Here is a 56,574-nt window from a genome sequence, read left to right as displayed (position 1 = left end):
TTGCGCTGATCGGTGTCGTGCTTCTGCAACGTTCCGAAGGGGGCGGGCTGGGCATGGGCGGCGGCGGCGGCGGTGCCGTCTCGGGCCGCGCCGCGGCCACGGCCCTGGGCAAGGTCACCTGGGGCTTGGCCATCGCTTTCATCATCACGTCGCTGACGCTGACGATCATCGCGGCGGAAAAATCCGCCGGAACTTCGGTTCTGGACCGGTTCGGCACGCCCGAAGCATCGGAACCCGCCGACCCCACCGCGCCGGTCCTGCCTGATGGCGGATCGCTGATCCCGCCGCCCGCAGGCGGCAATGACACCGGTGGCCTCACGCCCTCCGCCGATTGATTCACAACACCTTGCGGATCCGACGCGGCGATTAAACATCATCTAGCGAAGCGGTTGCCGCTTCGCCGCGAATCTGGTAGTGCTTGAATCCCGTGATGCTGCGGCCCGTTGGGCCGTTCTCAGCAGGGATTTGCGTTACGCTTGCTTGCGTTTCGCGCAGAATTCACGGGAGCCTTCGACATGGCACGGTATATCTTCATCACGGGCGGCGTGGTGTCGTCCCTCGGGAAAGGCCTGGCCTCTGCCGCGCTTGGCGCGTTGTTGCAGGCCCGCGGCTTTTCGGTCCGGCTCCGCAAACTGGACCCGTACCTGAACGTCGATCCCGGCACGATGTCGCCCTTCGAGCACGGCGAAGTCTTCGTCACCGACGATGGCGCGGAAACCGACCTGGACCTGGGGCATTACGAACGCTTCACCGGGGTCGCCGCGCGGATGACCGACAGCGTGTCTTCCGGCCGGATCTATTCCAACGTGCTGGAGAAGGAGCGTCGCGGCGACTATCTGGGCAAGACGATTCAGGTGATCCCGCACGTCACCAACGAGATCAAGGATTTCCTCTCTGTCGGGGAGGACGAGGTCGATTTCATGCTGTGCGAGATCGGCGGCACCGTCGGTGACATCGAGGGGCTGCCCTTCTTCGAGGCGATCCGCCAATTCGCCCAGGACAAGCCGCGCGGGCAATGCATCTTCATGCATCTGACGCTGCTGCCCTGGCTGGCCGCCAGCGGGGAACTGAAGACCAAGCCGACCCAGCACTCCGTCAAGGAACTGCGCTCCATCGGGTTGCAGCCGGACATCCTGGTCTGCCGCTCCGAACAGCCGATCCCCGAGAAGGAGCGGGAAAAGCTGGCCCTGTTCTGCAACGTGCGCCCCGAATCGGTGATCGCCGCCTATGACCTGGCCTCCATCTACGAGGCCCCCCTGGCCTACCACCACGAAGGGCTGGACCAGGCGGTGCTGGACGCCTTCCAGATTTCTCCCGCGCCGAAACCGGACCTGACCACCTGGCAGGATGTCTACGACCGCATCCACACCACCGATGGTGAGGTCAAGATCGCCGTGGTGGGCAAGTACACGCAGCTGGAAGACGCCTACAAATCCATCAAGGAGGCGTTGATTCACGGCGGCATGGCCAACCGGATCAAGGTGACGACCGAATGGGTGGATGCCGAGATCTTCGATCACGAGGACGCGGCACCGCATCTCGAAGGGTTCCACGCCATCCTGGTGCCCGGCGGCTTTGGCGAGCGCGGCACCGAGGGCAAGATCAAGGCGGCGCAATTCGCCCGCGAACGCAAGATCCCCTATCTGGGCATCTGTCTCGGCATGCAGATGGCCGTGATCGAGGCGGCGCGCAACCTGGCCGGCGTGGAAACCGCCGGGTCGGAAGAATTCGACCACGAGGCCGGCAAGAAGCGGTTCGAACCTGTCGTCTACCACCTGAAGGAATGGGTGCAGGGCAACCATGCCGTGCGCCGCAAGGTCGATGACGACAAGGGCGGCACCATGCGCCTGGGCGCCTATACCGCAGCCCTGACCGAAGGATCGCGTGTCGCGCAGGTCTACGGCACCGACACGATCGAGGAACGCCACCGCCACCGCTACGAGGTCGATATCCGGTACCGTGACCAGCTTGAGCAGCACGGGCTGACCTTCTCCGGCATGTCCCCGGACGGACGGCTGCCGGAAATCGTGGAGGTTGAAGACCACCCTTGGTTCATCGGCGTCCAGTTCCACCCCGAGCTGAAGTCGAAACCGTTCTCCCCGCATCCGCTGTTCAAGGATTTCGTCCGGGCGGCCAAGGAAGTCTCCCGCCTGGTCTGACCCGGTGGCCGCCGTTTCGATCCCGGGCCCTGGTGATCGGCCCGGCATGATGAGCCCCTACAGGATCGGCCCTGCCTGATCCCCCCCGGCCCGTCCGGTCCGGCCCTGCCCTGTCCACGCGGCACGGAACTTCCCCTGCCGGAGGGAATTGGTTCCGCATGACTCAGGACATGTTCTTTCAGGGCTGGGGTGGCGTGTTGCGCGTGCTGATCGTCGGCACGCTGGCCTATGGTTGGCTGGTGCTTTTGTTGCGGGTCTCGGGCAAGCGAACGCTGGCCAAGCTGAACGCGTTTGACCTGGTCGTGACGGTGGCCATCGGCTCTACCCTCGCCTCCATCCTGCTGTCGAATTCCATCGCCCTGGCGGAAGGGATCACCGCGCTGACCCTGTTGGTTGGGTTGCAATACGCGGTGGCGTTCCTGTCGGTGCGCTGGCGCCCTTTTGCCCGCGCCATGCGGTCCGAACCCACGCTGCTGTTGCATGACGGCGCCTTCTGTCACGCAGCCATGCGCCGCGCACGCGTCACCGAAGGCGAACTGATGACCGTGCTGCGCGCCGACGGTCGCCGCGCCACCCCTGACGAGGTCGGCGCCATCGTGCTGGAAAGCGACGGATCCTTCTCTGTCCTGGAGCGCAAGGCAGGCGCCATCCTCAAATTCGACGCCCCTCATCAAACCGTCACATAGCCGTGGCATCAGGGGGCAAAGGCCCCGCCCGGCCCGGCGCGGGGTGTCAATTGCTGCGCGCGAGGTGCCCCCATGTCCCCCGAAGAATTCAAGGACGCCGAAGACTGGCTGGAAGCCGAGTTGAAGGACGAGATGGATCAGGATTACGAGATCGAGATGGAGGATGCCGTCCTCTCGATGAAGATCCGGGAGATCTACCGCAAGTCCCACGGCCGCAGCATCCCGCGCCCGCAATATTTCCGCGACCTGCTGCGCCTGCAATCGGAACTGATCAAGCTTCAGGATTGGGTGGTGCACAACAAGGAAAAGGTCGTCGTCATCTTCGAGGGCCGCGACAGCGCCGGCAAGGGCGGGGTGATCAAGCGGATCACCCAGCGGCTGAATCCGCGCGTGGTGCGCACCGTCGCCCTGCCCGCCCCGTCGGATCGGGAAAAGACGCAATGGTATTTCCAGCGCTACGTGCCCCACTTGCCCGCAGGCGGGGAAATCGTGCTGTTCGACCGCTCCTGGTACAACCGCGCCGGGGTGGAGCGCGTCATGGGCTTTGCCGAGGAAGAGCAGGTTCAGGACTTCTTTCACGACGTACCGGAATTCGAACGGATGCTGGTGCGATCGGGGATCCGGCTGGTGAAATACTGGTTCTCGATCACCGACGAGGAACAGCAGATGCGGTTCCTGATCCGCATCCACGATCCGCTGAAGCAATGGAAACTCTCGCCCATGGACCTGCAATCGCGGGTGCGATGGGAGGATTACACCAAGGCCAAGGAAGAGATGCTGGCTCGTACCAACATCGCCGAAGCGCCATGGTACATCGTGCCCGGCAACGACAAGAAACGCGCCCGGCTGAACTGCATGGACCACTTGCTGTCGCTGTTCCCCTATACCGACGTCCCGCACGAGGAGGTCGCCCTGCCCGAACGTGTCTACAACAGTGATTACGAACGCTCCATCCTGCCGCCCGAACTCTACGTGCCGTCGAAATACTAAGGGGCGTCGCCACCCACCCCGCGCCTCACGGCACCGGGAGGGAAAGGACAGCCGGCGGGGAGGCGCGTCGCGGCTGGCGCGGTTCAGCCGAACCGGGGGCTGATCAGATTGCCGAACAGGCCAGGTTTCTGGCCGGTCTTGCGATGGGCCTGACGGCCCTTGCGGCGGGCGATGATCTGGCTGTCGGTCAGCAACGGGGCCAGCACCGTCTCGTTGATGCCCCAGCGGCGGGGCAGGCCCTGGCGGGTATCCTCCCGCTGTTGGCGCAGATAGGCAAGCAGGCGGTCAGGTTCGCTAACCGGGCGGGCGGGATCGGGCAGGTAGAATCCGGCGTTGATCCGCTGGCAAAGCGCGTCCAGCAGACTGCACGCCCGGCGATCCCGCTGGGCGACGGCATTGCGCGGCACGTCGTTGAACCGCTGTGGATCGCCATGCAGGAACAGCGTCAAAGCCGAGCCAAGATCGACGCCCTGCTGGGCGCTGATCCAGCTGATCACGTCCAGCCCGGTGGCGTCCCAGCGCACGGCACGGGCCATGGCGCAGACCTGCCGGGAGGGCGCGACTTTCAGCGCGCGGATGCGATCTTCGGACGGGGCCGACGACCAGTCGATCGATGCGAGACTAACCATGAATTTCGACCCCCAAGCCGGATTCCCACTCGCCTTCAATGTCGTTTGAGACTGGGCGAAAATTGGGCCGCAAATGTGTCCTTCTCATGGAGATCGGGGCGCATTGGCGTCACCCCTGTCGCCCCCCTTGGTCAGCGCTTGGCCGCCGTCTGGTCGCGCCGGTGGCCCGACGGCGGCAGACCGCGCGACAGGCGGCCACGCGACGGCGTTGCGCGCCCGGACACGCCAGCCCTTGGCGCAGGGCGCGCGGCGGCCTATATCCCCGGCATGTTCGCTGATTTCCTCTCCCGTCTCATCGCGCCCGCGCCGCAGGTTCTGCCCGACGCCGACGCCCGTCTGGCCCTGACCGCGCTGCTGGTCCGGGTCGCCCGTTCCGACGGCAGCTATGACGCGGGGGAGCGGGCGCAGATCGCCCGCATCGCCGCCACCCGCTATCGCCTGGACGAAACCGACACCAGCCGCCTGCTGGCCGATGCCGAAACCCTGGAACAGGAGGCGCCGGATACCGTGCGCTTTACCCGCGCGATCAAGGACGCGGTTCCGTTCGAGGACCGGCTGGCCGTGGTCGAAGCACTGTGGAAGGTCGTGCTGGCCGATGGCAAGCGGGAGCAGGAAGAAGACGCGCTGTTGCGTCTTGTCGCCAGCCTGCTGGGCATCACCGATCAGGACAGCGCCCATGCCCGCCACCGTGCCCAGGCGGAGCTGGACGCCGACGGCGCGTGACCGACGGGCCGACAGGCCGTGCCGGCAGCGGGCTGATCGCCGCGCTGCCGATGTACGACCGCCCCGGCACCCGCAGCGCACACGACCGGCTGTGGCAATTGATCGCCCGCGACCTGCCCGGCGCGCCCGCCGCGCTGACCCGACCGTCGGATCCGTGGCAGGTCTGGACCTCTCCCGACCTGCTGCTGGCGCAGACCTGCGGCCTGCCCTATCGCGAGATTCTGCATGACCGCGTCACCCTGGTCGCCACCCCGGTGCATGACCTGCCCTGCCCGCCTGGCCAATATGACAGCGTGTTGATCGCCCGCGCCGATGATCGGCGCCAGACGCTGGCCGATTTCGACGGCGCCGCCTTCGCCTATAACGAGGGGCTGTCGCAATCCGGCTGGGCCGCGCCGATGACCGCGCTGCGTGCGGCGGCGGTGCAGCCGGGCGATTTCCTGGAGACCGGGGCGCATGCGGCCTCCGCCCGGGCAGTGGCGTCCGGGGCGGCCGACCTGGCCGGGATCGACGCCGTGACCTGGGCCATCCTGCGCGACCACGATCCCGCCCCCGCCGCGCTGCGGGTCATCGGGCGCAGCGCCGCCTCTCCGGCGCTGCCGTGGATCACCGCCCGGGACCGTGACCCCGATCCGATCCGTCGCGCGCTGGCCCGCGCCATCGCCGATCTGTCCGCCGACGACCGTTCCACGCTGCATCTGTCGGGCATGACGCTGGTTCCCTCGGCCACCTACCTTGCCCAACGCGACCGCTTTGTCGCGCCAAGACGCAAGGGCAACGCCTGATTTTTCGGCATTTCCCGGCGTCACCCCGCGCGAACCCGTTGCATTTGAACCCGTTCCGCGCCTTACTCGGGCAAATATTCCATTGCCCCGGTGAGCCGTGACCCAGCAACCGCCCGTTATCGAAATCCGTGACCTGCACAAGGCCTATGGCGCGCTCGAAGTGCTCAAGGGGGTCTCCATCACTGCCAATCGCGGCGATGTCGTCTCTCTCATCGGGTCGTCGGGATCGGGAAAATCCACCCTTCTGCGCTGCGCCAACCTGCTGGAAGACAGCCAGCAGGGCGATGTCCTGTTCAAGGGCGAATCCGTGCACTGGCGCGGGAGCGGCAGCCACCGCCGTCCGGGCGATGCGAAACAAGTGCTGCGCATCCGCACCAACCTGTCGATGGTGTTCCAGCAGTTCAACCTGTGGTCGCACATGACCATCTTGCAAAACGTGATGGAGGCCCCGGTGACCGTGCTGGGCCGCGACCGGGCGGAGGTCGAGCCGCGCGCCCGCGACTACCTGGCCAAGGTCGGCATCGGCGACAAGGCCGACGCCTGGCCCGCGCAATTGTCCGGCGGCCAGCAGCAGCGCGCCGCCATCGCCCGCGCCCTGTGCATGGAGCCGGAGGCCCTGCTGTTCGATGAGCCGACATCGGCGCTCGATCCCGAGCTGGAGCAGGAAGTCGTCAAGGTGATCAAGGACCTGGCCGCCGAGGGTCGCACCATGATCCTGGTCACCCATGACATGCGCCTGGCCGCCGACCTGTCCGATACCGTGGTCTTCCTGCACCAGGGCCGCATCATCGAGGAAGGCCCCCCCGACCGAATTTTCGGCGCCCCGGAGACGGAGCGCCTTCGCCAGTTTCTCAGCGCGACACAAGCCGCCTGAGCCGCAACGGCCGAAACAGGCCGACACACCGGGCCGCGCGCCCGGACGACCAACGGGAGACACGAATGAAACAGCTGATCCTTTCCACCGCCGCGCTGGCGCTGACGGCGGGCCTTGCCCTGGCCGAAAGCCACGCGACGACCGTACGTATGGGCACCGAAGGCGCCTACCCTCCGTACAACTTCATCGACGACGACGGCGAGGTTGCCGGCTTCGAGCGGGAGCTGGGCGACGAGCTGTGCAAGCGCGCCGAACTGACCTGTGAATGGGTGACCAACGAATGGGATTCGATCATCCCCAACCTGGTCTCGGGCAATTACGACACCATCATCGCGGGCATGTCGATCACCGATGAACGCGACGAAGTGATTGATTTCACGCAGAACTACTATCCGCCAGCGGCCTCCGCCTATGCGGCGATGACCGATGATCTGGACGTTGCCACCGCCGTGGTCGCGGCCCAGACCGCTACCATCCAGGCCGGCCATGTCGCCGAATCCGGCGCCACGCTGGTCGAATTCGCCACCCCCGACGAGACCGTCGCCGCCGTCCGCAACGGCGAGGCTGACGCGGTGTTCGCCGACAAGGATTATCTTGTCCCCGTGGTCGAGGAATCCGGCGGGGAGCTGACCTTTGTCGGTGAAGACGTCCAGCTGGGCGGCGGCATCGGCGTCGGCCTGCGCGAAAGCGATACCGAGCTGAAGGACAAGTTCGACGCGGCCATCACCTCCATGAAGGACGACGGCACGCTGAACACCATGCTGCGCAAATGGTTCGGCGAAGACGCCACCGTTTACGAGTAATCCGCACGGATGAGACCCGGACCGGGCGGCGCTGACCGCCCGGTCCCCTCCGGGGGAACACGATGTTCGATTTCTGCGCCGCGCCCGACACGCTGGACAGGGCGGCCTGGTTCGCCTGCTACCTGACCACGGGCAAGCACCTGCTGTTCTACCAGGCCTTCGGGCTGGTCATCGGGCTGATGCTGATCACCGCCCCCGTGGCCCTGGGCCTGGGCTTTGCCGGGGCGCTGGCGCGCCGCTCGCGGGTGGCACCGCTGCGCTGGCTGGGCACCGGCTATACCTCCATCGTGCGCGGCGTGCCGGATATCGCCTTCTTCCTCTTCGTGCCGCTGGCGCTGGATCAGGGGCTGGAATACCTGCGCCACCGGGTGAAATGCCCCGATTGGGAATTGCCGGTGCGGCAGGGCAATGATTTCGTTGTCTGTGCCCAGGCGAAGCTGCCGTTGTCCTCTGCCCCCCAGTTCTGGCACGAACTCTACGGCGTCTCCCTGGCGGTCGCGGCCTTTGCCTTCGTGTTCGGGGCCTTCGCGGCCTTCGTGCTGTCGGGCGCCATGAACGCCGTGCCCCGCGCCCAGCTGGAAACCGCCGAGGCCTACGGCATGACCCGCCGCCAGACCACCTGGCGCATTCTGGTGCCGCAGATGTGGGTCTATGCCCTGCCCGGCCTGTCCAACCTGTGGCTGATCCTGATCAAGGCCTCGCCGCTGCTGTTCCTCCTCGGGGTCGAGGATATCGTCTACTGGGCGCGCGAACTGGGCGGGGCGAAGACGCGCGCCTATGCCTATCCGCATCCCGATTGGCGCCTGTGGTATTTTCTGGCGCTTCTGGTCTTCTACCTGTTGATGACGCGCCTCTCCGAACTCGGCTTTGCCCGGCTGACGGCGCGGGTCTCGCGCGGCCAGGCCACCGCCGGCAACATGCAGGGAGGCGCGGCATGAGCTGCCTGCAAACCCTTCAGGACTACGGCCTGCGGGCCGTGGGTATCGGCGAGCGGCTGCTGCCGAAATCCGACTTCACCCTCTGTGACCAGGTGGTGCTGATCGGATCGGGGATGATCTGGAACGTCTATTTCGCCACCGCCGCGCTCTGCATGGGGTTCTTTGCCTCCGTCGCCGTGGCGCTGGCGCGCAACTCGCGGCACGGGCTGCTGCGCAAACCGGCGGAATGGTTCATCTTCATCTTCCGGGGCTCACCGCTCTTCATCCAGTTCTTCCTGTTCTACGAGGCCTTCACCCTCCTCCCGCGGGAGGGGATCACGATCCCCCTGGGCTTTACGGAGATCACCGCCGAAACCCGGTGGCTGACCCGGGCGGCGGCGGGGGCGCTGATCGTGCTGTTCCTGAACACCACCGCCTATACCGGGCAGATTTTCCATGGAGCCCTGCGCGCCGTGCCGCGCGGTGACCTGGAGGCCGCCTCGGCCTACGGTTTCACCCCCTGGCAGACGTTCCGGCGGGTGTCCTTTCCGACCATGCTGCGGCTGGCCTGGCCCGCCTACACCAACGAGGCGATCTTCCTCTTTCATGCCACCACGCTGGTCTTCTTCTCCTCCTTCCCGGCCTGGCAGCAGAAGGGCGATGCGCTTTATTACGCAAGCTATTTCGCCGACAAGACGTTCAACCCCTTCGTTTCCTACCCGATCCTGGCCGGGTTCTTCATCCTGGGCAGCCTGGGGGTGATCGGCCTTTATGGCATTGCCTACCGCCGGCTGACCCGTCATTTGCCGCGCACCGCGCGCAAACCGCTGCGCCTGCGCGCTGCGACCCTTGTGCGCTAGGGCCGCATCCCTCATCTATCGCAGATCCGATCGCCCGCCGGGGGCGCTGCCCCGGTCCCAACAGGCTTGACCCATGAAATTCGATACATTCCGCACCTTCCGCGTCGCCGCCGCCGATCTGAACGGGCAGATGCGGGGCAAACGCCTGCCCCGCACCGAATACCCCAAGCTGGGACAGGGCGCGGTGCGCATGCCCTATTCCGTTCTCAACGTCGATATCTGGGGCCAGGATATCGAGGATTCGCCCCTGGTCTTCGAAACCGGTGATGCCGACGGGCTGCTGTACCCCACCGATCACGGCGCGGTGCCGATGCCGTGGCTGGACAGCCCCTCCGCCCTTGTGCCGATGTGGATGTTCCACGAGGACGGCCGCCCCTTCGCCGGAGATCCGCGCCATGCGCTGGACCGGGTGCTGCAACGCTATGCCGCGCGCGGCTGGACCGTGCAGGCGGGGATCGAGATGGAATTCTACCTGGTCGATGATGCGGGGCAGGCCCTGTCGGCGCCGATGAACCCCGTATCGGGCCGCCCTCTGGCGGGTCATGCGATCCTGTCGATCCGGCAGCTCGATGCCTTCGACGCCTACCTGACAGAGCTGTACGAGGCCTGCGAAGCGATGGACATTCCCGCCGAAAGCGCCTCCTCCGAGGCGGGGCTGGGCCAGTTCGAGATCAACCTGCAACACCGCGATGCCATGGCCGCCGCCGACGATGCCTGGCTGTTCAAGGCGCTGGTGCGCGGCATGGCGCGGCGGCACGGCATGGCGGCGACCTTCATGGCGAAGCCCTTTGCCAATGACGCGGGTAACGGGATGCATGTGCATTTCTCCGTATTGGATCAGGACGGCAACAACGTCTTCGACGATGGCGGCCCGCGCGGCACCGATCTGCTGCGCCAGGCGATCGCCGGGTGTCTGGCCGGGATGCCCGGCGGCACGCTGGTCTTTGCCCCCCATGCCAACAGCTATGACAGGTTCCGCCCCGGCGCCCATGCGCCCACCGGCGCCTCCTGGGCCTACGAGAACCGCACCGCCGCGATCCGCGTGCCCGGCGGTCCGGCCCGTGCCCGGCGTATCGAACATCGCGTGGCCTGTGGCGACATCAACCCCTACCTGGCGCTGGCCGGCATCCTGGGGTCGGCCCTGGCGGGGATCGAAGGCAAGATGGAGCCGCCCGCCCCGATCACCGGCAACGCTTATGACCAGGCCACCGACCAGGAGGGGCTGATGCCCGATTGGGCGCGCGCCATCGCCCGGTTCGAGACCGATCCCCTGATGGCGGAGATCTTCGCGCCGGAGCTGATCGCCAACCTGTGCATGACCAAACGGCAGGAACTGCGCGGCCTGGCCGATATTCCCCCAGAAGAACATTGGACCGTCTACCTGGAAACGGTCTGAGCTATCGGGCGCGCCCCGATCTCCCCTTGCCGCCCGCGCCCGGCGGGCTTACCCTTTGCCCGTCAAACCTTTCGGTGGTCCATGAAAATCGGCATTCTGCTTACCGGCCACGCGCCGGAAACCCTTCTTCAGGAGGCTGGAGATTACGATCTGCTGTTCCGGCAACTCCTGACGGGGCACGACTTCGAATTCGAAACCTATCCGGTGGTCGACGGCATCTTTCCCGACAGCCCACTGACCTGCGACGGCTGGCTGATCACTGGGTCGAAACACGGCGTTTACGAAGATCTGCCCTGGATCGCGCCGCTGGAAACCCTGATCCGCGACATCCGCGATGCCGCGCGGCCCCTTGTAGGGATCTGTTTCGGCCACCAGATCATCGCCCAGGCCCTGGGCGGCCGGGTCGAGAAATTCGCCGGCGGCTGGGTTGTCGGATCCCAGGCCTATGTCGGCGCCAACGGGCCGGGGCGGTTGAACGCCTGGCACCAGGACCAGGTGGTCGAACTGCCCGCCGGGGCGCAGGTTCTGGCCTCCTCGGACAGCTGCCAGTTCGCCGCCGTCGCCTATGGTCCGACGATCTACACAGTGCAGGCCCACCCGGAGTTCAACGCCGATGTTCTGGCCAACCTGATCCGCATGCGCGGTCGCGGCGTCGTGCCCGACCCGCTTCTGGACCAGGCGGAGGCGCTGCTGGACAGCCCCACCACCGCACGGGACGAAGCCGCCCGGCTGGCCCGCGTCCTGAAGGGGGTACCGGCATGAGCGACTGGACCGACGCCATCCCCCAATCCGCCCGCGACTACCTGACCGACCGCCGGCTGGACGAGGTCGAATGCATCATCGCCGACCTGCCCGGCATCGCCCGGGGCAAGGCCGTGCCAGCCTCGAAATTCGCGCGGCAGAAGTTCTTTCACCTGCCCAATTCGATTTTCTTCCAGACCATCACCGGTGATTGGGGAGAAGCCGCCGGCGACGAAGGCTTTACCGAGCCGGACATGATCCTGCATCCCGACCTGTCCACCACCACCGCCGCGCCCTGGACCGGGGACTGGACGCTACAGGTCATCCATGACGCCTTTGACCGCAAGGGCAAGCCGATCCCCTTTGCCCCGCGCAACGTGCTGAAACGGGTCTGCGCACTATATGCCGCGCAGGGCTGGAAACCCGTCGTCGCGCCGGAAATGGAATTCTACCTGGTCGCCCGCAACCTGGACCCGGCCAAACCGATCGAGCCGATGATGGGCCGGTCCGGCCGCCCCGCCGCGGCGCGGCAGGCCTATTCCATGACGGCGGTGGATGAATTCGGCCCGGTGATCGACGATATCTACGATTTCGCCGAGGCCCAGGGCTTCGAGATCGACGGCATCACCCAGGAGGGCGGCGCCGGCCAACTGGAGATCAACCTGCGCCACGGCGATCCGGTGAAACTGGCGGACGAGGTCTTCTACTTCAAGCGCCTGATCCGGGAGGCCGCGCTGCGCCACGATTGTTTCGCCACCTTCATGGCCAAGCCGATCAGCGACGAGCCGGGCAGCGCCATGCATATCCACCATTCCGTGCTGGACCTGGAAACGGGGCGCAACATCTTCAACGGCCCCCAGGGGGGGGAGACGGATGCCTTCTACCATTTCATCGGCGGGCTTCAGGCGCATCTGCCCGAAGTCGTTCCCCTGCTGGCACCCTATGTCAATTCCTACCGCCGCTACGTCAAGGACCACGCCGCGCCGATCAACCTGGAATGGGGCCGCGACAACCGCACCACCGGCATCCGGGTGCCGATCTCCGACCCCGAGGCGCGGCGCGTGGAAAACCGAGTGGCCGGCATGGATTGCAACCCCTACCTGGGCATCGCCGCATCCCTCGCTGCCGGGTATCTCGGCATGATGAAGGGAGAACGCGCGCTGAAACAATTCCGCGGTGACGCCTATGAGGGCGAGGGCGATTTTCCCCGCACCCTGGGAGAGGCGTTGAACGTCATGGACGCGGCCTCTGCCGTGTCCGATGTTCTGGGCGCCGAATTCCTGCGCGTCTATTCCATCGTGAAGCGCACCGAATACGAGGAATTCCTGCAAGTCATCTCTCCGTGGGAGCGGGAGCATCTGCTGCTGAACGTATGAACCTGCTGCACGCCAATGACGCGCCGGGGCGTTATCCGCCCTCGTGGTACGCCGCCACCGCCGACATCCCTGCCCCCGCCCCGCCCCTGCGCGGTGCCGCGCGGGCCGATGTCTGCATCGTCGGCGGTGGCTATACCGGCCTGTCGGCGGCGCTGCATTGCGCGCAGGCGGGCCTGTCGGTCATCCTGCTGGAGGCGCAGCGCGCCGGGTTCGGTGCCTCGGGGCGCAATGGCGGGCAGCTGGGATCCGGGCAACGACAGGATCAGCAGGCGCTGGTACGTATGGTCGGCCCCGACGACGCCCGCCACCTGTGGCACCTGGGCGAGGAAGCCAAGACCCTGGTCAAGGAACTGGTGGCCGAACATGATATCGACTGCCACTTGAAACCGGGCGTCGCCTGGGCAGCCTCTTCCGACGCAGAGGCGCGGCACCTCGCAGATTATGCCGAACACCTGTCCCGGCATTACGATTACAGCCAGATCACGACCCATAACACAGCGGAATTCGCCGCGATCTGCCCCTCGCCCTCCTATCGCGGCGGCATCCTGGACCGGGGCGCAGGGCATCTGCATCCGCTGCGCTTTGCCCTCGGGCTGGCACGGGCGGCTCAGGCGGCAGGCGTCACCCTGCACGAGGGTTCCGAAGTCCACTCGATCGAGCCTGGCCAGCCCGCCACCCTGCGCACCGGCCAGGGTCATGTCATCGCAGATCACGTGATATTGGCCTGCAACGGCTATCTGGGCCAGCTGGACCGCAGGGTCGCCGCGCGGGTCATGCCGATCAACAACTTCATCGCCGCCACCGAGCCCCTTGGGGATCAGGCCGCCCGCGTGCTGGCCCGTGACGTGGCTGTGGCCGATGATCTTTTCGTGGTGAACTACTTCCGCCTGTCCCATGACGGGCGGCTGCTGTTCGGCGGCGGCGAAAGCTATGGCTACCGGTTTCCCGCCGATATCGCCGCCAAGGTGCGCGCGCCGATGACCCGGATTTTCCCGCATCTGCGCGACATCCGCATCGACTACGCCTGGGGCGGCACGCTGGCCATCACCATGAAACGCCTGCCCCACCTGGCGCGGCTGGGGCCCAACATGCTGTCGGCCTCGGGCTATTCCGGTCATGGTCTTGGCACGGCCACCCATGCCGGCCAGCTGATGGCGCTGGCGGTGCAAGGCCAGGCGGCGGGGTTCGACGCCATGGCCGCCCTGCCCACCCCGGCGTTCCCCGGTGGCGCGCTGATGCGCAGCCCGTTGCTGGCGCTGGCGATGAGCTGGTTTTCCCTGCGGGACCGCCTGGGCCTGTGACCCCCGTTGCCAGCAGGGCTGCCGGGTCCGGTGCCCACCCCGGCGGGGCCTCGCCGACCTGCGCGTCATCCAGATTTCATTTTGCACCGGGCGGCGGATCGTTTAGTTTTTCTGAAAGCAAGTTTCAGGAAAGCCGAAGACATGAGCCTCCCCCCCAGCGTCTACGATGCCGAACCGATCCCCGAAGCCGCCCGCGCGGAGATCGAGCGCCTGCTGACCACCGGCGATCTCTTCCGCTATACCGCCGCGCAGGACGCGCCGGTCACGTTGCTGGAAACCGAATTCGCCCAGATGATGGGGACGAAATACGCGCTGGCGGTTTCCTCCTGCTCGGCCGCGCTGTTCCTGTCGCTGAAGGCGCTGGACCTGCCGCGCGGGGCGCGGGTATTGCTGCCCGGTTTCACCTTCGCGGCGGTGCCATCGGCCGTGGTGCACGCGGATTGCCGGCCCGTCCTGTGCGAAGTGGGAGAGGATTACCGCATCGACATCGCCGATTTCGAATCGCGCCTGCCCGGCGTGGACGCGGTGATCATCAGCCACATGCGTGGCCATACCTCGGACATGGATGCGATCATGGCGCTGTGCGCGGATCGTGACATTCCGGTGGTGGAGGACGCGGCCCATTCCCTGGGCACCACGTGGCACGGGCAGAACATCGGCACGATCGGGCGGATCGGCTGCTTTTCCTTCCAGTCCTACAAGCTGCTGAATTCCGGCGAGGGCGGGATGCTGATCACCGACGATGCCGATCTGGTGGCCCGCGCGATCATCATGTCCGGCGCCTATGAACACATGTGGAAGAAACACAAACCCCGCCACGGCGAGAATTCCAACGATCTGACAGAGGCCCTGGAACGCTGGCAGAACCGCCTGCCGCTGTACAATCTGCGGCTGTCCAACCTGGCGGCGGCCATCGTGCGCCCGCAGCTGGCCGAAGTGCCCCGCCGGGTCCGCGACGGACGGCGCAACCACGATCACACGGCGGCGGCGATCGGGGCCAGTCCCTGGATCGTCGTGCCCGGAAAACTTCCGCCCGAGGAGCGCGCGCCCGACAGCCTGCAATTCAATCTGGTCGGGCTGGACGATGCGCAGACCCGCGCCTTTCAAACCGCCGCCGCCGAACGGGGTGTGAAGGTGCAGGTGTTCGGCCTGTCCACCGACAATGCCCGCGCCTTCTGGAACTGGCAGTTCATCCCAGACCTGCCCGATCTGCCCCGCACCCGCGCCATGCTGATGCGGGCTTGCGATTGCCGTCTGCCCGCCCGGTTGACGCTGGCGGATTGCGACGCCATCGCCGCAGCCCTGATCGGCGCCGTGGAGGAGGTGATGACCCCCGCCCCGCAGGCCGCAACCGCCGGCTGAACCGCCCGCCCCCGACGCGCGCGCCTCATACTACCCGGCGAAGGGGTCCACCGGGTAGCCCACCCCCGTCAGGTACAGCCCCCCCGGCGGGCTGACGGGCCCGCAGGCCGCACGGTCGCGGGCCTCCAGCGCGGTTTTCACCCGGTCGGGCGGCCAGCCGCCGCTGCCTACCCGCTCCAGCGTGCCGACGATGCTGCGCACCTGATTGTGCAGAAAGGACCGGGCGCGCAGGCGGAATTCGACCTCCGGCCCGGACAGGCCCTGCACCTGCGTGATCTCGATCGCATCCATCGTCTTCACCGGGCTTTTCGCCTGACAGATCACGCTGCGAAAGGTGGTGAAATCGTGCCGCCCCAGCAGATGGGCCGCCCCCGCCCGCATCGCCGCCACGTCCAGCGGATGCTTGACCTGCCAGAACTGCCTGGCGGCAAAGGTCGCCGGCGCCCGGCGGCACAGGATGCGGAACAGATAGCGCCGCTCCAGCGCGGAAAATCGTGCGTGCCAATCCGCATCGACGCGTGCGCAGGCGCGGATCGCGACGGGCGCGGGTTTCAGATGGTAGTTCAGCGCCTCCGACAGGCGGAACGGATCCCAGTCCCGCGCCATGTCGCAATGGCAGACCTGTCCCGTGGCATGAACGCCCGCATCCGTGCGCCCGGCGGCGGCGATGCGCGGCACCTCCGGCTCCAGCCGGGCCAGCGCCGCCTCGATCGCGCCCTGGACCGAGGGCTGGTCCTCCTGCCATTGCCATCCGGCAAAGGGGGTTCCGTCATATTCCACTTGCAACGCATATCTGGGCATGGCGCGTCTATGGCAAACCCCGCCGCGCGCCGCAACGCCCCTTCACCCCTCATCGGCACACCGGGGGTGCCGCGCCCCTCCTGCGGATCCGATCAGGCGCGCCAGAACCGCAGGGTGAACAGGGTGTAGACCACCATCAGTTCCAGCCGCCCGATCAGCATCCCCGCCGCCAGCAGCCATTTCGCCGTGTCGTTCAGCGGCTGGAAATTCCCCGCCGGCCCCACCGTATCGCCCAGCCCCGGCCCGATATTGGCCAGCGCCGTCGCCGCCGCGCTGAGAGAGGTGATGAAATCCAGGCCCGTCAGCCCCAGCAGCACCGCCAGGATGCCAAGCGAGACGGTGAAGAAGACGAAGAACGACATGACGGAGACCAGCACGTCCTCGGTGATCGGGCGGCCTTCGAACCGGGGGGTAAAGATCCCATGCGGCGAATGGATCTGCCGGATCGTGGTGCGGATGGAGGAAAACAGGATCTGGTAGCGGAAGATCTTGACTGAACAGGCGGTGGAGCCCGCGCAGCCCCCGACCAGCCCGACGAAGAAGAAGACAGTCACCAGAAACGGCCCCCATTCCATGTAATTGGCCGAGGCAAAGCCGGTGCCGGACATGATGGAGGTGATGTTGAACATCGCCTCCCGCAGGGAGATTTCCCAGTGCTGGGGGTAGATCTTCAGCAGACCCAGGAAGGTCACGCCGATGAAGGTGCCGATGGTCAGCAGGAACACCCGCACCTGGCTGTCGCGCAGCAGCGCGCCCTCCTGCCCGTTCAGCATCTGGACATAGCGGACAAAGGGCAGCGCCGCCAGGACCATGAACACCGTCGCGGCATATTCCATGTTCCCCGAGAAGGCGCCGAAACTCTCGTCCCGGGTGGAGAACCCGCCGGTGGAGACCGTCGTCAGCGCATGGACCGACGCGTCAAAGGCATCCATGCCCAGAAACAGGTAGGTCAGCGTGCAGGCCAGCGTCAAAGCTACGTAGATGACAGAGATCTGCGCCGCGATGGCGGTGGCGCGGGGCAGGATCTTGCCCATGGTGTCGAAGGCTTCGGACTTGAAGATCTGCATGCCGCCGACCCGCAGTTCGGGCAGGAAGACCATGGCCACCACGATGATCCCCACCCCGCCCAGCCATTGCAGCATCCCGCGCCACAGCAGCAGCCCGCGCGGCAGATCGTCCAACCCGGTCAGAACGGTCGATCCGGTGGTGGTCAGCCCCGACATGGATTCGAAGAACGCATCGACAAACCGGCTGTCCGTCTCCCCCAGCACGAAGGGCAGTGCGCCGAACAGCGGCAACGCCACCCAGACGGCGGTGGTCAGGATAAAGGTCTGCTGCAATGTCAGCCCCTGCCGGTTGCCGTTCTGGCAGGCCAGCGCGGTCAGCCCGCCGATCAGGATCGACAACAGCGCGCTTTCGGCGAAGACCGGCCAATGGCCGCGCCCCTCCGCCACGTCCACCAGCATCGGCAGCAGCATGGTCAGGCCAAGCACGGCGACCAGAATTCCGATCACGTAACCCACGGGCCGCAGGTCCAGCAGCGGGGCCGCACCCCGTCGAACCGTCCCCGCGGGAGAGGTCATCGCCGGTTTCACGCGCGCGCCGGCAGGCCGCCGATCTCGGCGATCAACGCGATCACCCGGTCCAGCCCCAGCCCCCGCCGCAGGTCGGTAAAGACAAATGGCCGGTCACCGCGTTGCGCGGTCGCATCCCGCTCCATCACCGCCAGATCGGCGCCGACATGGGGGGCCAGGTCGGTCTTGTTGATCACCAGTATGTCCGATCGGGTGATGGCCGGTCCGCCCTTTCGGGGGATCTCCTCTCCGGCGGCGACGTCGATGACATAGATCGTCAGATCCGCCAATTCGGGGGAGAAGGTCGCAGACAGGTTATCGCCGCCCGATTCGATCAACACGATATCCAGATCCGGAAACTGTGCCTCCAGCTCCGCGATGGCTGCCAGGTTGATGGAGGCATCTTCGCGAATGGCAGTATGCGGACAGCCGCCCGTTTCCACCCCGCGAATGCGGTCCCCGGCCAGCGCCTGCATCCGCATCAGCGCCTCGGCGTCCTCCTGCGTGTAGATATCGTTGGTCACGACCGCCAACGACAGCCGGTCGCGCAGCGCGCCGCACAGCGCGGCGGTCAGCGTCGTCTTGCCAGCGCCGACCGGCCCGCCCAGGCCGATACGCAAGGGACCATGAGGTGAGGACATCGGAAACTTTCCTTCTGCTTGCTTCAGGACCGGAACAGCCGCGTCGTCAGGGCACCCTGCCGCATTCCGGCAATATCCACCAGAAACGCGGCACTTCCAAGCCTGTCGAGATCCCCGTCAGCCGCCGCTTCCGCAAGGTCGGCGCTCAGCGGCTCTGCTGCCGCCAGAATGCGTTGACCATCGGTCTGACCCAGCGGCACCAGCCGGATGGCGGCAGAGGTCAGCGCAGAGGCAAAAGCCATCAGGTAGAGCCGCAGCGCCGCGTCCAACGGCAAATCCGCCAGCCGCACCGCCCGGCCCACCGCGACCGGATATGGCATGGGCGGCAGGTCCAGCCCCTCCACCGCAGCGGTGGTGGCGGCAAAGGCATGGCCCTGTTTCTCCGTCTCCAGCAGTCGCCCCGCAGAACTGGCCAGCGCCGCACATAACCCCCCGATTTCCGCGACCTCTTCGGCGCTGGCATGGTAGGCAGCGGCCATCAGCAGCGCATCGTTCCAACCCGCCCCGTGGCGCAGGATATCTGTGATCCATGCCTCGGCGCTGGCGGCATCGCCGATCCGACCATCGGCTACCGCTGCCTCGATCCCATGGGAATAGGCGAAACCGCCCACCGGATAGGCCGGGGACAGCCAGCGATGCAGCCGCAGCATGGGGTCAATGGTCATGAGGGTCCGTGTCGGGCTGACCGGTCCGGGATGGCGCCAGGTCCGCATCGGACGAGTGGTGGTGCGCCGGGCTGTGACGCTGGTCCTGAGCGGATCCATGGTCAGGATCATGCCCGTGGTCATGGCTGTGCCCATGGTCATGCGCATGGGTCCGCCCGTGCCCGTAGGCGCCGCCCTCCGGGGTGAAGGGGGCCAGGATTTCCGCAAGCGTTGCGCCCAGCAGGCGCAGCATCTCGGCGATCACCTTGTCGCGGCGGATCAGCAGGTGATCGGGGGTGATCTGGCAGGGCGTGTGGCGGTTGCCGATGTGCCAGGCCAGCCGAACGGGGTCGGGGCCGGTGACACGCAACAGCGGCTCTGCCGCGGCGCGGATGGCGATCAGGCGCCCGTCCGCCAGGATCAGCGCATCGCCATGATCCAGCGATATGGTCCGCTCCAGATCCACAAGGATCCTCAGGCCATTTCGTGTTTCCAGCACCTTGCGGCGCAAAAACCGGGCATCGTAATCCAGCGCGACGTGATCGTCGGCCGCCTGCGTCATGTCATCGGCACGCAGGAACCGGTGGGCCGGAACGGGCATGGTCATGCCCGTCCCCGTGGCTGGTCAGCGGCGATCAGATGTAGAACAGATCGCGGAAGACATAGGCCGGGATGGCGTCGCGGGTGATGCCCAGCTTGGCCAGTTCGGCGTCGGACTTGGCGTTCAGCGCTTCGATCTGCTCGGTCCGGGCGCGACGTTCCAGGTAGGCGTTGAAGCCCTGGCCCATGGAAACGAAGAATGCGTCCAGCTTGCCGCGCAGGCCGGTTTCTTGCGTCAGAGTGGTGGATGCAGTAGCCATTGGATACCTCGTCTTTCAATCGTTCGGGTTTGCTCCCTTGCCTTGAAAGATAGGTCAGCCCTGTTTCCCTTACCATGATCAATCCCACATCCCCGTCATGCGTTTGCTGCAATGCAGCGTGAATTTCTGTTGCAGTGCGGCGTCCTCAGAACAGGAAATAGCGTTGCGCCATCGGCAGTTCCGTCGCCGGTTCGCAGGTCAGCAATTCGCCATCGGCGCGGGTCTCGTAAGTCTCGGGATTTACCGAGATCTCCGGCGTGGCGTTGTTCAACAACAGGTCCGCCTTGCCGATGTTGCGGGTGTTCAGCACCGCCACAGTCTGCTTGGCCAGGCCCAGGGCCTCCCCCACCCCTTCGGCCTGCGCGGCGGCCGAGACAAAGGTGACGGCGGAATTTTCCACCGCCCGCCCGAAGGCCCCGAACATCGGCCGGGAATAGACCGGCTGCGGCGTCGGGATGGAGGCATTGGGATCGCCCATCTGCGCGCAGACGATCGTGCCGCCGATCAGTACCATCTCCGGCTTCACCCCGAAGAACGCAGGCGACCACAGCACCAGATCGGCCCGCTTGCCGACCTCGATGGAGCCGATCTGATGGCTCAACCCATGGGCGATGGCGGGGTTGATGGTGTATTTCGCGACGTAGCGCCGAACCCGGAAATTGTCGTTGTCGCCGGTTTCCTCCGACAGCGCGCCACGCTGTTTCTTCATCTTGTCGGCGGTCTGCCAGGTACGGATGATCACCTCGCCCACCCGACCCATGGCCTGACTGTCCGACGCGATGATGGAGAACGCCCCCATGTCATGCAGGATGTCTTCTGCCGCGATGGTCTCCCGACGAATACGACTTTCAGCAAAGGCGACGTCCTCCGGCACCCGCTTGTCCAGGTGATGACAGACCATCAGCATGTCCAGATGTTCATCCACGGTGTTCACCGTGAAGGGCCGCGTCGGGTTGGTGGAGGATGGCAACACATGAGCTTCGCCGCATATCTTGATGATATCAGGGGCATGTCCGCCGCCCGCACCCTCCGTATGGAAGGCATGGATGGTACGGCCCTTCATCGCCTTCACCGTGTTCTCGACGAAACCGGATTCGTTCAGCGTGTCGGTATGGATCATCACCTGCACATCAAATGCATCGGCGACCGAAAGGCAGCAATCAATCGCGCCCGGGGTGGTGCCCCAATCCTCGTGCAACTTCAGTGCGCAGGCGCCGGCGCGGATCTGTTCCTCCAGCGCGGCAGGCAAGCTGGCATTGCCCTTCCCGGCAAAGGCCAGGTTCATCGGAAAGGCATCAGCAGCCTGCAACATCCGCCCCATGTGCCACGGTCCCGGTGTCACCGTGGTGGCCAGCGTGCCATGCGCGGGGCCGGTGCCGCCGCCCAGCATCGTGGTCAGGCCGGAATGCAGCGCATCGTCGATCTGCTGCGGACAGATGAAATGGATATGGCTGTCGAAGCCCCCGGCGGTCAGGATTTTCCCTTCGCCGGCGATGGCCTCTGTCCCCGGTCCGACGATGATGTTCACGCCGGGCTGGGTGTCTGGGTTGCCCGCCTTGCCGATGGCCGCGATCCGCCCGTCGCGCAGCCCGATATCGGCCTTGTAGATGCCGGTCACGTCCAGGATCAGCGCGTTGGTGATCACCGTGTCCACCGCCCCCTCGGCGCGCGTGGCCTGGGACTGCCCCATGCCGTCACGGATCACCTTGCCCCCGCCGAACTTGACCTCCTCGCCGTAGATCGGTGCGTTCGATCCCTGCGCCTGGCCGACCGCTTCGGCAGTCAGGTCGCGCTCCACCTCGATGATGAGGTCGGTATCGGCAAGGCGCAGACGGTCGCCCGTGGTCGGGCCGAACATCGCGGCATAATCCGCGCGGGAGATCTGAGTGGGCATCGGCGGCTCCTGGAGTGATCGTGAAAGGAAAGGGTTAAAGCGGCCCCATGACCGCCTGGTTGAACCCGTAGATCCGGCGGTCGCCGCCGATGGGGATCAACGCCACCTCTCGCCGTTGGCCGGGTTCAAAGCGCACGGCAGTCCCGGCGGTGATGTCCAGCCGCAGACCTTGCGCGGCGGCACGGTCGAAATCCAGCGCGGGATTGGCTTCGGCGAAATGGTAGTGGCTGCCAACCTGCACCGGACGATCGCCGGTATTGGCAACCATCAGGGTGATCGCCGCGCGCCCGGCATTCAGGGTCAGCGTCCCCTCCGCGGGGAAGAGTTCTCCGGGGATCACCGGCCCGCCCCCCTGGGGTCGAGGACGGATTTCGGCGGCTGGGCCACGTGGATCGGCTGTGGCCGAAGGGGGCGAAGAAGGCCCAGATCCATTCCGATTTTATTGATAAATTCCGACATGTTACAGGCCTTTCTTGAAGTGATGCCTTAGCGGATGGGATTGTGTACGGTCACCAGTTTGGTCCCATCCGGGAATGTTGCTTCCACCTGCACCTCGTGGATCATCTCGGGCACACCACTCATGCATTGCTCCGCCGTGATGACCTTGGCTCCCGCCTCCATCATCTGCGCGACAGAGCGGCCGTCACGGGCCCCTTCAACCACTGTGTCGGTGATCAGGGCGATGGCCTCGGGATGGTTCAACAGAACGCCGCGGGCCAAGCGTTTGCGGGCCACTTCCGCCGCCATGGCGACCAGAAGCTTGTCCTTTTCTCGGGGGGTCAATTGCATGTCACAGCATCCATGTTCTTGGAATTTCCCTCCCCGACAACAGCTTGATCGCGGGGAGCAAGGTCTTGCGCAGGACATAGCCGTCCTCGGCCACCATGCGCGCAAAAAGAAGGCCCGGGCGGATCACGCTCGCCCCACCGCTACGGCCCAGTACCGCGCGCAGGGGCGCCAGCAGCAGATCGGCGTCCTCCCCCGCCAACAGCAGCGTCGCAAAGGCCCGCGCGCCGGCGCCGGTGCCCGGTCGGGCCAGAATCTCGTCGCTGGCGCCGGAAATGGACAAATTGTCAGCAAAGATCAATTCGTCCGCCCGTTTCACCCGCCATACGTCGCGCAGATATCCGTTCTTCACAATCTCACCCATTGCCAGACGACCCATTACGACGGGTTCGACCAGCAGAAGACGGGCATCTGGGGCCATCTCGACCTCCGTCCTTCGGGAGACATCGGCGCCATCGAAAACGATGGTTTCCTGTGGCACCCAGTCCAGTCGCGCAGCCCGCGCCAGGCGGAACCGGTTGACCACGCGCCCGGTTTCTCCGGGCTGGGCACGGTATAGTCGTTCGGCGGCCTGGCTGGTCAGGGTCAGGGCGGCGCCGACACCGGCGCGGGCGCTGATCTCGAACCTGTCGCCACCAGTTATCCCCCCGGCGGTATTGAGGAAAACCGCCTGCAAATCGTCCCTGCGCCCATGCGGGAACAGCGCCTTGAGGGAGCCGGATTGATGCAGATCCTCCAACCGCCCCCCGGTACGGGCGGCGATGTCCAGTCGCCCGATGGCCCGGGGCTGGCGCGCGGTCGAAACCTGCGGGAATGTCGTGTTGGCGTTGATGCGGCGATCCTCCGTCAGAGAAGATTAACAAGCCGCGCAGCAGTGATAAGGGAAATCGACCGCCACTCCGCCGATCGCTGGAATTTCCACCGATCCGCCTAATTTTCAGGCAATTCCCTTAACCGCCATGCACCAATGTGCCGAAGAACCGGGGGTCCAGGGAGCTGCCCCCGAAACTGTCGCCGCGCGCCAGCACGGACACGGCGTCATGGCTGTGCAGGCTTTCCTGATGGCTGGCGGCGATGCGGAAATCGCCGATGCGGCGATCCTCCTGGATCTGTTCGGAGAACAGCCGCACGGCGTCTTCCACGAAGATCGGGTTGGCGGCGTTCAACTCGGCAAAGGCCTGTTCGTCCTCGCGCTTGACCATCACCTGAGTTTCGGTCGGCACGGCGGTGCGCGCGTGATCTATCAGGTCTTCGAACCACAGGCGCGGACCGGCCAGCGCCTCCACGGAGATCCGTGCGACGGAGCGTTGTGAATGCGGCGTCGCCAATTGTCCGCGCTCCCGCCGGGCATGCTCCGACAATTCCAGTGAACAGGGACAGGTGGAGGAATACACATAGTCCAGATGTTGGTAGCGACGGCGACGCCCCCCCTCTTCGACCAATTCCAGCGCAATGTCGTAATATTGATATCCTGACAGGCCGGAACGCAAGGATTCCCGGCGTACAGGGTACGAAAAGCGCATGAGGATGCGGGCATCGGGACTGTCCAGATCGGCCAGGTAATCGTCCAGCGCCGCCTCGATCACGCCGAAGCTGAACAGTTTTTCCGAATGCGCGTAGAACGACCGCATGATGCGGCTCATGTTGATGCCCTTCTTGCCGGCCTCAAGGCTGACGGTGCCGGTGACGGAGCTTTCCAGCACCATGTCGCCGCCATCACGGGTGCGATAGCGGATCGGCAGGCGAAAGTTGGAGATCCCGACATGCTGGATTGCCAGGTCGGCCCCCCGGATCAGACTGGCGGGGCCGTTCTGAAGATCCGGCAGAGTGGCACGATAGGCCGCATCCGGGATGAACTCCGCCGGATAAATATCTGACATCAGGGGATAACCCGCCTGTCCAGGCAACAATCGCGCCAGTGCCGGGTCCAGGGCGTTGATCTGCGCATCGCTGGCCTGCGCAGCCCAGCTGCGCAGCAGATCCAACGCCGCGCGCGCTTCCGCATCCTCGGGTTTCAACTCGTTCGGGTGGATATTCATGCCACGCCCTCGCCTTGCGCCGGTCCTGCCTTGACCTCTCTTATGTAGGGGGTCCCGCCGCGTCTTTCCATCGCGGCGCCACTTTGCATCCGAAAACGACCTGTCCGGGTCAGGCGGCGTCCAGCGCGGACAGGATATCGTCCAGGATATCCTGCGTCCCCTCGATCCCCAGCGAAATCCGCACCAACCCCGGCGTGATGCCCAGGGCGACTTTCTGGTCCTCCGGCAGGCGTTGGTGGGTGGTGGTCGCGGGATGGGTCAGGATGGTGCGCGCATCGCCCAGGTTGTTGGAGATAATGCCGACCTTCAGTGCGTTCAGGAAGCGGAAGGCCGCCGCCTGCCCCCCCGTCAGGTCGATCGCGATCAGGGTACCGCCCTTGCCGGTCTGACGTTGCACCAGCGCGTGCTGGGGGTGGTCGGCATGCCCGGGGTAGATGACGCGGGCCAGCTTGGGATGATCGTGCAACGCCTCGGCCAGGGCTTCCGCATTGGCGACCTGGGCGCGGACACGCAGATCCATGGTGCCCAGGCCATTCAGCAGCACCCAGGCGCTGAAGGGCGACAGCGCCGCGCCGGTGTGTTTCAGATAGGGCTCCAGCGTGCCGCGGATGTAGTCTCTGCTGCCCAGAACGACGCCGCCCAGAACCCGGCCCTGCCCGTCGATATGTTTGGTCGCGGAATAGACGACGACATCGGCGCCCTGCTCCAGCGCGCGGCTGTAGATCGGGGTGGCGAAAACGTTGTCCACCACCACCACCGCATCATGGGCATGGGCAATCTCGGCCACGGCGGCGATGTCGACGACCTCCAGCGTGGGGTTCGACATCGCCTCGAAGAACACCGCGCGGGTATCGGGGCGGATCGCGGCGCGCCATTGGTCCAGATCGGTGCCGTCGACCAGCGTGATCTCCACTCCGAAGCGGCCCAGCACGTTCTCCAGCACGTAGAGGCAGGAGCCGAACAGCGCCCGCGCCGCGACGACGTGGTCGCCCGCCTTGCACAACGACACCAGCGCGCCGTTCACCGCCGCCATGCCCGAGGCGGTGGCAAAGGCGTCTTCCGCCCCTTCGAGCTGGGCAATCCGGTCTTCGAACATGCGTACGGTGGGGTTGCCGTAGCGGGCATAGATGAATTCGTCGGTCTGCGCCTCGATGAACCGGGCCTCCGCGGACTCGGCATTGTCATAGACGAACCCCTGGGTGAGGTAGACGGCCTCTGCCACCTCACCATATTGCGAGCGGCGGGCGCCACCGTGAACCAGCGTGGTACGGGAGATGCGGTCTTTGGTCATTGTCCTGTCTCCTGGGCCGGCTTGGACGGGGTGCCGGGCCACGAAAAAACCCCTGACGCGGTCAAGCGAAAGGGGTGCACCTTCTCTCCTGACCTTTTAGCGGAATATTTAACGTGGCCCGCAATCCGGTAACAAATCGCCACATGCCCCCCTTAGCCCGCGTCGCGTTACCGGTCAAGCATCCTCAGGTTTCCTCAGGCGCGCGCGGGGGATGCGCACGGCGGATCCGCCGTCATCGCGCTGTCACGATGTCGTCACCGGTTCTTCGCACCCTGCCCCTATCCCCCGGACACAGGGTTTGCGGCCCCTGCGGGCCACGCTGTTCGGGATCGCCGGCATGGCACTGCTCAGGATGGATGCGACGCAAGAGGGCCTGCGCCTGCATGGCAGGGCCGGCGATCCGGCGGGGCCGTTGCAGGCGGCGCTGAAGCGGCAGGGCGCGGCGGCACAGCGGGGGCCGGTTATCGTGATGCTGCACGGGTTCCGGTTCAGCCCCGGCGATCCGCTGCATTGCCCGCACCGTCACATCCTTTCCGACCGGGTGGACCACCGCTGCCCCAAGGCGCGCAGCTGGCCACGTGCCCTGGGCGTCACGCCGGGCGGGCCGGACGGGGCCCTGGGCATTGCCCTGGGCTGGCCCGCGCGGGGCAGCATCTGGGACGCCTATGCCCGCGCCGGCCGGACCGGGCAGGCCCTGGCCCGGTTGATCACCTTGATCCACCACCTGGACCCCGGGCGCGAGGTCCATGCCATCGCGCATTCCCTGGGGGTGCGGGTGGTGCTGGCAGCCCTGCCCCAGATTGCACCCGGCGCTCTGGGCCGCGCAGTGCTGCTGTCGGGGGCGGAATACGCGGCAACGGCGCATGCGGCGCTGGACAGCCCGGCCGGACGGCAGGCGCGGGTGCTGCATGTCACCAGCCGCGAAAACCGCCCATACGATTGGCTGCTGGAGCGCGTGATCGCACCGCCCATCGCCGGTGACCGGGTGATGTCGCGCGGGCTGAAAGACGCCGCCAACCTTGCCACGTTGCACCTGGACGATCCGGCCATCCTGGCCGCGCTGCACGGGTTGGGCCATCCAGTGGCACCGCGCCAGCGGCGGGTCTGCCACTGGTCGTCCTACCTGCGGCCGGGGGTGTTCGCGCTCTACCGGGCGCTGTTCTCGGCGGAGGGGGCGGCACTGTTCAGCGCGCTGTCGCGGCTGCGCCCGCAGCCGGCAGTGACGCACCCATTGCCGCGCGCCTGGCCGGGGCTGGCGCCCTGGGGCGGGGCCGGCGCCTCCTGATTCCGATCCAGTCCCGGTTCCCATCCCGGTAAAATAACGTGGCGTAAGTGGTCGCGCGTGGCGCTGACCGCCATTGCCACCGCGTGAATTCAGTCCATACTGAACGATGCGAACACACATGTGCCGCGCCATGCAGGACCGACCATGACCTTCACACCCCCGGACCCGCCGCCCACCCCGGCAGAGGACAGGTTCATCGAAACCCTGGGACTGATCTCCCAGCAGGAGGGTGCGCCGCGCATCGCCGGCCGAATCGTGGGCTACCTTGTCCTCGCCGGAGAGGCGCGCAGCCTGACCCGCATCGCACAGGCACTTGGCGTGTCCAAGGCCTCCGTCTCGACCAACCTGCGGCAACTTGAGACCTGGGGCGCCGCCGTTCGAGAGGCGCACAAGGGCACGCGGCAGGATCTGTGGCGGGCGGTGGAAACGCCGCAGCACAGTGTCCTGACCGCCATGGCGCAGCGCTTTGACCGCCACGCCCGAACCATCGACGCCATCGCCGCCGAGCTGACAGAAGCGCCGCAGGACGGTGACGGGAAGGGCAAGGCCCCTGCCCCCTCTGCCCGCCAGAAGGTCGCGGATCATGCGGATTTCTATCGCCGGTCTGCGGATTTCCTGCGCGACTGGACCGAATGCCTGACCCCGGAGGCGCCGGATCGCGCGGATCCCCGCGCCGGCCAGCCCAGCCCGTCCCCGAAGGGAGACACCCGAACATGACCCGATCCTCCAAGGAACCGCCCAAGCCTGACTGGGCGCTGACCGGTCGCGAACGCAAGGCGCAGGCTGCCCGGGCCGAAGGACGACGCGGCCCGCGCCGGCGCTGGCCCTGGGTCGTGCTGGGGCTGGCAGGGCTGGGCGCCGGCCTGTGGGTCGCCGCCGATCGCGGCCTGATCGGCACCCCTCCGACGGAAGAGACGGAAAGCGCCGCCCCGGAAGCGGAGACGGAGGCGGAGCCCCCCCGCCGCGAGGTGGTGATGCAATTGCTGCCCTCCGAATTGGCGACGGTGGCGCGCGGCCCCCTGCGGGAGACGCTGCGCCTTACCGGTTCGCTGGACCCCGCCCGCCAACTGGGCATCCCGGCAGAGGTCGCGGGCCGCGTCGACAGCGTGGAGAAACGTGCCGGTGAACCCGCCGCCACCGGTGAGGTCCTGGTGCGCATCGACATCGAGACCCTGCGCAACCAGGTGGAGCAGAGCCGCGCAACCGCCGACGCCACCCGCGCCCAGCTGGAATTTGCCCGCGCCCAGCTGGAGCGGACGCAAAGCCTGGTGAACCGGGGGGTGGCGACGTCTTCCACCCTGGACAGCGATCAGGCCAACGTACAGCAATTGCAGGCCAATCTGCACGCGCTGGAAACCCAGGTGGCGACGACGGAAAAGTCGCTGGAAAAGGCCACGATCACCGCGCCTTTCGATGGCATGATTTCGGCCCGCAATGTCGATCCCGGCGCCTATGTCAGCCCTGGCACCGCGCTGATGACGCTGGTCGACATCTCCACGCTGGAGCTGGAGGGCGCCGTGCCGGTGTTCTACGCGCCGCGCATCCGCATTGGCCAGGGGGTGGAAATCAGCGTCGATGGCTTTGGCGACCGCAGCTTTGCGGGCAATGTGGAACGGATTGCCCCGGTGGCGGCCACTGGCACCCGGATCCTGCCGATCTATGCCACCATCGACAATCCCCAGGGAGAGCTGCGCGGCGGCATGTTCGCCTCGGGCGTGCTGGTGCTGGACAGCAAGGACGGCGCCATCGGCATCCCAGCCGACGCTCTGCGCCGCGACGATGCGGGCGATTTCGTTCTGAAACGCGACGGCGACCGGGTCATCCGCCAACCCGTCACCGTGGCCCGCATGTGGGACCGGGGCCGCAAGGCGGAAATCGCCGCGGGCCTGGCCGAGGGCGACGTGATCGTCGCCGCTCCCTTGGAACGGCTGCAACCGGATACCAAGATCACCGTGGTCGGGGACTGAGCCATGTTCCTGACCCGGATTTCCGTCAACCAACCTGTCTTCGCCACCATGGTCATGGTCGCGATCTTCGTCATCGGGTTGTTCTCCTACCAGCGCCTGCCGGTGGAACAGCTGCCCGAGGTCGATTTCCCGGTGGTGGCCGTCGTCACCTCCTACCCCGGCGCGACCCCGGAAGCGGTGGAGGCCGACATCATCAAGCCGATGGAGGACAGTGTATCCACCCTGTCGGGCATCGACACGATCAGTTCCACCGCGCAGACGGGTTCCTCCCTGGTGCTGATCCAGTTCGAACTGGAGATCGACAGCTCCGTCGCGGCGCAGGACGTGCGTGACCGCATCGCCCAGATCGAGGGCACCCTGCCCGACACCGCCGAGGATCCGCAGATCCTGCGGTTCGACCCCTCGGAGCTGCCGATCATCTCGGTCGGGCTGTCGTCGGATCGCTATGACACCGGCGTGCTGACCGCCCTGGCAGAGGATCAGCTGGCGACCCGGCTGTCCAACATCCCCGGCGTGGGCCGCGCCTCGGTCGTGGGCGGGCTGCCGCGCGAGGTCCATGTGCTGATCGACCCGGACCGACAGGCCGCGCTTGGCATCGGCGCCTCCGAAATCGCGGCGGCGCTGGCGGCGGAAAACACCGACCTTCCCGCCGGCGCGGTGACCGAAGGCGGCAGCAAGCAGACGGTACAGGTGGAAGGCCGGATCGAGAACCTGGGCGATTTCGACGAAATCATCATCGCCCGGCGCGGCGGCTACCCGGTGCGTCTGGGCGACGTGTCCAGCATCGGCACGGAAATGGCGGAACGCACCTCCCTTGCCATGCTGAACGGAGAGACAGCGCTGGCCGTGGACATCGTGAAGACCCAGGGCGCCAATACCGTCGCCGTGGCCGAGGCCGTGCGGGAAGAGATCGCGGCGCTGGCCGAAGATCCCCTGTATGACGGCATCGACCTTGAGATCATCCGCGACAATGCGGTGCCCGTCGAACACAGCTTCGAATCCGTGCAATCCATGCTGATCGAAGGCGCGTTGCTGGCCACGGTGATCGTGTTCCTGTTCCTGAATTCCTGGCGATCCACGGTGATCACCGGGCTGACGCTACCGATTTCGATCATCGGGACCATGGCGGCGATCTATTTCCTGGGCTTCACCCTGAACATGATGACCATGATGGCGCTGTCGCTGGCCGTGGGTATCCTGATCGACGACGCCATCGTGGTGCGCGAGAACATCATGCGCCACCTGCACATGGGCAAGGATCACAGGCAGGCCGCACTGGACGGCACCAACGAGATCGGGCTGGCCGTCTTTGCCACCACCCTTTCCATCGTCGCCGTCTTCCTGCCCGTGGCCTTCATGGAGGGGATCCTGGGCCGGTTCTTCCTGCAATTCGGCATCACCGTGTCGGTGGCGGTGCTGATCTCGCTGTTCGTCTCCTTCACGCTGGATCCGATGATGTCGTCGGTCTGGTACGACCCGGCGGCGGAACCGGGCGCGAAACGCGGGCCGCTGGGCCGGGCGGTACACCAGTTCGAACGGTTCTTCGACTGGCTGGCCCGGCGCTATCGCGGGCTGCTGCGGATCTGCCTGCGCTGGCGCAAGGCGACGCTGATGGCGGCGCTGGCCTTCTTTATCGGCGGGCTGGCATTGTTCCCGTTGGTCGGTGCGGAGTTCGTGCCCCCGGCGGACAATTCCGAAATGCAGGTAGATCTGGAGATGCCGGTGGGCACGCCGCTGGCGCGCACGGCCGAAAAGATCGCTCAGGTGGACGGCATCCTGCGCGCATTTCCGCAGGTGGTCGGCACCTATGCGACGGTCAATTCCGGCACCAACTCGGGGGAAAACGCCGCCTCCATCATCGTGCGCCTGACCGATACGACGCAGCGATCGGAGACACCCACCACCCTGACCCCGCCAATGCGCGAGGCGCTGGAGGCCGTGCCCGGCGCCCGGTTCCGCGTCGGCCCGCCCGGCTCCTTCGGCAGCGGTGTGGCCACCCCCGTCGCCGTCAAGATCTACGGCGAAGACCTGGAAGCACTGACCCGCCTGTCCCGCCAACTGGCCGAGAAGCTGGAGGCGATCCCCGGATTTGCCGATGTCCGTACCAGCCTGGACGACCCGCAACCCACCATCGGCATCCGCATCGACCGCGACGCGGCCTCGGACCTGGGCGTGTCGCTTGCGCAGGTCGGGCGGGCGCTGTCGCCGATGATCGCGGGCCAGACGGTGTCGGACTGGACGGCGCCCGACGGCGACAGCTACGACGTGCTGCTGCGCCTGCCGGAGGCGGTGCGCAACGACGCCAGCCGGCTGGGATCGCTGCCGGTGGCCACCAATGCCGACGGCACCGGGGTGATCCGGCTGGACCAGATCGCCACGGTCCAGAGCTCAACCGGACCGGGAGAGATCACGCGGGAGGACCGCGAGCGGTCGGTCGAGGTCACGGCCGGGCTGGACGGGATCGACATCCGTGCCGCGCAGCCGCTGGTCGCGCAGGCGATCGCCGCGCTGGACCTGCCACCCGGCTATCGCACAGGGTTCGGCGGCGACAGCGAACAGATCGCGGAATCCGGCGCCTCGGCGCTGGCGGCGCTGACCCTGGCGGTGGTGTTCATCTACCTGGTGCTGGCCTCGCAATTCGGCAGCTTCGTGCAGCCGCTGGCGATCATGTCCTCGCTGCCGCTGGCGCTGATCGGGGTGATGGGGGGCCTGCTGGTCGGCGGCTCGACGTTGAACATGTTTTCCGTCATCGGGTTCATCATGCTGATGGGGCTGGTGGTGAAGAACGCGATCCTGCTGGTGGACAATGCCAACCAGCACCGCCGTGCCGGGCTGAACCTGTTCGACGCCCTGCTGGAGGCCGGATCGACACGGTTCCGGCCCATCGTCATGACCACGCTGGCGATGATCTTCGGGATGTTGCCATTGGCGCTGAACATCCATGGCGGATCCGGGCAGAACGCGCCGATGGCCCATGCGGTGATCGGCGGACTGATCTCGTCCTCGCTGCTGACGTTGGTGGTGGTGCCGGTGCTGCTGACCTATATCGACGGTGCCTTGCGCGCGATCCGGCCGCTGCTGCCCCGCGCCCCCGACGACGCCCACGTGGGGTGAAGGGCGGGATGAAAGACAGGGGCGGGCGGGGCCGGTGGCAACCCTGTCCGCCGCCCTCGGGTCCGGCTGATCCGGGCTGGCCGATCCAGGCTGGCCGGTCACGGTGCGAGGCGCCTTCCTTCGGCCAGCCCCATCATGCCGCGCCAGCCCCGTCACGCCGCGCCACCGGTCACGGTGGCCAGTTCCCTCAATCCGGTTTTCCCGAATCGCGCATGTTCCGCTCCATCAACCGCTGAAAGGTGGCGGGGGACAGGCGGTTGATCCACCAGGCCGCGCGCGCCACGCGGCCCACCGGGATCATCGGCCCGGCCCTGTCCAGCCCGCGCAGGATGACGCGGGCGGCGGCTTCGGGGGTCATGTAATCCATCCCGTCGGTGGCCGATCCGGGCCGGGCGATCCCGTCCGGTTGCCGTTCGGCCCGGCCGATATTCGTGGCCACAAAGGACGGTGCGGCGATCTGCACGCGCACGTCATGCGCCGCCTCCTCCGAGCGGAGCGATTTGAAAAACCCCTCCAACGCGTGTTTTGATGCGGCATAGGCCGTCCGGTGAAACAGCGGCGTGAACCCCGCCACCGAAGAGATCGCCAGATGCGTCCCGCCCACTTGCCGCACCGCTTCCAGCAAGTGCCCCGCCATGGCCACGGCGGCGAAGTAATTCACCTCGAACACCCGTCGGTGGGCGGCCTCGGACAGGGTGTCGAACGGGCCGATCTGGGTGATCCCGGCATTGTAGATCGCCAGGTCCACCCCCGCGCCGCCCGCCGTCACCTGCGCGCAGGCCGCCGCCAGCGCCGCCGGGTCGGTCAGATCGCAGGCGATGACCTGCTGCTGCGGCATCTCCCGCACGGCGGAGATGTCGCGATCCAGCAGGCTGACCCGCCAGCCCCGGCCCCGCAGCGCCGCCGACAATGCCAGCCCCAGCCCGCCCGCGCCGCCGGAAATCACCGCATGTTTCACAGCCCCTCCCCCCGGCACCAAAGGTCGAAGACCTCGGCGCTGCTCAGCCTTGGGGTATAGCCGAATTCGGATTTCAACGCGTCATTGGCCAGCACCGGGCGGAATTGCAGGAACCGCACCTGTTCCGGCCCGTAGCGCGACAGGCCCAGCGGTTTCGCCAGCGCCAGCGCCGCGCGCAAAGCGGCGGCAGGCAGGCGCAGCACCGGGCGATTCAGGCGCCGGGCCAGATCGTCGATGCCCAATGCGCCGTCACCGGCCACGTTGAAGATCCCCGCCGGTCCCTCCAGCGCCGCCCGCGCCAGGATCCGGGCCAGATCCTGTGCCCAGATGAAGACAAAGGGGCTGTCGCTGCCGCGGATCGCCAGCAGGCGGCGCTTGTGGAACAGGGCCGTGATCTGATTGTCGGTGCCCGTGTCCAGAACCGTACCGACCCGCAGCACCACCTGTTCCAGCGCGGGGTGATCGGCGCGGGCGCGGGCCAGCATCTCCTCCACCTGGCGCTTGTGATCGGCATAGGGAAATTCGGGATTGCCGCGAAGGGCGTCGCCCTCGCGCAGCGGCACCGGGTTGTCGGGATGGTAGCCGTAGGCCGCCCCGGAGGAGGTCACCACCAACCGCCGCACCCCGGCCTGCCGCGCCGCCGCGATCACCCGGCCGCTGCCCGCCACATCCACCGCATGGGCCGCCGCGCGGCCCATCCCCGGACCCGGCGTCACGATGGAGGCCAGGTGCACGATAACCTCCGGCCGGGCCGCGGCGATGATACCGGCCGCGGCGTCTGTGGTCACGTCCAGCCGGCGAAAGGCCACCGTTTCGGGCAGATCTTCGGGCGGCGCCAGGTCGGTCGCCAGGACATCGCCCGCCTGACCGCGCGCCTGCAATTCCGACAGCAGCGCGCGGCCGATCATTCCCGCCGCGCCGGTGATCAGGATCCGCGTCATGCGTCGTCTCGGCGCACGAACAGCGCCGCCACGGCAAAGCCGGAAATGACGTGCCAGATCCCCCACAGCGCCGCCACGATGGCCATGCCGCCCAGACCTCCGAAGAAGGCGAAGATCAGCACCAACCCCAGACCGGAATTCTGGATCCCCGTCTCCAGCGTCACGGCCCGGCGGTCGGCCACCGTCAGCCCCGCCGCCCGCGCCAGCGCATAGCCCCCCGCAAGCGCCAGCGCGTTATGGGCGATGACCAGCCCCGAGATCGGCCCGGCATATGCCAGGAAATAGCTCCAGTTCCCGGCCAGGGCGGCCAGGATGAAGACCACGAAGATCCCCATCGACACATGTTTCAACGGCCCGCGCAGCCGATCGGCCAGGCGCGGGGCGCGGGTGTTCAGCGTGATCCCCAGCACCAGCGGCAGCAGCAGCATCAGCCCCACGGTGATCGCCACCGTCACCGGATCCACCGCCGTCTGGCGCAGAATCTCGCGGCTGGGCGGATAGAGCCCGCCCCAGAACGCGATGTTCAGAGGCGTCAGGACAATGGCCCCGATGGTGGCCAGCGCCGTCATCGACAGCGACAGCGCGGTGTTGCCCCGCGCCCGGTGGGTGAAGAAGTTGGAGATCGTGCCGCCCGGACAGGCCGCCACAAGGATCAGGCCCAGCGCGATGGAGGCCTGCGGCCGCGTCACCATGACCAGCGCGAATGTCACCGCAGGCAGCACCAGGAATTGCGCGGCAAAGCCCACGAACAGCGGCTTGGGCGCGCGACCCAGCGTTCGGAAATCGCGCAGGGTCAGGTCGATCGCGACGGAGAACACCACAATGGCCAGGATCGCGTTCAGCAGCATCAGGGAGGCGGGGCTGAAGTTCAGGGTGACGTCATCGATGGGGGTCATGTGCGGGCGTCCCTGGTCAGGGTGCGGCTCCACCCGGTGACGGCCTTGCGGTAGGTGGCCTTGTCCACATAATAGGCCATGCGCGGCAGGTCGAGGTAGCGCATGCCCCCCGTGGCACGGTCGAAACCGCGCGCCTTCTCCGCCTGCAAGCGAAGCGCCGCGGCGGAGCCATCGTTCAACCCCCTGATGTAGCGCGCCACCAGCTCTGCCTGTTCGTGGCGGCCCTGCCAGCCCAGGCCCGAAGCTTCGACCATGCCCAGCACGAACAGGTCGTCGCGATCGGGATGCAGCGCGTTCAGGTAGAGATGCGGCGCATCTCCCTGCCAGTTCAACAAGGCGCGGTCGATGAACGGGTAGTGAAGCCGGTAGCCTGTCGCGGCCAGGATCAGGTCATATTCCGCGCTGCTGCCATCCTTGAACCAGACGCGGTGCCCCTCCGTCCGGTCGATATCCGGGCGCACGGCGATGTCGCCATGGCCCGCGTGGAACAGGATCAGCGAGTTCACGATCGGATGGCTTTCGTACAGGCGGTAATCCGGCATGGGAAAGCCGTATTTCGACGGATCCCCCACGAACCAGCGCAGGATGGCGCCGTCGACCTTGCGTTTCAGCCACATCGGCAGCTTGATCGCGCCGCCCAGCGTGTCGGCCGGGCGGCCGAAGATGTACTTGGGCACGAAATAATAGCCCCGGCGCATGGAAATGTCGCAGCTTTGGCCGTGGTGGATGGCATCGACGGCGATGTCGCAGCCGGAATTGCCCGCCCCGACGATCAGCACCCGCTTGTCGCGAAAGACATCCGGGCTGCGGTATTGCGAACTGTGCAGGATCTCGCCCGCGAACTGGCCTGAGAACGTCGGCATGTTGGGTTCGGACAAGGTGCCGTTCGCGATCAGCACGCCTGCGAATTCCGCCGTATGGGTCCCCTCGGCATCGCGCCAGGCAACCCGCCAGCCTTCGCCCGGTGCGCCCAGCGGCGTAACCTCCGTCACCTGAGCACCAAAGCGGAAATGCTGCCGCAGCCCGTAGTGATCGGCGAAATCCCTGAAATACCGCGCCATTTCCCGGTGCGAGGGATATTCCGCTACGCCGTCGGCCATCGGGAAATCGGTGAATTCCGTCATTGAGCGGGAGGAGATCAGATGCGCCGTCTCGTACATCGTGGAGTTCGGGCCATCAATGTCCCACAGCCCGCCGACATCGGTATGCATCTCGAACCCCTGAAAGGGAATATCGTGTTCGATCAGCACCTTGGCCGCAGCCAAACCCATCGGCCCGGCACCGATCAGCGCATATTGTCCGGTTGCAGACGCCATGTTGTTCTCCCTCTCCCTGGCGGTTAGATTGAACAGATGTTCAATATAAGGCAAGAGTTTTCCGATGGCCGCCACGTCACCCTCCGCCCCGTCATCCTCTGCCCCCTCTGCCGCGCCCCGAACCGCCGCACCGCGCAAGCGTGCGCCCTCGGCCAAGGCGCTGGAGCGGCGGACCACGATCCTGGACGCCGCCGAACGGGTGTTTGCGCAGGCGGGCTATGACGCGGCCACCATGCGCGACGTCGCGGCGGAGGCGGGCGTGCCGCTGGGGCTGGTGCATCACCACGGCGGCGGCAAGGCGGCACTGTTCGAACAGGTGATCACCCGGCGCGGCAACGACCTGGCGCGGCACCGTTTGGCGGCGCTGGAAACCGTCCGCGCCAGGGGCGGGGCCAGCGATACGGGACAGGAGGAGGCCGGAAACGGGCGCGGACCGGATGCCGCAGGGCTGTTGCGGTGTTTCTTCGAGCCGCTGATCAGCCGTGCGCGGGTCGATGCGCAATGGCTGGCCTATGCACGACTGGTGGCGCTGGTGTCGGCGGATGCGCGGTGGCGTGACCTGACAGCGGCGGTTTTCGATCCCACCGCACAGGACTTCTTGCAGGAGATGGCCCGCCTGTTTCCCCGCGCCTCGGCCTCGGCCCGGGCGGAGGCACTGGTTTATGCCGTCTCGGCCCTGCTGGCGTTTCTCACCACCGGCTGGCGGGTGGCCGCGCTGGCCCAGGAGCCGGTGGAAACCCGGCAGATACCGCTGGCCCCGGAGGGGCTGATCGCGTTCTGTGCCGCCGGTATGACCGCGCGGCTCGGCGGCTAGCGTTCCCGGCACCGGCCACCGGTCCGGCGGCGTCGAGGCAAGGTGCCGCAGGCGCGGGACAGCGCGCCTGCGGCGGGGATCGCCGGGAAGAGCCCGCGCCGAAGGTCAGGTGGCGCCGTAGCCGCCGCCGCCCGGCGTGATCATGAAGACCTCGTCATCGGGCTGCATTTCCTTCTTGCGGGTATCGGCGACCGTCTCACCGTTGATGTGGAACGTACCGGGCTGACCGTCCTGACCACCCAACAGCCCCTCCGGCCCGGATTTCAGACGCGAGGGAATGGTGTTCAACAGCCAGGTCCGTCCGGTGCGCATCCGGTAGCCGATGCGCTGCCCATCGCCGCCGGGCTGCGCGCCCGCGCCGCCGGTGCCATGCGCCAGTTCCTTGCAGGTGAAGGCGATGGGATAGGAGGCCTCCAGAACCTCCACGGGGACGGCGGAAACGCCGGTGGGATAGCACACCGCCGAAATCCCCGGCTTTGTCGCCCGTGCGCCCATGCCACCGGAATAGTTGAACATCGACGAGGTAAAGGGCCGGCCATCGCGGTCCTTGCCCTGGATCTGCACCGTCCAGACGGCCCCGGACCCTTCGGCCACCACGGCATCGGGCACCACCTGGGCCAACGCCTTGAGGATCGGGAAAGGCACGTACATCCCCACCACATGGCGCGCATTCACCGGCGAGGGGTATTTCGCGTTCACCACGCATTCCTCGGGCAATTTCAGACGGATCGGCGCCAGAGACCCGGCGTTGTTCGGCAGATCCGGGTTCAGGGACGAGCGCACCGCGAAGGTCGCGTAGGCATGGGTATAGGCGGGCACCACGTTGATCCCCATGGAGGACGGCCCGGAAGAGCCGTCGAAATCGACCACGATCTCCCCCGCCTCGGCATCCACGGTCACGGCGGTCTTCAGGGTGATTTCCTCCCCACCCGGAACATCGAAGGTAGAGCTGCCGTGGTAGGTGCCGCCCGGCAGCTTGCGAATGGCGTCCCGCGTCGCCGCCTCCGAGCGGGAGATGATCTCCTCGCTCAGCGCGGCGATGTCCTCCAGCCCATAGCGATCGCACAGCGCGTTCAGCCGGTCCGAGGCGATCATGCCCGAAGACACCTGCGCGCCCAGATCGCCCATCAGCGCATCGGGCGTGCGCACGTTGCGGCGGATCAGCTGAAACAATGTCTCGTTGGGCTTGCCGGCCTCGTAGAGCTTCATCGTGGGGATCCACAGCCCTTCTTCGTGGATGTCCCGCGCACCCGAACCGATGCCATAGCCGCCGATGTCGGAATGGTGGATCGTGGAGCCTGCATAGCCGATGATCCGGTCGCCGCGAAAGATCGGCGACAGGACCGTGATGTCGAAGAAATGACCTGCCGACATCCAGGGATCATTGGTGATCAGCACGTCCCCCGGTTGCAGCGCGTCGGTATCGCATTCCGCCAGCAGGTTGCGCGCGGCGGCGGCCAGCGAATTGATATGACCCGGCGTGCCGGTCACCGCCTGGGCCACCATGCGGGCCTGTTCGTCGAACAGCCCGTTGGCCAGGTCGCCCGCTTCCCGCACGATGGGGGAAAAGGCGATGCGTTGCAGGGCGCGGGCCTGTTCGCTGACGATCCCGATCAGGTTGGACCACAGGATCTGAAGTTCGACGCCGTCCATTATTTTTCTCCCGTCTTGGCCGCGACGAGGCTTCCGCTCTCGTGGCGTGTGACATCCCAGCCCCGCAGGACAAAGATCGTGGTTTCGCGTTCCTCGATGATCACCGGACCGGCGATGCGATCTGCATCGGTGATGGCGTCGCGCCGCCAGACGGGCACGTCTTCGGCCACGCCCCTGATATGCACGGGGCGGGTTTCCTGCCCCCTGCCCTGCGTGCCGCTGCCGCCCTGGCCCGCGTGGCGGTCGGGCTGGCGGCCCGAGGCGGTGACCAGCCAGTTCACGATCTCGATCTGCATCCCGTCCAGGCGCAGCCCGTATTGGCGGTCGTACTCCGCCTCGAACAGGCGACGGATATCCTCGGCGCTGCGGGCCTGGCGGGGATCGCCCGGCAGGTCGATGCGCACTTCGGATTGCTGGCCGAGGTAGCGCATCTCCACCGCGTAGGCGAAGCTGTAATCGGCCTCCCGGATCCCGGCCTCGCCCAGGGCGGTGGCGCCCTCCGCGATCATCGAGGACAGCACCCGGTCCACCCCGTCCCAGTCCAGCGTGTCCAGCGTGGCGACATGGCTGCGCACCAGGTCGATCTGCGCCGGTGTCACCAGCGTGCCGAAGGCCGACAGGACCGACGCCAGCGGAGGATAGATGACCGAGGACGCCTCTGTCAGTTCGCCCACCATGCAGGCATGGACCGGCCCGGCCCCGCCAAAGGCCAGCAGCGGCTGGCCGCGATAATCGATGCCGCGTTCGGTGGCATGGGTGCGGGTTGCGGCGGCCATCTGTTCGCAGACGACTTCGAACACGCCCCAGGCCGCCTGTTCGCGCGACAGGCCCAGCTGGTCGCCCAGCCGGTCATAGGCGCCCTGCGCCCCGGCCAGGTCCAGTTGCATGTCGCCGCCCAGGAACCTGTCGGCGGCCAGAATACCCAGAACCAGATCCGCATCGGTGACGCAGGGATCCGTCCCGCCGCGCCCGTAGCTGACCGGTCCGGGCATCGACCCCGCGCTTTCCGGCCCGATCTTCAGCAGGCCCAGATCGTCCACCGTGGCGATGGATCCGCCCCCGGCGCCGATTTCGATCATGTCGATGGAGGGCACGGTGATCGGCATCCCCGACCCCGGCTTGAACCTGTAGCGGCGATCGACCTCGAAGGTACCGGTGACCAGCGGTTCGTGGTTCTGCACCATGCAGGCCTTGGCCGTGGTGCCGCCCATGTCAAAGCTGATGAGGTCGGGAATGCCAAAGATGCGGGAGAAGTAGCAGGCCACCAGCGCGCCCGCCGCCGGGCCGCTTTCGATCATCCGTACCGGCATGGTGGAGGCCCGCTCTGCCCCGATCACCCCGCCGTTGGACAGCATGATCAGCGGCTGCTGGGAGAAACCGCGGGCCTTCAGCTCCTCGATCAGGGCGGTCAGGTAGGGACGCGTGATCGGCACCGTGTAGGCGTTGATCGCCACGGTGGAGGCGCGCAGGTATTCCCGCATCTGCGGCGCGATGACGGAGGACAGGGAAACATAGATCTCCGGCGCCTCCTCCGCGAAGATGCGGCGCACCTCTTCCTCGTTGCTGCCGTTGCGGTAGGAATTCAGGAAACAGACCGCCACCGAAACGATGCCCTGCGCGCGGCATTGCGCGATGACCGCGCGGACCGCATCGGCATCCACGGGGCGGCCGACACTGCCATCCGCATAGACGCGTTCGTTCAGCGTGAAGGTCCGGTCCGACGGGATCAGCGGTTCGGCGAATTCGATCTGCGGGTCGTACATGTCATAGCGGTGCTCCTCGCGGATATAGAGGATATCGCGAAACCCCTCGGTCAGCAGCAGGGCCACGGGCGGGCCCTTGCGCTCGATCAGCGCATTGGTGACCACCGTGGTGGCATGGACGACGACATCATCCACCTCCTGCGGGGCGATGCCTGCCCGGCCTGTCACCAGTTCGACCCCGCGAAAGAACCCCTCAAGCAGATTGTCGTGGGTGGTCAACGTCTTGTCGACAAAGCTGCGGCCATCAGAGGCCAGCAGCACGGCATCGGTAAAGGTGCCGCCGATGTCGATGGCAAGGGAATATCGGGTCATATGGGGTACTCCATGCATCCCAGGTCGGCCGAGATTTCCCGGGCGGCCTGCGTGACGGCGGCGACCAGCGCCTCCGCCGGTTCGGGGGTGATATCCTGGACCGATCCGACGATGGTGATCGTCGCGGCGAACCGGCCCTCAATGTCGAAAACGGGTGCCGAGATGGCATTGACGCCGGGCAGCGCCTCCTCCGGCGCGATGGCCCAGCCCAGGGTGCGGGCCCGGATGATCTCCTCTGCCAGCCGCGCGGGATTGGGGCCCTTCTGCGCCAGGGTGCGGGTCTCGGCCTTGCCCCAGGCAAGGGCCAGCTTGCCCTGTGCCGAGGTAAAGAACGACAGCAGCGCGCCGGGCCGGGTGACGATCTGCACCGGGGTCTCGATGCGCACGATGTCCATCACGCGCATGCCGATGTCCTCGGGCAGGGACAGGGTGACGGTCTGGCCGACCCGGTCGCGCAGCGCGGCCATGACCGGTCGGGCCACGCTGGTCAGCTGGGTCGCGTCGGCGATGGCCTGGCCCAGGTGAAACAGCTTCAGCGTCAGGCGGTAGCGTTCGGTCACGGGATCCTGCCGGACATAGCCCAGCGACACCAGCGTTTGCAGGTAGCGGTAGATCCGCGCCCGTGGCATCCCCAGGTCATTGGCAAGGTCGGTGACGCGCGACGGCTCGCCCCTCCGGGCCATTTCCTCCAGGATGGCAAAGGCCGCGACGGTGGATTGGTTGGTGCTGTTGGATCCGCTCTTGTCGGTCATGTCAGCCTCCCATCAGCGCCGGCAGGGCCAGCGTCAGCATTGGTACGAAAGCCACCAGCAACAGCACCGCCAGGCAGATACCGATCATCGGCAGGATCGCCAGCGCCACCCGTTCCAGCGGCTGCTTGCCGATGGCGGCGACGATGAACAGGCACAATCCCACGGGCGGCGTGATCATCCCGATCATCAGGTTCAGCACGACCATCACTCCGAATTGCACGGAATCGACGCCCAGCAGGGGATAGACTTCGTTCAGGATCGGCATCGCCAGCACCAGCGCCGCCAGCGGTTCCAGGAACAGGCCCAGCAGCAGCAGCACGAGGTTCAGCAGCAGGATCAGGATCCACGGTTCTTCACTGATGCCGCGCAGGGTGGCGGCGATGGCGCGGGGGATGTTCTCGATCCCCAGGATGAACGCGGTCATCGAGGCCATCGCCACGATCAGCATCACCCCTGCCGTCATCGTCGCCGTGTCGTAGAACGCCTGCGCGATCTTGCCGCCGTTCAGCGTCCGGTACAGCAGCCCACCGATCAGCAGCGCATAAAGCGCGGCAACGGCCGCCGCCTCGGTCGGGGTGAAGACGCCGCTGCGGATGCCGCCGACGATGATCACCGGCAGGAACAGCGCCGGCAGCGCCTTGACGGCCAGCCCGGCGCGTTCCTCGCGCGGGACCGGGGCAGGCAGCGGGTGGTCCTCGACCCGGGCGCGCCACAAGGCGTAGCAGATCAGCAGGCCGCACAGGGCAAAGGCCGGCACGATCCCCGCCAGGAACAGGTCCGAGATAGAGGTGCCCGTCAGCACGCCATACAGGATCAGCGACAGAGAGGGCGGCACCAGCGGCCCCAGGATCGACCCGGCCGCCGTAAGCGCCCCGGCATAGGCGGGCGAATAGCCGTCGCGCTTCATCGCCGGGATCATCACCGACCCGATGGCCGAGGCCTCGGCCGTGGCGGCGCCGGACACGCCGGAGAACATCATGGAGGCCACGACATTCACCACCGCCAGCCCGCCGCGCACCCGGCCCACCAGCATCTGCGCAAAGCGGACGATCTGCCGCGTCAGGTCGGCGGAATTCATCAGGTTCCCGGCCAGGATGAAGAACGGGATGGTCAGCAGCACGAAATTGTCGATACCCGCGATCATCTTTTGCGGAAAACCGATCATCAGATGCCATTGATCATTGACCAGCAGGTAGGCGACCGAGGCCAGGCCCAGGGAAAACGCCACCGGGATGCCGATGACTAGGCAGATCACGAAGGCCAGAAGATACAGGGTCATTGCAGCCCCTCCGTCAGAGTGCGGTCAAGAACCTGCGCCAGGCTGCGCCCGTCACGGATCGCCAGTGCGCACAGAAGCATGTCGGCCATGAGCCTCAGCGCCATCAGCCCCATGCCCACCGGCAGGGCCAGGTAAACCCAGAACCGTGACGGTGCAGCGGGGGCCTCGGCGCCGAAAATGTCCTCGAGGATGAATCCGATGGCGGGGATCTGCGATCCTCCCGCCCGGTCGGCGTAGTACAGGCCGTAGCTGACCAGCAGCAGACACAGCGCCAGCGACAGCCCGCCGACGACGATCGCCAGCACCAGCGCCGGCACCCGCGGCAGGGCAGAGCCCAGAAACCCCAGCGCGGCGATCTCGCCCCGCTCGAACGCCAGGACGGCGGCAAGAAAGGCCAGCCAGATCAGCATGTAACGGCACATTTCCTCGGCCCACAGGAGCGAGGCGTTGAAACCGTAGCGCAGCACGATCTGCGCGGTCATCAGGGCCAGCAGCGCGCCGACCAGGGTGATCAGCAGCCAGCGCAGGGCCAGTCGGAACGGGCGTTGCAAGGACGGGGCATTCATCTCGCGGCTCCTTGTGTGGGTGTGGCGGGGCGGTTTGGCCGGGCCTCGGAACGGGACAGAGATCCCCGGTCCGGTCGCGCGGGGGGCGCGCGCCGGTCAGGGCCTGCATGGGGCGGGGGCGGATCCGGGACACCGGGACCGTCCGGACCACCGGCCCGCGCCCTTTTTGCGGGGCGAGGGTGGGAATGCGGAGGACTTGCGGCCGGATCAGGTCTGAATCAGGCGGGGGGGGGCGACGGGGCCACCCGGCCCCGCCGCGCGGTTCAGGCGAAATCCTTCTCCTGGTACTCCGTCAGGTGCAGGTAATCGTCGCGGGGCGGCCCGAAGATGTCCAGGTTCACCGCCGTCTCCTCTCCCAGTGCCTCGCCGCAATGGACGACGTCGGGGGGGATGCGCACGACCTCTCCGGCGCCGACCTCGACGACATCGTCGCCGATCTCGAACCGGACCCGCCCCTGCAGGATATAGGCCAGCTGTTCGAACGGATGGGAATGGGGTTTCTTCTCCATCCCCGGTTCCAGCCAGTTCATTACCATCAGCGCCCCGTCGCCGCGGAACGCGGTGCGGGAGACGCCCGGCCGGACGTCCTCCCGGGGGAGGTCCGTCCAGCGATAGACCGAAGGCGCGCCCATGGTCAGCTGCCCGCGCCGAAGGCCGCGATGATCTCGGCGATCAGCGGATCCTTGGCTTTCCAGTCCTCGACCACCTGCGCGGTCTTCTCCTGCATCACCTCCAGGTCGGACAATTCGCTGATCGTCACGCCGTGCCCTTCGAGGAAAGCAATGGTATCGGCCTCCTGCGCGGCGGCCATGGCATAGGCTTCTGAGGTCGCCTCGTGCCCGGCGGCGATCATGGCCTCCTGATCCTCGGCGCTCAGCCGCGACCAGACGGCGTCGGACAGCATGATGACACCGGGCCAGAAATAATGACCGGTCAGCGTCACGTTGCTGGCGGCGTCATACAGGCTTTCGCTCTGGATGGAGGACAGGTTGATCTCCACCGCGTCGATCGTGCCGGTCTCCAGGGCGGAATAGACCTCGCCATAGGCCATGCCGATGGGGTTCACCCCGATGGAGGTCCAGGTTGCCTTGTGCAGCGGAATCGGCACGATGCGGGTTTTCAGCCCCTCGAAATCGGCGGTGCTGGCAACCGCGTCTCCAGCGGTCAGGAAATGGCGCTGCCCCGCTTCGATGAAGCCCAGCCCCTTGATCGACTTCTCGGCCAGCGTATCCAGCAGGCGGTCCCCCAGATCCGACGTCAGGACCGCGCTGATCTGGTCGTATTCGCCCACGGTGAACGGCAGTTGCAGCGCGTCGAATGCGGCAGCGTTCAGCACCAGCGGCAGCGTGGCCGAAGATACCAGCGCGCCGTCGATCAGGCCGATTTGCAGCCCCTCCAGCAGCTCCTTGTCATCGCCAAGCTGGCGGTCACCGTAGACCTCGACCGCGACGCGACCTTCGGTGCGCGCGGCGACCTTCTCGGCAAAGAGTTCAAGGCCGGTATGAAAGATATGCTTGGACGAGGCCGCATGCCCCATCTTGATCGTGACATCCTGCGCCAGCGCCGCGGCCGGCATCGCGCAGACCAGCGCGGTCGTCAGAAGAAAATGTTTCATCGGGTTCTCCTCCCAGAGTGGAAACAAGGCTGTTTCGGTCTGTGTAACACACAATACGATATTGAAACACCGGCCAAGCCCCTGTCAACGACCCTCGCCGCAGCGCGCAAAACGTTTTGTCGCAACTCATTGTGGTAAAATGAAACTTTTGAATTCTTGCGGCGCGCCGACAGGCCACCGCCGCGCCGCGCTGTTATTCAGGCCGTAACAGATGCTGCACGTGCAAAGGGCACCCTACCCCCTGCGGATGAATCGCCGCCATGCGAAAAGGGCGCCCCGAGGGACGCCCTGCAACCTCGCGCCACACCGCGCATCGCTCCGGTGCGCCGACCATGAACGCACCGTCACAGCCCCGCGCGCGGCGACCGCCACATCATTCCGTCGGCACGGCTCGCACGGTCCGGTGGGTGATCTGAGCCCCGGTCTTCGCGTCGACCAGCATCGGCGAGATGGGGTCGCGCGTCTCGCGGGAGACCAGCGTGACCGAGGGCGCCCCCGGCGGCGGCACATGGGTGTTCGCCCAGTCGATGAGGGTGACCAGCACCGGGTAGAAGGCCTTCCCCCGGTCGGTCAGGCGGTATTCGTGGCGCGGGGGATGGCGCTGGTACAGTTCCCGCCGCAACACGCCGGCCGCCTCCAGCTTGCGCAGCCGGTCGGCCAGAACATGGCGGGTGATCCCCAGCCGCTCCTGCATCTGCTCGAACCGTCGAACCCCCATGAAGCAATCGCGCAGCACCAGGAGGGTCCAGCGATCGCCAATCACGGAGAGACCACGGGCGACGGGGCAGGCTTCGGATTGCAGGTTGTTCCATTTCATGGCGGCAGCATAGCCGGGATTGACAGGTTCTGAAAGAGAACTTACCCAAAAAGCGTTCCAAAACGGAACGTATCCACGCCCACGGTTCCGCCGGGCGTGCAGAAAAGCCAATCGGGAGGGGGCAGGACATGACAAAGAGGGACAGAGCGCGCGACCACCGGGTGGCGGCGACGTGGCACCGCCCGACACGATGGGGGTGCCACGGATGACCCTGCCCGGCCCGGTTCCGCCCACCGCCGCCACCCTGCCGCCGCAGGATCCGCCGCTCGGGCCCTCCGCCGCGGCGGCGGCCCATGCGCGGGCGACGCGGACCCGTCAGCTTCTGGAGGCCCCGATCGGCCCCACGCTGGCCCGTCTGGCGGCGCCCAACGTACTGGCCATGTTCGTGCAATCGGCCCAAAGCATCGCCGAGGCCTATTTCGCCAGCCAGCTGGGCGTGACCGCGCTGGCCGGGCTGGCGCTGGTGTTTCCGCTGGTGATGCTGACGCAGATGCTGTCCACCGGAGCGATCGGCGGCGCGATCTCGGCCTCGGTCGCGCGGGCACTCGGGGCGGCGGACGAGGCGCGGGCGGCCTCTCTGGTGGTGGCGGCCTGGATCATCGCGGTCACCCTGGCGGCGGTGCTGGCGGTGATGGTCGGGCTGCTGGGCACGGCGTTCTTCCGCATGCTGGGCGGCAGCGGTGAGGCGGTGGCCCAGGCGCACAGCTATGCGCTGGTGTTCTTTCCCGGCTGCGTGGCGGTGTGGCTGTGCAATGCCTCGCTCAGCGTCATTCGCGGCACGGGAGACATGCGTACGCCCTCGGTGCTGTTGCTGGTGGTTTCGATGTTTTCGATCACCCTGTCAGGCGGCTTTGCCCTGGGCTGGGGGCCGTTACCGGCGCTTGGCATGGCCGGGTTGGGGCTGGGTCTGGTCACGGCGTTTGGCATCGGGGCCTGCGTCGCCATCAGCTACATCGTCTCGGGCCGGACCGGCCTGTCTTTCGGCGGAGCATTGCGGCGGCTGGATCGCGGCATGTTTCGCGACATTCTGGGCGTGGGATCCATGGCGGCGATCAACACGGTGCTGACCGCCGGCACGATCATCATGATGACCGGCCTCGTCGGGCGGTTCGGCGAGGGTGCGCTGGCCGGCTACGGGCTGGGGGCGCGGCTGGAGTTCCTGATGATCCCGGTGATCTTCGGCATCGGGGCGGCGATGACAGCCATGGTGGGCGCCAATATCGGCGCCGGACAGGCCGAACGGGCGCTGCGCGTCGCCTGGACCGGCGCGGGCGCGGCGGCAGTCATCGTAGGCGGCATCGGCGCGCTGCTGGCCCTGTGGCCGGACCTGTGGCTGGGCATGTTCCTGGAGCCGTCGAACACCGCTGCGCTGGACGCGGGGCGCAGCTATTTCCGCACGGTAGGACCGTTCTATCCGTTCTTCGGGCTGGGGCTGGCCCTGTATTTCGCCTCGCAGGGGGCGGGGCGGATGCTGTGGCCCGTGATCAGCAGCCTGTGCCGCGTCGTCGTGGCACTGGCCGGGGCGCTGATCCTGTCGGGCCAGGCGGGTCTGGGCCTACGCGGGGTCTTTGCCGCCATCGCCTGTGCGATGCTGGTCTATGGCTGTGTGATCGCCCTGGCCATCCACCGCGGTGGATGGCGCGACGGGCCACGTTGAAGGCACCCGCGACGGGCCAGAACGTGAAAGGGCGCGCCCGCGACGGACGCCCCCTTTCCTGACCTTGACCCCGGTCTTTGACCTTAGCTTCCGGCCTTGGCCCGGACCGCCCCTCAGACGAAGCGGTTGACGTAGTTCTCCAGGATCTCCTGACGGCCGGAGCGGGGCTGGGGCGCGATGCCCTCCCGCTCTACCCGCTGGGCGATGGTGGCCAGGTCGCTGTCCAGCATCGCCTTCGCCTCGGCCGTGTCCCACCCGGCGTAACGTTCGGCCAAGGCGGCATCCAGGCCGCCGTCCTCGATCATCGCTGCGGCGGCTTTCAGGCCGCGCGCGCAGACATCCATGCCGCCCACATGGGCCGCGATCAGATCTTCGGCGTCGATCGACTGGCGCCGCAGCTTGGCGTCGAAATTGGTGCCACCCTGTGTGAACCCGCCGCCCTTCAGGATGTGATAATAGGCCAGCGCCACCTCCGGCACGTTGTTGGGGAACTGATCGGTGTCCCAGCCGGATTGGTAATCGTTCCGGTTCATGTCGATGGAGCCCAACATCCCCTCGCTGACCGCAAGGGCCAGCTCGTGCTCGAAACTGTGGCCGGCCAGGATGGCGTGGCCCTGCTCGATGTTCAGCTTCACCTCGCTCTCCAGCCCGTATTTGCGCAGGAAGCCGATGCAGGTGGCGACGTCGAAATCATATTGATGCTTGGACGGCTCCTGCGGCTTCGGCTCCACCAGGATCTGCCCCTTGAAGCCGATCTTGTGCTTGTACTCCACAACCATGGAAAGGAACCGGCCCATATGGTCCAGCTCGGCCCCCATGTCGGTGTTCAGTAGGGTCTCATAGCCCTCGCGCCCACCCCAGAGAACATAGTTCTGCCCACCCAGCTTGTGCGTGGCGTCCATGCAGGATTTCACCGTCGCGGCGGCAAAGGCAAAGACATCCGGATCCGGGTTGGTCGATGCGCCGCCCATCCAGCGGCGGTCGGTGAACATGTTGGCGGTGCCCCACAGCAGCTGAGTCTTATTGCCCTGCATCTTCTCGCCCAGGTAATCGGTAATCTCGTTCAGCGTGTCGCGATTGGCGGCAAAGGAGCCCTGTTCAGGCCGCAGGTCCAGATCGTGCCAGCAGAAATAGGGCACGCCCAACAGGTCGAACATCTCGAAGGCGACATCGGCCTTCATCCGGGCGCGGCCCATGTCGTCCTGCGGATGCCAGGGCCGGACAAAGGTCTGCCCGCCGAAGGGGTCGCCCCCCTCCCAGGCAAAGCTGTGCCAATAGGCCACGGCGAACCGCAGGTGGTCCTCCATCCGCTTGCCCAGCACGACCTCCTCGGGGTCGTAGTGGCGGTAGGCCAGCGGATCGGTGCCATCGCGGCCCTGGAATGTGATCGGGGCGATGCCGTCGAAAAAGCCTGTGCTCATGTGTCTTGTCCTTGTTCTTTCGTCTCGCCGGGCCGTTTGCCCAGAATGATCATCGACAGCAGATCGTCATCGGTGACCTGATCCACCTGCACCGTGCCGACCAGCGCGCCGTTCTTCATCACCGATGCCCGATCACAGAGGTTCATCACCGAATGCACATCGTGGTCGATCAGGAAGATGCCGATCCCCTGCGCCTTCAGCTGCTGGATCAGTTCGGCCACCATCTGCGTTTCGTGCGGGCCCAGCGCGGCGGTGGGTTCGTCCATGATCAGGATGCGGGCGTTGAAATAGACCGCCCGCGCGATCGCCACCGATTGCCGCTGTCCGCCCGACAGGGCGGATACCGGTTCGCTGAACTTCTGGAAATTGGGGTTCAGCCGGCCCATGATCTTGCGGCATTCCGCCTCCATCGCGGAATCGTCGATCAGGCCCAGCCCCGTGGTCAGCTCCCGCCCCAGAAAGAGGTTGGAAGCCGCGTCCAGGTTATCGGCCAGCGCCAGTGTCTGGTAGATCGTCTCGATGTTGTTGGCACGGGCGTCGCGGGGGTTTTCGATGCGCACCGGCTGGCCGTCGATCAGGATCTGCCCCTCGTCCATGTGATAGGCCCCTGACAGGATCTTGATCAGGGTGGATTTCCCGGCGCCGTTATGGCCCAGCAGGCCCACGACCTCGCCGGGGTGCAGATCGACAGAGACGTCATCGACCGCCTTGATCCCCCCGAAGGAGATGGAGATGTTGCGCATCTCCACCAGCGGCGTTTCCCCTGCGGCGCGACGGGCGGCGGCGGTTCGGGTCACGGTGTCGGCCATCATTTCGCCCCCAGTCGCTTGCGGTACAGGATGTCGATCAGCACGGCCAGCACCAGCACGCTGCCCACGACGATGTTCTGGAACGGCGCATCGACGCCGACCATGGCCATGCCCGATTGCAGCGCCTGCATGATCAGCGCGCCCAGGATGGCGCCGTAGATCGTGCCGAACCCGCCCGACAGCGCGGTGCCCCCGATCACGGCGGCGGCGATCACCCGCAGCTCGTCCAGGGTGCCGATGTCGTTGGAATGGTTGGCCAGCCGGGCCGAAGCCACGACCGCCGACAGCGCACAGAGAAACCCCATCAGGGCGAAGATCTTGACCGTCAGGCGGCGGGTGTTGATGCCCGACAACTCCGCCGCGTCGGGATTGCCGCCGGTGGCGTAGATGTAGCGGCCCAGCCGCGTCTTGCGCGCCACCACGGTCAGCGCCACGGCGACAGTGATCAGGATCAGCACCGAGATCGGCAGCCCGTAGCCCACACTCAGCCCCTCGGGCATGATTTCGCCGCGCGCCTCGAACATCCGTTCCAGCCGGCGGGTGGGGACGGTATAGGCGTTCAGCACGGCGATGAACCCGCCGATGGCGGCGACCATCAGCACGGACATCGTGGTTTCCGCCCAGAAGGGTTTCACCGGAAAGCCATGCGCCGCCTTTCCGCGCCGCCCGCGCCATTGCGCGGCGATCCCCGCGACACAGGCCAGTGCGGCGAAGGCCCAGCTCCACCAGGCGCCGAGAGTGCCGTTGATGCCGCCGAAGATCATGAAGGTATCGTCCAGCGGGCCGATGGTCTGACCGGCGGTCAGATACCAGGCGACGTTGCGCCAGACCAGGAACCCGCCCAGCGTCACGATGAAGGCGGGGATGGTCAGGTAGCCGATCATCCAGCCCTGGAAGGCGCCGATCAGCGTACCGACGATCAGCCCGCCCAGCACCGCCAGGATCCAGATCGCCGGATGACCCAGCCCAAGGCCCAGCCCATGCGGCAGAATCTGCGTTTGCAGCATCGCCATCACGGCGGATGTGGTCGCCAGCAACGCGCCCACCGACAGGTCGATGTGGCGGTTGACGATGACGAAGACCATGCCGCAGGCCATGATGGCCACGGACACCGACTGAATTGTCAGGTTGAAGATGTTCCGGGGGGTCAGGAAACGGCCATCCGTCAGGATGTTGAACCCGATACACAGGATGACGAATGCGCCAATCATGCCCAGCAGACGGGTATCCAGTTCCAGCTTCCGGAACAGGCCACCTGCCGACTTTGCGGGGATTGGCTGAGACGTGGTGTCGGTCATGTCGGACCTCCTCGTGTCAGCGCGAAACTTCCAGGTGGCGACCCCGGCGCGATGGCCGGGATCGCCGGGATGCGATCAGTTGCAAGGGGCCGGACCGTCGGACACGCCCTGGCACAGGGCGTCCTGGGTGATCCAGCCGGCATCGACCACGGCGGACAGGTTGTCGGCCGTCACGGGTACGGGCGACAGGAACCGCGCCTGCATCTTCGTCCCGGAGGGGGAAGTCCATTCCACGCTGTCCTCGATCTCGCCACCTTCGGCCAGGGTCATGGCGATTTCACCCGCCGCGCGGCCCAGGTCACGGGCGTCTTTCCAGACGGAAACGGTCTGCGTGCCCTTGGCCACCCGGTTCAGCGCAGCGTGATCGCCGTCCTGTCCGGAGACGGGGATACCGTCCATGCCCTGTGCCGTCAGCGCGGCAACCGCGCCGCCTGCCGTGCCGTCGTTGGAGGCCACGACCGCATCCACCGCATTGTCCTGCGCGGTCAGGATCTGCTCCATGTTGCGCTGTGCATTGGCGGGCAGCCAGCCGTCTGTATAGGCCTCGCCCACGATGGTGATGTCCCCCGCGTCGATCGCGTCTTGCAGCACTTCCTGCTGCCCGCCGCGCAGGAAGTCCGCGTTCGGATCGGTGGGAGAGCCCTTGATCATCACGTAATTGCCCGTGGGCGCGGCCTCCAGCACGGCGCGGGCCTGCATCCGGCCGACTTCGACGTTGTCGAAGGTCAGGTAGAAGGCCCGGTCGTCCTCGATCAGGCGGTCATAGGCGATCACGGGGATGCCCTCGTCCGCGGCGGCCTGAACGGCGGGGCCGATGGCCTGCGTGTCCTGAGCCAGCACGATCAGCACGTCGGCGCCCTGGGCGATCAGACTTTCGATATCCGACAGCTGCTTGCTGGAGGAAGATTGCGCATCGGCGGAAATATAGCTGGCGCCGCCGTCCTCCAGGGCGCCGACAATCGCGGCCTCGTCGGTTTTCCAACGTTCTTCCTGGAAGTTCGACCAGCTGACACCGACGGTCACGTCATCGGCATAGGCGGCCGAACCCAGCAGCGCTGCGGCCACACTCATCCTGAGCAGTTTCGTCATTTCGTGTTTCCTCCCTACACGGCCACACATCGATTCGGTGCGGCTTCCTCAAGTCTTAGCATTCTTTATTTTAGTATCAAAATTAAAACATTCCCAAGCCTGCCCCACCGCGCTACCCTGCCCGGCAGAGAGTGACAGGAGGGGGAGACCGCGCCGATGGATACGATCCGCGACGCATTGACAATGGATGCCAGGGCGCAGACCCGGCTGCGCATTCTGGACATCATCCGTGCCTCCGACGGGATCGCCCGCAAGGAGATCGCTGCCTTGGCCAGCACCAGCCCGGCCACAGTCACCACCGTGACCGCCGACATGCTGGACAAGGGGCTGATCCGCGAAGTGCCCTTCCCCGATGCGCCCGGCGCCGGGCGGCGCGGGCGGCCGCGCGTGATGCTGAAGCTGCGCGGCGGGGTCTATCCTGTGGCCGGGGTGAAGATCTCCCGTCACACGATTTCTGTGCTGATCGCGGATTTCGAGGGGACCGAACTGGCCAACCACGTCCTGAACCTCGCCGCCTCATGCATGGAACCGCCGGATCTGGTCGCGGCGCTGCGGCGCGCCATCGAAGGGGCCTGCACCGCCGGCGGGCTGGCGCTGACCGACCTGACCGGGATTTCGGTCGGCCTGGCCGGTCAGGTGGATGCGACGCGCAACTACGTGCATTGGTCCTCCTCCCTGGCCGGGCATGACCACGACCTGGCGCCACTGCTCCGCGACAGCCTGCCCTGCCCCGTCTTCCTGGAGAATGATGCCAACCTGGTCGCCAAGGCCGAGCAATTGTTCGGCGAAGGCCGCGACGTGGACAATTTCCTGGTGGTCACCGTCGAACACGGCGTGGGCCTGGGGATCATCATGAACGGCCAGATCTATCGCGGCGACAGGGGGTGCGGCGCGGAATTCGGACATACCAAGGTCCAGATCGAGGGTGCCTTGTGCCAATGCGGCCAGCGCGGCTGCCTGGAGGCCTATGTCGGCGATTACGCCCTGATCCGGGAGGCCTCCACCGGGGAGCCGGAAAACCGTCCCCGCACCGTGGCCGAGGTGACAGCGCGCGCCCGGGCCGGCGACCGGCTGGCGCAATCGGTGCTGGACCGCGCCGGCCAGATGTTCGCCATGGGCCTTGCCAACCTGATCAACATCTTCGATCCGCGCCGGATCATTCTGGCCGGGGCGCAGACCGGTTTTGCCCATCTGTATTCGGACAAGGTGCTGGAACAGATCAGCCGCTCCACCGCGCATGTCAACGCGCCGCTGCCCGATATCCGGGTGCACAATTGGGGGGATCTGATGTGGGCGCGCGGGGCGTCAGCCCATGCGATCGAACAGGTGTCGATCCTGCATATCAAGGGGATGCCCTCCCATGCCGCATGACCGTCCGCCCTGCCCCCCGCGCCGCAGGGGCCGCCCGGCGCGGGCGCTGCTGGACCTGGCCGTGCCCGCCCTGCTGGCCATGGGCGCGGTGGTCACGTGCCCGCCACCCCCCGTCTTCGCGCAGGAGGCCCCCGCCGCACAAGCGCCGCAGGTGCCGCATTTCGCCCCGGTGGCCGCGCCCGATCACGTCTATGCGGGCGGCTGGACGCATTTCGTCGGCGGTGGGCTGGCGGCGCTGGATTGCAACGGCGACGCCCTGCCCGAGCTCTTTGCCGCGGGCGGAGCCAACCCGGCGCAATTGCTGCGCAACACCACGCCCGCACCGGGCGGCGCGCTGTCGTTTCGCGTCGACACGCCGAAGGCACTGGCCCTGACTGGCGTGACCGGCGCCTACCCTATCGACATCGACGGCGACGGGCTGACCGACCTGGCGATCCTGCGTGCCGGGCGGGACATGCTGATGCGCGGCCTGGGCGATTGCAGCTTCGCATTGTTTGCCGACCTTGGCTTTGCCGGTGGGGAGGCCTGGACCACCGCCTTTTCTGCGACCTGGGAGGCAGGCCAGGCGTTGCCCACCCTCGCCTTCGGCACCTATGTGGACCGCGCGGACCCCGACGGCCCCTTTGGCACATGCGACGACACCCGGCTGGTCCGGCCCGATGCCACCGGCACGTGCTACGCCCCACCCGTGCGGCTGCGGCCGGGGTTCTGCGCGCTGTCGATGCTGTTTTCCGACTGGAACCGCGACGGTCGCGCCGATCTGAGGGTCAGCAATGACCGGCATTACTTTGTCCGTGACGGGCAGGAACAGATGTGGGCGATGGAGGATCAACCGCGCCTGTTCACCGAAGCCGAGGGCTGGCAGCGCTACAGCCTCTGGGGCATGGGCATCGCGTCGCGCGATGTGACCGGGGACGGCTACCCGGAGGTCTACCTGACCTCCATGGGCGACCAGAAATTCCAGATCTTCGACCCGGCGGCCGGGGGGCCGGTCTGGCGCGATGCAACCTATGCACGGGGCACCACCGCGCACAGGCCCCACACGGGCGGGGACGGACGCCCTTCCACCGGCTGGCACGCGGCCTTTGGCGATGTGAACAACGACGGTCGGGACGACATCTTTGTCGCCAAAGGCAACGTGGAACAGATGCCCGACGCGGCGATGCGCGATCCCAATTCGCTGTTGCTGCAACAGGCCGACGGCAGCTTTGTCGAACGCGCGGTGCAGGCCGGCGTCGCCTCGATGGCGCGCGGGCGTGGCGCAGTGCTGGGCGATCTGAACCTGGACGGGGCGCTGGACCTGGCGGTGGTGAACCGCCGCGCCGCGCTGGAGGTCTGGCAGAACTCCGGCGCGCCGGGGCACTGGCTGCTGGTCGACCTGGCCGCCCCCGGCCCCAACACCGCCGCCATCGGCGCCTTTGTCGAGGTGGAGGCCAACGGCCAGCGCCAGACGCGGGAAGTCACGCTGGGCGGAGGCCACGCGGGCGGCATGGCCGGGCCACAGCATTTCGGCCTGGGGCCGGCGCGGCAGGTGCGGCTGCGGGTAATCTGGCCCGGTGGCCGGGTTGGCGCCTGGCGCACCCTGGCGGCCGATCAGCGCGTGACCCTGCGCCCTGAAGCCACGCCCTGACCTAACGATCCACCGGCAGGCCGCTGGGCACGTGATCCGGCACGCCCAGCCGTTCGGCCCGGTCGGTAAGCGCGTGCAGGAATGCCAGGATCTGCGCCACCTCCGCATCGGAAAGATCCTGCGGCGGCAGAACGTTGGCGGCGGCGATGCGGGCTTGTTCATCGCCATCGGAATGGGCCAGAAAATCGCGCGCGCCGGGCAACTCAGGCAGCACCGCCTGCGCCGGATCATGGTCGCGCAGGCTGGCAACCGGGTCCAGGTGATGGCGCACGACCCCCTCCAACGTGGCAAACGCGCCGTCATGCCCATAGGGCGCCGTCAGCGCCACATTGCGCAGCGACGGCGTGCGGAACGCATAGGCATCGCCGGGATCGCCAGTGACCCGCATCCGCCCCTCGTCCCGGTGATGGGATTCGAACCGCGCGGATTTTCCGGGGCCGATCTGGGGCATGGCAATGGGGTGAAAGGCGTGGTCGGTCTGGAACCAGCCGGAATGACAGGCGCCGCAGCCGGCGGAGCCATAGAACAGGTCCATCCCCGCCTGCGCCCGCCGGTCCAAGCGTCCCTGCCCGCGCATCATCCGGTCGAACGGGCTGTCATCGGCGCGCCATTCCACGGCGATGAAATCGGCGATCACGTTGGCGATGCCCGCAAAGGTGACCGGCACGCCCGGCGCGATCCGCTCGAACGCGGCGCTGTATTCGGGGATCGCCGCGACGCGGCTGGCGATGATGTCCCAGGCGCCGCCGGGTTGGGACAGCATCCCCTGCCGCACCGCCTGCGCCACGTCGTTTTCCGCGTAATGGCCCGCCATCTCGTCGCCCGACAGGACCGGGAACATCGCCTGCGCCGCCAGCGCGTTCTGAAACCCCGCCACCATGTCGGCGCCCAGCGGCGTGCGGATGCCGCCGGGCTGGGTGGCATCGTCCTCCAGGCGGCCGTCGTGGAAGAACCGGGTGAATTGCGCCGCACCCAGGTTCCACAGCGCCGGGGCATTGCGCGGCACGCGCTCCTCGGGCGGGTTCCCGGGATCAATCGCGCGGTCGGGGCCCAGCCCGCGCCCGCCCTCCCCCAAAGCCAGCGACACCCCGTCTGAGGTGCCGAACCGCGGATGGTGGC

General features: G+C 66.8%; 53 protein-coding genes and 1 riboswitch (2 of these 54 only partly in view). Of the genes, 23 read left to right on the top strand and 30 right to left on the bottom strand.

Features of this window, described 5'->3' with window-relative positions; translation table 11 throughout:
* The 4 genes from secG to ppk2 form a co-directional block, all read left to right on the top strand.
* Positions 1-335, top strand: partial view of a preprotein translocase subunit SecG gene (secG, locus tag G5A46_RS10525; RefSeq protein ID WP_163849353.1) — the 3' portion only. Its footprint begins 40 nt before the window's first position; 335 of the gene's 375 nt are visible here — the last part of the coding sequence; its start codon lies off the left edge, out of view; its stop codon occupies positions 333-335.
* A gap of 180 nt (positions 336-515) precedes the next feature.
* Positions 516-2,159 (top strand): CTP synthase, encoded by a 1,644-nt coding sequence (locus G5A46_RS10520; protein ID WP_163849352.1) that lies wholly within the window; start codon positions 516-518, stop codon positions 2,157-2,159.
* Between the two features lie 158 nt (positions 2,160-2,317).
* On the top strand, positions 2,318-2,845 hold the full coding sequence (locus G5A46_RS10515) for a DUF421 domain-containing protein (RefSeq protein ID WP_163849351.1): 528 nt from the start codon (positions 2,318-2,320) through the stop codon (positions 2,843-2,845).
* A gap of 72 nt (positions 2,846-2,917) precedes the next feature.
* Positions 2,918-3,835 (top strand): polyphosphate kinase 2, encoded by a 918-nt coding sequence (gene ppk2, locus G5A46_RS10510; RefSeq protein ID WP_163849350.1) that lies wholly within the window; start codon positions 2,918-2,920, stop codon positions 3,833-3,835.
* A gap of 83 nt (positions 3,836-3,918) precedes the next feature.
* Here the strand turns inward: ppk2 and G5A46_RS10505 are convergent, their stop codons facing one another.
* Positions 3,919-4,464: a hypothetical protein gene (locus G5A46_RS10505; RefSeq protein WP_163849349.1), complete on the bottom strand. Its 546-nt coding sequence runs from the start codon at positions 4,462-4,464 to the stop codon at positions 3,919-3,921.
* Between the two features lie 267 nt (positions 4,465-4,731).
* Here G5A46_RS10505 and G5A46_RS10500 point away from each other — a divergent pair, with 267 nt between their 5' ends.
* The 11 genes from G5A46_RS10500 to G5A46_RS10450 all read left to right on the top strand — a co-directional run bounded on the left by G5A46_RS10500 (position 4,732) and on the right by G5A46_RS10450 (position 15,602).
* Positions 4,732-5,187, top strand: coding sequence for a tellurite resistance TerB family protein (locus G5A46_RS10500; protein ID WP_163849348.1), 456 nt, complete (start codon positions 4,732-4,734; stop codon positions 5,185-5,187).
* Entirely contained in the window at positions 5,184-5,972 is a 789-nt protein-coding gene (locus G5A46_RS10495) for a phosphate/phosphite/phosphonate ABC transporter substrate-binding protein (RefSeq protein WP_239520748.1), read from the top strand. Before G5A46_RS10500 ends, G5A46_RS10495 begins: the two co-directional genes overlap by 4 nt.
* A 97-nt stretch (positions 5,973-6,069) precedes the next feature.
* Positions 6,070-6,846, top strand: coding sequence for an ABC transporter ATP-binding protein (locus G5A46_RS10490; protein WP_163849347.1), 777 nt, complete (start codon positions 6,070-6,072; stop codon positions 6,844-6,846).
* A 65-nt stretch (positions 6,847-6,911) separates the two neighbouring features.
* The gene (locus G5A46_RS10485) at positions 6,912-7,649 is read left to right on the top strand and encodes a transporter substrate-binding domain-containing protein (protein ID WP_163849346.1); all 738 of its coding nucleotides are present in this window, start codon (positions 6,912-6,914) and stop codon (positions 7,647-7,649) included.
* A gap of 62 nt (positions 7,650-7,711) precedes the next feature.
* Positions 7,712-8,587 (top strand): ABC transporter permease, encoded by an 876-nt coding sequence (locus G5A46_RS10480; RefSeq protein ID WP_163849345.1) that lies wholly within the window; start codon positions 7,712-7,714, stop codon positions 8,585-8,587.
* Positions 8,584-9,426, top strand: coding sequence for an ABC transporter permease (locus G5A46_RS10475; protein ID WP_163849344.1), 843 nt, complete (start codon positions 8,584-8,586; stop codon positions 9,424-9,426). The genes G5A46_RS10480 and G5A46_RS10475 overlap by 4 nt, the downstream gene beginning before the upstream one ends.
* A 73-nt stretch (positions 9,427-9,499) precedes the next feature.
* Positions 9,500-10,822 (top strand): glutamine synthetase family protein, encoded by a 1,323-nt coding sequence (locus tag G5A46_RS10470; RefSeq protein WP_163849343.1) that lies wholly within the window; start codon positions 9,500-9,502, stop codon positions 10,820-10,822.
* Between the two features lie 81 nt (positions 10,823-10,903).
* Positions 10,904-11,584, top strand: coding sequence for a type 1 glutamine amidotransferase (locus tag G5A46_RS10465; RefSeq protein WP_163849342.1), 681 nt, complete (start codon positions 10,904-10,906; stop codon positions 11,582-11,584).
* Positions 11,581-12,939: a glutamine synthetase family protein gene (locus tag G5A46_RS10460; RefSeq protein ID WP_163849341.1), complete on the top strand. Its 1,359-nt coding sequence runs from the start codon at positions 11,581-11,583 to the stop codon at positions 12,937-12,939. Before G5A46_RS10465 ends, G5A46_RS10460 begins: the two co-directional genes overlap by 4 nt.
* Complete coding sequence (locus tag G5A46_RS10455; protein ID WP_163849340.1) at positions 12,936-14,240, top strand: NAD(P)/FAD-dependent oxidoreductase; 1,305 nt, start codon at positions 12,936-12,938, stop codon at positions 14,238-14,240. The genes G5A46_RS10460 and G5A46_RS10455 overlap by 4 nt, the downstream gene beginning before the upstream one ends.
* Positions 14,241-14,381: 141 nt before the next feature.
* Complete coding sequence (locus G5A46_RS10450; protein WP_163849339.1) at positions 14,382-15,602, top strand: DegT/DnrJ/EryC1/StrS family aminotransferase; 1,221 nt, start codon at positions 14,382-14,384, stop codon at positions 15,600-15,602.
* 30 nt (positions 15,603-15,632) lie between these two features.
* Here the strand turns inward: G5A46_RS10450 and truA are convergent, their stop codons facing one another.
* From truA to metZ, 12 genes are all read right to left on the bottom strand, one after another.
* Positions 15,633-16,403, bottom strand: coding sequence for a tRNA pseudouridine(38-40) synthase TruA (gene truA / locus G5A46_RS10445; protein ID WP_163849338.1), 771 nt, complete (start codon positions 16,401-16,403; stop codon positions 15,633-15,635).
* Between the two features lie 92 nt (positions 16,404-16,495).
* Positions 16,496-17,986: a TrkH family potassium uptake protein gene (locus G5A46_RS10440; RefSeq protein ID WP_163849337.1), complete on the bottom strand. Its 1,491-nt coding sequence runs from the start codon at positions 17,984-17,986 to the stop codon at positions 16,496-16,498.
* Between the two features lie 8 nt (positions 17,987-17,994).
* Complete coding sequence (gene ureG / locus G5A46_RS10435; RefSeq protein WP_163849336.1) at positions 17,995-18,618, bottom strand: urease accessory protein UreG; 624 nt, start codon at positions 18,616-18,618, stop codon at positions 17,995-17,997.
* A 23-nt stretch (positions 18,619-18,641) separates the two neighbouring features.
* On the bottom strand, positions 18,642-19,283 hold the full coding sequence (locus tag G5A46_RS10430) for an urease accessory protein UreF (RefSeq protein ID WP_163849335.1): 642 nt from the start codon (positions 19,281-19,283) through the stop codon (positions 18,642-18,644).
* On the bottom strand, positions 19,273-19,869 hold the full coding sequence (gene ureE / locus G5A46_RS10425; RefSeq protein WP_163849334.1) for an urease accessory protein UreE: 597 nt from the start codon (positions 19,867-19,869) through the stop codon (positions 19,273-19,275). The genes G5A46_RS10430 and ureE overlap by 11 nt, the downstream gene beginning before the upstream one ends.
* A 28-nt stretch (positions 19,870-19,897) precedes the next feature.
* Entirely contained in the window at positions 19,898-20,122 is a 225-nt protein-coding gene (locus tag G5A46_RS10420; RefSeq protein ID WP_163849333.1) for a hypothetical protein, read from the bottom strand.
* A 145-nt stretch (positions 20,123-20,267) separates the two neighbouring features.
* Positions 20,268-22,016 carry an urease subunit alpha gene (gene ureC / locus G5A46_RS10415; protein WP_163849332.1) on the bottom strand — a complete coding sequence of 583 codons (1,749 nt, stop codon included), beginning with the start codon at positions 22,014-22,016 and terminating at the stop codon, positions 20,268-20,270.
* A gap of 34 nt (positions 22,017-22,050) precedes the next feature.
* Positions 22,051-22,356, bottom strand: coding sequence for an urease subunit beta (locus G5A46_RS10410; protein ID WP_163849331.1), 306 nt, complete (start codon positions 22,354-22,356; stop codon positions 22,051-22,053).
* Positions 22,357-22,502: 146 nt separating this feature from the next.
* Positions 22,503-22,805, bottom strand: coding sequence for an urease subunit gamma (locus G5A46_RS10405; protein WP_163849330.1), 303 nt, complete (start codon positions 22,803-22,805; stop codon positions 22,503-22,505).
* A gap of 1 nt (position 22,806) precedes the next feature.
* On the bottom strand, positions 22,807-23,541 hold the full coding sequence (locus tag G5A46_RS10400) for an urease accessory protein UreD (RefSeq protein WP_239520745.1): 735 nt from the start codon (positions 23,539-23,541) through the stop codon (positions 22,807-22,809).
* 211 nt (positions 23,542-23,752) lie between these two features.
* Positions 23,753-24,841, bottom strand: coding sequence for a GTP cyclohydrolase FolE2 (gene folE2, locus G5A46_RS10395; protein ID WP_163849329.1), 1,089 nt, complete (start codon positions 24,839-24,841; stop codon positions 23,753-23,755).
* A 109-nt stretch (positions 24,842-24,950) separates the two neighbouring features.
* Positions 24,951-26,132 carry an O-succinylhomoserine sulfhydrylase gene (gene metZ, locus G5A46_RS10390; RefSeq protein ID WP_163849328.1) on the bottom strand — a complete coding sequence of 394 codons (1,182 nt, stop codon included), beginning with the start codon at positions 26,130-26,132 and terminating at the stop codon, positions 24,951-24,953.
* Positions 26,133-26,208: 76 nt separating this feature from the next.
* Positions 26,209-26,285: riboswitch (SAM riboswitch) on the bottom strand.
* A gap of 184 nt (positions 26,286-26,469) precedes the next feature.
* On the opposite strand from metZ, the gene G5A46_RS10385 reads away from it, so the two are divergent.
* From G5A46_RS10385 to G5A46_RS10370, 4 genes are all read left to right on the top strand, one after another.
* The gene (locus G5A46_RS10385; RefSeq protein WP_163849327.1) at positions 26,470-27,417 is read left to right on the top strand and encodes an alpha/beta hydrolase; all 948 of its coding nucleotides are present in this window, start codon (positions 26,470-26,472) and stop codon (positions 27,415-27,417) included.
* Positions 27,418-27,561: 144 nt separating this feature from the next.
* Positions 27,562-28,134 carry a GbsR/MarR family transcriptional regulator gene (locus G5A46_RS10380; RefSeq protein ID WP_163849326.1) on the top strand — a complete coding sequence of 191 codons (573 nt, stop codon included), beginning with the start codon at positions 27,562-27,564 and terminating at the stop codon, positions 28,132-28,134.
* Positions 28,131-29,384, top strand: a complete 1,254-nt coding sequence (locus G5A46_RS10375; protein ID WP_163849325.1) for an efflux RND transporter periplasmic adaptor subunit — start codon at positions 28,131-28,133, stop codon at positions 29,382-29,384. Before G5A46_RS10380 ends, G5A46_RS10375 begins: the two co-directional genes overlap by 4 nt.
* Before the next feature lie 3 nt (positions 29,385-29,387).
* A complete protein-coding gene (locus G5A46_RS10370; RefSeq protein ID WP_163849324.1) occupies positions 29,388-32,498 on the top strand; it encodes an efflux RND transporter permease subunit in 3,111 nt (1,036 codons plus the stop codon).
* A gap of 187 nt (positions 32,499-32,685) precedes the next feature.
* On the opposite strand, the gene G5A46_RS10365 is transcribed toward G5A46_RS10370, so the two are convergent.
* From G5A46_RS10365 to G5A46_RS10350, 4 genes are read right to left on the bottom strand one after another with little or no spacing between them, the layout of a single operon-like run.
* A complete protein-coding gene (locus tag G5A46_RS10365) occupies positions 32,686-33,456 on the bottom strand; it encodes an SDR family NAD(P)-dependent oxidoreductase (protein WP_163849323.1) in 771 nt (256 codons plus the stop codon).
* Positions 33,453-34,397, bottom strand: a complete 945-nt coding sequence (locus G5A46_RS10360) for an NAD-dependent epimerase/dehydratase family protein (protein WP_163849322.1) — start codon at positions 34,395-34,397, stop codon at positions 33,453-33,455. The genes G5A46_RS10365 and G5A46_RS10360 overlap by 4 nt, the downstream gene beginning before the upstream one ends.
* Positions 34,394-35,293: a bile acid:sodium symporter family protein gene (locus G5A46_RS10355; RefSeq protein ID WP_163849321.1), complete on the bottom strand. Its 900-nt coding sequence runs from the start codon at positions 35,291-35,293 to the stop codon at positions 34,394-34,396. The genes G5A46_RS10360 and G5A46_RS10355 overlap by 4 nt, the downstream gene beginning before the upstream one ends.
* Positions 35,290-36,609, bottom strand: coding sequence for a flavin-containing monooxygenase (locus tag G5A46_RS10350; protein WP_163849320.1), 1,320 nt, complete (start codon positions 36,607-36,609; stop codon positions 35,290-35,292). The genes G5A46_RS10355 and G5A46_RS10350 overlap by 4 nt, the downstream gene beginning before the upstream one ends.
* A gap of 64 nt (positions 36,610-36,673) precedes the next feature.
* On the opposite strand from G5A46_RS10350, the gene G5A46_RS10345 reads away from it, so the two are divergent.
* Complete coding sequence (locus G5A46_RS10345) at positions 36,674-37,423, top strand: TetR/AcrR family transcriptional regulator (protein WP_163849319.1); 750 nt, start codon at positions 36,674-36,676, stop codon at positions 37,421-37,423.
* Between the two features lie 105 nt (positions 37,424-37,528).
* Here G5A46_RS10345 and G5A46_RS10340 read toward each other — a convergent pair whose 3' ends face one another.
* The 8 genes from G5A46_RS10340 to G5A46_RS10305 all read right to left on the bottom strand — a co-directional run bounded on the left by G5A46_RS10340 (position 37,529) and on the right by G5A46_RS10305 (position 46,180).
* On the bottom strand, positions 37,529-39,076 hold the full coding sequence (locus G5A46_RS10340) for a hydantoinase B/oxoprolinase family protein (RefSeq protein WP_163849318.1): 1,548 nt from the start codon (positions 39,074-39,076) through the stop codon (positions 37,529-37,531).
* The gene (locus G5A46_RS10335; protein ID WP_163849317.1) at positions 39,076-41,151 is read right to left on the bottom strand and encodes a hydantoinase/oxoprolinase family protein; all 2,076 of its coding nucleotides are present in this window, start codon (positions 41,149-41,151) and stop codon (positions 39,076-39,078) included. Before G5A46_RS10335 ends, G5A46_RS10340 begins: the two co-directional genes overlap by 1 nt.
* A complete protein-coding gene (locus G5A46_RS10330; protein ID WP_163849316.1) occupies positions 41,148-41,903 on the bottom strand; it encodes an IclR family transcriptional regulator in 756 nt (251 codons plus the stop codon). Before G5A46_RS10330 ends, G5A46_RS10335 begins: the two co-directional genes overlap by 4 nt.
* A 1-nt stretch (position 41,904) precedes the next feature.
* Positions 41,905-43,182, bottom strand: coding sequence for a TRAP transporter large permease (locus tag G5A46_RS10325; RefSeq protein ID WP_163849315.1), 1,278 nt, complete (start codon positions 43,180-43,182; stop codon positions 41,905-41,907).
* Complete coding sequence (locus G5A46_RS10320) at positions 43,179-43,748, bottom strand: TRAP transporter small permease (RefSeq protein WP_163849314.1); 570 nt, start codon at positions 43,746-43,748, stop codon at positions 43,179-43,181. Before G5A46_RS10320 ends, G5A46_RS10325 begins: the two co-directional genes overlap by 4 nt.
* Before the next feature lie 263 nt (positions 43,749-44,011).
* The gene (locus G5A46_RS10315; RefSeq protein ID WP_163849313.1) at positions 44,012-44,380 is read right to left on the bottom strand and encodes a cupin domain-containing protein; all 369 of its coding nucleotides are present in this window, start codon (positions 44,378-44,380) and stop codon (positions 44,012-44,014) included.
* Positions 44,381-44,382: 2 nt separating this feature from the next.
* Entirely contained in the window at positions 44,383-45,363 is a 981-nt protein-coding gene (locus G5A46_RS10310) for a TRAP transporter substrate-binding protein (protein WP_163849312.1), read from the bottom strand.
* Positions 45,364-45,736: 373 nt separating this feature from the next.
* Positions 45,737-46,180: a winged helix-turn-helix transcriptional regulator gene (locus tag G5A46_RS10305; RefSeq protein ID WP_163849311.1), complete on the bottom strand. Its 444-nt coding sequence runs from the start codon at positions 46,178-46,180 to the stop codon at positions 45,737-45,739.
* 172 nt (positions 46,181-46,352) lie between these two features.
* Between G5A46_RS10305 and G5A46_RS10300 the strand changes: the two genes are divergently transcribed.
* Positions 46,353-47,837: an MATE family efflux transporter gene (locus G5A46_RS10300; protein WP_239520729.1), complete on the top strand. Its 1,485-nt coding sequence runs from the start codon at positions 46,353-46,355 to the stop codon at positions 47,835-47,837.
* A gap of 113 nt (positions 47,838-47,950) precedes the next feature.
* Here the strand turns inward: G5A46_RS10300 and xylA are convergent, their stop codons facing one another.
* The 4 genes from xylA to xylF all read right to left on the bottom strand — a co-directional run bounded on the left by xylA (position 47,951) and on the right by xylF (position 52,454).
* A complete protein-coding gene (gene xylA / locus G5A46_RS10295) occupies positions 47,951-49,258 on the bottom strand; it encodes a xylose isomerase (RefSeq protein ID WP_163849310.1) in 1,308 nt (435 codons plus the stop codon).
* Entirely contained in the window at positions 49,255-50,070 is an 816-nt protein-coding gene (locus tag G5A46_RS10290) for an ATP-binding cassette domain-containing protein (protein ID WP_420821355.1), read from the bottom strand. Before G5A46_RS10290 ends, xylA begins: the two co-directional genes overlap by 4 nt.
* Positions 50,067-51,365: a sugar ABC transporter permease gene (locus G5A46_RS10285; RefSeq protein WP_163849308.1), complete on the bottom strand. Its 1,299-nt coding sequence runs from the start codon at positions 51,363-51,365 to the stop codon at positions 50,067-50,069. The genes G5A46_RS10290 and G5A46_RS10285 overlap by 4 nt, the downstream gene beginning before the upstream one ends.
* A gap of 75 nt (positions 51,366-51,440) precedes the next feature.
* Complete coding sequence (gene xylF / locus G5A46_RS10280; protein WP_163849307.1) at positions 51,441-52,454, bottom strand: D-xylose ABC transporter substrate-binding protein; 1,014 nt, start codon at positions 52,452-52,454, stop codon at positions 51,441-51,443.
* A 156-nt stretch (positions 52,455-52,610) separates the two neighbouring features.
* On the opposite strand from xylF, the gene G5A46_RS10275 reads away from it, so the two are divergent.
* Both G5A46_RS10275 and G5A46_RS10270 read left to right on the top strand, forming a co-directional pair.
* Positions 52,611-53,825 carry an ROK family transcriptional regulator gene (locus G5A46_RS10275; RefSeq protein ID WP_163849306.1) on the top strand — a complete coding sequence of 405 codons (1,215 nt, stop codon included), beginning with the start codon at positions 52,611-52,613 and terminating at the stop codon, positions 53,823-53,825.
* 79 nt (positions 53,826-53,904) lie between these two features.
* The gene (locus G5A46_RS10270; protein WP_163849975.1) at positions 53,905-55,455 is read left to right on the top strand and encodes a CRTAC1 family protein; all 1,551 of its coding nucleotides are present in this window, start codon (positions 53,905-53,907) and stop codon (positions 55,453-55,455) included.
* Position 55,456: 1 nt separating this feature from the next.
* Here the strand turns inward: G5A46_RS10270 and G5A46_RS10265 are convergent, their stop codons facing one another.
* A protein-coding gene (locus G5A46_RS10265) for a cytochrome-c peroxidase (protein ID WP_163849974.1) crosses the window boundary here: on the bottom strand, positions 55,457-56,574 show its 3' portion. 172 nt of this gene lie beyond the right edge of the window; 1,118 of the gene's 1,290 nt are visible here — the last part of the coding sequence; its start codon lies off the right edge, out of view; it ends in the stop codon at positions 55,457-55,459.

It is taken from the genome of Pseudooceanicola aestuarii (genome assembly GCF_010614805.1).
In the GTDB taxonomy this organism is placed as follows: Bacteria; Pseudomonadota; Alphaproteobacteria; order Rhodobacterales; family Rhodobacteraceae; genus Pseudooceanicola; species Pseudooceanicola aestuarii.
The sequence above is the reverse complement of the archived record's forward strand: the minus strand, read 5'-3'. Positions and strand labels throughout refer to the sequence as shown.

What these genes read in the sequence shown, in the direction of transcription:
- G5A46_RS10335 (WP_163849317.1), bottom strand. Translation starts at nt 41,151, where the DNA reads ATGACCCGATATTCCCTTGCCATCGACATCGGCGGCACCTTTACCGAT.
- xylF (WP_163849307.1), bottom strand. Translation starts at nt 52,454, where the DNA reads ATGACGAAACTGCTCAGGATGAGTGTGGCCGCAGCGCTGCTGGGTTCG.
- G5A46_RS10420 (WP_163849333.1), bottom strand. Translation starts at nt 20,122, where the DNA reads ATGGCTACTGCATCCACCACTCTGACGCAAGAAACCGGCCTGCGCGGC.
- G5A46_RS10450 (WP_163849339.1), top strand. Translation starts at nt 14,382, where the DNA reads ATGAGCCTCCCCCCCAGCGTCTACGATGCCGAACCGATCCCCGAAGCC.
- folE2 (WP_163849329.1), bottom strand. Translation starts at nt 24,841, where the DNA reads ATGAATATCCACCCGAACGAGTTGAAACCCGAGGATGCGGAAGCGCGC.
- G5A46_RS10455 (WP_163849340.1), top strand. Translation starts at nt 12,936, where the DNA reads ATGAACCTGCTGCACGCCAATGACGCGCCGGGGCGTTATCCGCCCTCG.
- G5A46_RS10345 (WP_163849319.1), top strand. Translation starts at nt 36,674, where the DNA reads ATGGCCGCCACGTCACCCTCCGCCCCGTCATCCTCTGCCCCCTCTGCC.
- G5A46_RS10515 (WP_163849351.1), top strand. Translation starts at nt 2,318, where the DNA reads ATGACTCAGGACATGTTCTTTCAGGGCTGGGGTGGCGTGTTGCGCGTG.
- G5A46_RS10500 (WP_163849348.1), top strand. Translation starts at nt 4,732, where the DNA reads ATGTTCGCTGATTTCCTCTCCCGTCTCATCGCGCCCGCGCCGCAGGTT.
- G5A46_RS10405 (WP_163849330.1), bottom strand. Translation starts at nt 22,805, where the DNA reads ATGCAATTGACCCCCCGAGAAAAGGACAAGCTTCTGGTCGCCATGGCG.
- G5A46_RS10480 (WP_163849345.1), top strand. Translation starts at nt 7,712, where the DNA reads ATGTTCGATTTCTGCGCCGCGCCCGACACGCTGGACAGGGCGGCCTGG.
- G5A46_RS10310 (WP_163849312.1), bottom strand. Translation starts at nt 45,363, where the DNA reads ATGAAACATTTTCTTCTGACGACCGCGCTGGTCTGCGCGATGCCGGCC.
- G5A46_RS10380 (WP_163849326.1), top strand. Translation starts at nt 27,562, where the DNA reads ATGACCTTCACACCCCCGGACCCGCCGCCCACCCCGGCAGAGGACAGG.
- ureE (WP_163849334.1), bottom strand. Translation starts at nt 19,869, where the DNA reads ATGACCATGCCCGTTCCGGCCCACCGGTTCCTGCGTGCCGATGACATG.
- ureG (WP_163849336.1), bottom strand. Translation starts at nt 18,618, where the DNA reads ATGTCCTCACCTCATGGTCCCTTGCGTATCGGCCTGGGCGGGCCGGTC.
- G5A46_RS10440 (WP_163849337.1), bottom strand. Translation starts at nt 17,986, where the DNA reads ATGACCTCTCCCGCGGGGACGGTTCGACGGGGTGCGGCCCCGCTGCTG.
- G5A46_RS10370 (WP_163849324.1), top strand. Translation starts at nt 29,388, where the DNA reads ATGTTCCTGACCCGGATTTCCGTCAACCAACCTGTCTTCGCCACCATG.
- G5A46_RS10330 (WP_163849316.1), bottom strand. Translation starts at nt 41,903, where the DNA reads ATGACCGACAAGAGCGGATCCAACAGCACCAACCAATCCACCGTCGCG.
- G5A46_RS10375 (WP_163849325.1), top strand. Translation starts at nt 28,131, where the DNA reads ATGACCCGATCCTCCAAGGAACCGCCCAAGCCTGACTGGGCGCTGACC.
- G5A46_RS10360 (WP_163849322.1), bottom strand. Translation starts at nt 34,397, where the DNA reads ATGACGCGGATCCTGATCACCGGCGCGGCGGGAATGATCGGCCGCGCG.
- G5A46_RS10340 (WP_163849318.1), bottom strand. Translation starts at nt 39,076, where the DNA reads ATGGACGGCGTCGAACTTCAGATCCTGTGGTCCAACCTGATCGGGATC.
- G5A46_RS10505 (WP_163849349.1), bottom strand. Translation starts at nt 4,464, where the DNA reads ATGGTTAGTCTCGCATCGATCGACTGGTCGTCGGCCCCGTCCGAAGAT.
- G5A46_RS10475 (WP_163849344.1), top strand. Translation starts at nt 8,584, where the DNA reads ATGAGCTGCCTGCAAACCCTTCAGGACTACGGCCTGCGGGCCGTGGGT.
- G5A46_RS10290 (WP_420821355.1), bottom strand. Translation starts at nt 50,070, where the DNA reads ATGATGGCCGACACCGTGACCCGAACCGCCGCCGCCCGTCGCGCCGCA.
- G5A46_RS10460 (WP_163849341.1), top strand. Translation starts at nt 11,581, where the DNA reads ATGAGCGACTGGACCGACGCCATCCCCCAATCCGCCCGCGACTACCTG.
- G5A46_RS10320 (WP_163849314.1), bottom strand. Translation starts at nt 43,748, where the DNA reads ATGAATGCCCCGTCCTTGCAACGCCCGTTCCGACTGGCCCTGCGCTGG.
- G5A46_RS10355 (WP_163849321.1), bottom strand. Translation starts at nt 35,293, where the DNA reads ATGACCCCCATCGATGACGTCACCCTGAACTTCAGCCCCGCCTCCCTG.
- G5A46_RS10485 (WP_163849346.1), top strand. Translation starts at nt 6,912, where the DNA reads ATGAAACAGCTGATCCTTTCCACCGCCGCGCTGGCGCTGACGGCGGGC.
- G5A46_RS10350 (WP_163849320.1), bottom strand. Translation starts at nt 36,609, where the DNA reads ATGGCGTCTGCAACCGGACAATATGCGCTGATCGGTGCCGGGCCGATG.
- G5A46_RS10520 (WP_163849352.1), top strand. Translation starts at nt 516, where the DNA reads ATGGCACGGTATATCTTCATCACGGGCGGCGTGGTGTCGTCCCTCGGG.
- G5A46_RS10270 (WP_163849975.1), top strand. Translation starts at nt 53,905, where the DNA reads ATGGGCGCGGTGGTCACGTGCCCGCCACCCCCCGTCTTCGCGCAGGAG.
- G5A46_RS10275 (WP_163849306.1), top strand. Translation starts at nt 52,611, where the DNA reads ATGGATACGATCCGCGACGCATTGACAATGGATGCCAGGGCGCAGACC.
- ureC (WP_163849332.1), bottom strand. Translation starts at nt 22,016, where the DNA reads ATGCCCACTCAGATCTCCCGCGCGGATTATGCCGCGATGTTCGGCCCG.
- ppk2 (WP_163849350.1), top strand. Translation starts at nt 2,918, where the DNA reads ATGTCCCCCGAAGAATTCAAGGACGCCGAAGACTGGCTGGAAGCCGAG.
- G5A46_RS10325 (WP_163849315.1), bottom strand. Translation starts at nt 43,182, where the DNA reads ATGACCCTGTATCTTCTGGCCTTCGTGATCTGCCTAGTCATCGGCATC.
- xylA (WP_163849310.1), bottom strand. Translation starts at nt 49,258, where the DNA reads ATGAGCACAGGCTTTTTCGACGGCATCGCCCCGATCACATTCCAGGGC.
- G5A46_RS10305 (WP_163849311.1), bottom strand. Translation starts at nt 46,180, where the DNA reads ATGAAATGGAACAACCTGCAATCCGAAGCCTGCCCCGTCGCCCGTGGT.
- metZ (WP_163849328.1), bottom strand. Translation starts at nt 26,132, where the DNA reads ATGACCAAAGACCGCATCTCCCGTACCACGCTGGTTCACGGTGGCGCC.
- G5A46_RS10285 (WP_163849308.1), bottom strand. Translation starts at nt 51,365, where the DNA reads ATGACCGACACCACGTCTCAGCCAATCCCCGCAAAGTCGGCAGGTGGC.
- G5A46_RS10465 (WP_163849342.1), top strand. Translation starts at nt 10,904, where the DNA reads ATGAAAATCGGCATTCTGCTTACCGGCCACGCGCCGGAAACCCTTCTT.
- G5A46_RS10315 (WP_163849313.1), bottom strand. Translation starts at nt 44,380, where the DNA reads ATGGGCGCGCCTTCGGTCTATCGCTGGACGGACCTCCCCCGGGAGGAC.
- G5A46_RS10385 (WP_163849327.1), top strand. Translation starts at nt 26,470, where the DNA reads ATGGCACTGCTCAGGATGGATGCGACGCAAGAGGGCCTGCGCCTGCAT.
- G5A46_RS10430 (WP_163849335.1), bottom strand. Translation starts at nt 19,283, where the DNA reads ATGACCATTGACCCCATGCTGCGGCTGCATCGCTGGCTGTCCCCGGCC.
- truA (WP_163849338.1), bottom strand. Translation starts at nt 16,403, where the DNA reads ATGCCCAGATATGCGTTGCAAGTGGAATATGACGGAACCCCCTTTGCC.
- G5A46_RS10470 (WP_163849343.1), top strand. Translation starts at nt 9,500, where the DNA reads ATGAAATTCGATACATTCCGCACCTTCCGCGTCGCCGCCGCCGATCTG.